We start from the raw sequence: 55,882 nt of genomic DNA, 5'->3' as shown, positions 1-55,882 counted from the left end.
GGGAGCGGTTCAAGGCGTGGCCAAAGACGCTTGTCGGCATTGATCTTTTCGTCGGCCACGTTAAGAAGGCACGCAATCGCGCAAGAGCGTCGAGCCCGTCACTTATCCGCCTCAATTGACGGGGAGAGAGCCGCGCCCAACGCGGCCAGGTTCGTCGCTTTGGAGCGGTTCGGGCACTTCCCGTTCAGAAAGGGTTTTCCGCAATGAATTTCCGTTACTTGGCCGCGTCCGTCCGGCCGCGCGGGCGACTTCTCGCCTTGTTGACGGCGACGGCATTGGCCGTTCCGTTTGCCGCTGAGGCCCAGACCCCGGCGCCGGCCCCCGGTGCCCCCGCCGCGCCCAAGGCGGCCCCGAAAGCTGCTCCAAAGGCTGCCCCCAAGGCTCCGGCGCCGGCTGCCCAGGCTCCCGCCCAGCCGGCTCCCGCGCAGGGCGCTCCGGCGCAGCAGGGCGCCGCGGCCCAGCCGGCCGATCAGCAGATCCAGCTGATCTACGCCCCCTGGACCAAGTTCTGCCTCAAGGGCCAGGACGCCAACGCCAAGCAGGTCTGCTTCACCGGCAAGGACGGCCGTATCGAGTCGGGCCAGCCGGTCATCGCGGCCGTGATCATCGAGCCGGAAGGCGAGCCCAAGAAGATCCTGCGCGTGACGCTGCCGCTCGGCATGCAGCTCGTGCACGGCACCCGCATCATCGTGGACAACAATGCGCCGTTGCAGAGCCCCTACGTGATCTGCTTCCAGAATGGCTGCATGTCCGACTACGAGGCCACGCCCGAGCTCATCGGCAACATGAAGAAGGGCCAGAACCTCGTTGTCCAGGCGATTAATGCGAACGGTGCGCCCTTGACGCTGCCGCTGCCGCTCGCCGGCGAATTCCAGAAGGCCTATGACGGTCCGCCGACCGATCCGAAGGTGTTCGAGGAAACCCAGAAGAAGCTTCAGGAAGAGCTTCAGAAGAAGGCCGACGAGCAGCGCAAGAAGCTCGAGCAGAACGGTGGCGCGCCCGGCGCGGCTCCGGCCGGTCAGAAGTAAGCGGGCTAAAATCCCGGACATGAAAAAGGCGCTCGGTTCGAGCGCCTTTTTTGCTGGCCGCTTGATGGCGGCAAAACTCACTTCAAGCGCGGTCGGCTCAGTTCAGCGACGGATTGCGCGGGCGATAGCCGCCGGTCTTGTCCTTGATGAAGATCTCGGCGACCTGGGAATGGCGGATCGGCTCGCCGGAATCGTCAGGCACCAGATTCTGCTCGGAGACATAGGCGACGTATTCCGACTCCGCGTTCTCCGCGAGCAGGTGGTAGAACGGCTGGTCCTTGTGAGGCCGCACCTCTTCGGGAATCGACAGCCACCACTCCTCGGTGTTGTTGAATTCCGGATCGATGTCGAAGATCACCCCCCGGAACGAGAAGATCCGGTGGCGAACGACCTGTCCGATCTGGAATTTGGCGGTCCTCGCTTTAATCATTCCCCGTCGATAGACCAGGATTGTGGCCGATGCTAGTGCCCTGATCTGTAATTGACCTTCGGCTAAGGGGCAGATAGCCCCCAAATCTTCAGAAAACACTTCATCAATGGTCGATATCCTCAATCTGGCGCTACCTTATTTCGGCTTGATCTTTGTCGGATTCGCCTGCGGCAAGGCCAAATCGCTACCGGAATCGGGCCTCGCCTGGATGAACTTCTTCCTGCTCTACGTGTCGCTGCCGGCGCTGCTGTTTGCGATCATGTCGAAGACGCCGTTTGCGGAATTGAACAACCCGCCGTTCCTGGTCGCGACCACGCTGTCCACGGTTGCGGCATTCACCCTGGCGCTGGTGGTCGGCAAGGTTTTGGGACGGCTGACGCTGCGCGAGGCGACGCTTGCGGGCCTCTCCGGCGGCTATGGCAATATCGGCTATATGGGGCCGGGGCTGGCGCTCGCCGTGCTTGGACCGAAGGCCTCGGCGCCGACCGCGCTGATCTTCTGCTGCGACAGCATCTTCCTGTTCACAATCGTGCCGCTGCTGATCGAGCTCTCCGACCGCGACCATCCCTCGCTGGTCCATGCCTTCGCCGTGGTGCTGAAGCAGATCGTGCTCAACCCGCTGATCATGTCGGCCTGCTTTGGCGCCGCCGTAGCGGCGCTTCATATCGAGCTGCCGGTCGCACTCGATCGCACCATCACGTTCCTTCAGAACGCAGCCGCACCGACCGCGCTGTTCGTGCTCGGCGTGACCGTGGCGCTCCGCCCGTTCAACCGGGTGCCGTGGGAGGTGCCGGGCGTGATCGCGGTGAAGCTGTTGATCCACCCGCTCGCCGCGTTCGGTCTGATGCTGGCGTTCGGACCGTTCGCGCAGCCCTGGGCCGCGACCGCCGTGCTGATGGCCTCGCTGCCGCCGGCGCTCAACGTGTTCGTGATCGCCCGGCAGAACGACGCCTGGATCGAATCCGCCTCTGTCGCGGTGCTGCTCGGGACCTTCGCGTCGGTGGTCACGCTGACCAGCGTGATGTGGGCGATCCAGACCGGCCGGCTGGCGTTTCCGTAAGCGAGCCTATCGCCGCCACGTCGGGGTCAGGCCCTCGCGCATGGCGAAGCGCCGCAGCGGGCCGATGGCGCCGAGCAGGTGCATGCCGACCGCGCGGACCGGCTGGAGCGGCAGGAAATCGTTGAGCAGGGAGCGGTTGGCGATGTCGATCGCAAACGTGCGGCTCAAAATGTCCGGACGCCGCGCCCGGTCGTAGCGCTTGAGCACGTCGGGCGCGCCCGGATCCTGGCCTGCAGCGATGGCTTCGCCCGCAAGCCTGGCGATGTCAGCGGCATCGCGCAGACCAAGGTTGAGGCCCTGGGCGCCGATCGGCGGGACCACATGGGCGGCTTCGCCGACCAGCGCTATGCGGTCGCGCCCGAAGGATTTTGGACGTTCGATCGCCAGCGGGAATAGGTTGCGGCCCGGCTCGACCGTCATGCGCCCCAAAATGGAATGCGACTGCTTCTCGATCGCGGCGGACAGCTCCGCGTCGCTCAAGCCGCGAAGCCGCTCGGCCTCGGCGGGGGCCGAGACCCAGACGATGCTGGAGCGGTCGCCTGGCAGGGGCACGAACACGCAAGGGCCATGCGGCGTGTGGAACTCGGTCGAGACGTTGCGATGCGGGCGCGCGTGGCCGACGTTGAAGGTCAGCGCGGTCTGCGTCAGGTCGCGTCGCGTCATCGCGATGCCGGCGGCTTCCCGGCACAGCGAGTGCCGGCCGTCGGCGCCGACCACGAGCCGGGCCGTGAGGAATTCAGCGGACGCCGTGCGGATCGCGACGTCGTCGGCTTCGATGACGACGCTTTCGGCCTCGTCATCGCAACGGACGAGGTTGGGCAACTCGGCCGCGCGTTCTTCCATCGCCAGCATCAGCGAGCGGTTGTCGATATTGTAGCCGAAGGCGTCGAGCGCGATTTCGTGGCAGGAGAACCGGACCTCCGGCGCCCGGAACAGCCGGCCGGTGTCGTCGACGAGGCGCATGATTTCGAGCGCGGCCGCCTTGCCCTTGCAGCGCGGCCAGACGTCGAGGCTCTCCAGGAGATCGACGGAGGCGCCGAGCAGGGCGGTGGTGCGGTTGTCGGCGTAGGGCATGCGCCGCGCCACCAGCGCGGTCCGCGCGCCGGCCTGCGCCAGTGCGATGGCGGCCGCCAGTCCCGCCGGTCCGCCGCCGACCACGGCCGCGTCATGGAGTGTCGATGCATCTGTCATGGAACGACAATTGACATGCTGCGCGGCAAATTCAAGCCCGGCTATATTTCCTTGATTTTGTGGCGAATTGTGCGACCGCGCGCCGCAATGGCGGATGTGCAAACCGGTCCCATTCTGATAGCAGAAGCCATGGATACCCAAGAGGATTCCCTGAAGCCGAGACCGGCGATACGCGCCGCGGCCTTCTCGGTGCACATCTTCACCGCATTCGGCGCGGCCATCGCGCTGCTGGCGATGCTGGAGGCCGTGCGCGAGCATTGGGCGGCGATGTTTCAGTGGCTGGGCGTTGCCCTGATCATCGATGCGATCGACGGGCCGATCGCCCGCCTGCTGAAGGTCAAGGATGTGCAGCCGAACTGGTCGGGAGACGTGCTCGATCTCGTGGTCGACTTCGTCACCTATGTCTTCGTGCCGGCCTATGCGATCGTGGCGAGCGGGCTGTTGCTGCCGGTGGCCGCGCCGCTGCTCGGCATCGCCATCATCGTCACCAGCGCATTATATTTTGCCGATCTGCGCATGAAGGCGGACGACAATCATTTTCGCGGCTTTCCGGCGCTGTGGAATGCGGCGGCGTTCTATCTGTTCCTGCTGCACTGGCCGCCGCTGGCATCGACGCTGCTGGTCGCGGCGCTTGTCGTGCTGACCTTCGTGCCGTTCCACGTGCTGCATCCGGTCCGGGTGGTTCGGCTGCGCTGGCTGACGATGTCGCTGATCGCGATCTGGGCCGTGCTCGGCCTCTATGTGCTGGAGATGGATTTTCGCGTCGGCACCGGCGTGACCATCGTGCTCTGCGCCATCGCGCTCTGGATCAGCTTCAGCGACGCATTGATCCGCCTGGCAAGATCCTTCGCATGATGCACCTCCTCACTAGTCCTGAAGCCTGGGCCGCGCTGCTCACCTTGACCGCGCTCGAGATCGTGCTCGGCATCGACAACGTCATCTTCCTGTCGGTGATCGTCTCGCGCATCCCCGAGAAGCAGGCCCACCGCGCCCGCCAGATCGGGCTCGCGCTGGCGCTGATCTTCCGCATCATCCTGCTTAGCCTGCTGGTCTGGCTGATCGGCCTGACCGCGCCGGTGTTTTCGTTTTCAGGTTACGGCTTCTCCTGGCGCGATCTCATCCTGATCGGCGGCGGCCTGTTCCTGATCGCCAAGGCGACGCACGAGATCCACGCCGAGGTCGAAGCCGATGACGGCGAGGGCGATCGGGAGTCCGGAGGCAGCGCGTTCTTCTGGGTGATCGTCCAGATCATCGTCATCGACATCGTGTTCTCCCTGGACTCGATCATCACCGCGATCGGCATGGCGCAGGACATCGAGATCATGATCGCGGCGGTCGTGATCGCCTGCCTGATCATGTACATTTCATCGGGGCCGGTGTCGCGGTTCGTCGCGGAGCATCCGACCACCAAGATGCTGGCGCTGGCGTTCCTGGTGCTGATCGGCGTCGCGCTGGTCGCGGACGGATTCCAATTCCACATTCCGCGCGGCTACATCTACTTCGCAATTGCGTTCTCGGCGGCGGTGGAATTCTTCAACGTGCTGGCGAAGCGCAACCGCAGGAAAGTCCGCAAGTCGTCCGTTTAGCCGTTCCAATCTGGGTCGAGTTGACAAGGCGGGCGCGATGTCTTTCGCTCAGCGGCGAGAAGACCGAGAGGAGGTCAGGTGATGACCAAAGCCGTCCGTGTGCACAAGGTCGGAGGCCCCGAAGCCCTGGTCTATGAGAGCGTCGATGTCCCGGCGCCGGCTTCCGGCGAGGTGCGCATCCGCCAGCATGCGGTCGGGTTGAACTTCATCGACGTCTATTATCGCACCGGCCTCTACAAGGCGCCGGGGCTGCCCTTCATCGCCGGCAACGAGGCCTCGGGCGAGGTCATCGCCGTCGGGCCCGGCGTGACACATTTCCATCCCGGCGACCGCGTGGCCTACTACCACAATCTCGGTGCCTATACCGGCGAGCGCAACATCCCCTGGGAGAAGCTGGTCAAGCTGCCCGACCACATCACGCACGAGCAGGGCGCCGTGCTGATGCTGAAGGGGCTGACGGTCTGGTATCTCCTGCACAAGACCTTCAAGGTCGAGCCGCACCATCGCGTGCTGATCCATGCCGCGGCCGGCGGCATCGGCCTGTTGGCCTGCCAATGGGCGAGGGCGCTTGGCGCGCACGTCATCGGCACCGTCGGCTCGCGCGAGAAGGCGGAGCTTGCGGAGGCAAATGGCTGCGACCACGTCATCCTCTACAACGAGGAGGATTTCGTCGCGCGCGTGAAGCAGATCAGCCGCAACGAGGGCTGCGACGTCGTCTATGACGGCGTCGGCAAGGCTACCTTCCCGGGCTCGCTGTCCTGCCTGAAGCCGCGCGGCATGTTCGTCTCGTTCGGCAATGCCTCGGGGCCCGTGCCGCCGTTTTCGATCGCCGAGCTCAACAATCACGGCTCCCTGTTTGCGACGCGGCCGAAGCTCAACGACTACGTCGGCACGCGCAAGGAGCTGCTGGAAGGCGCCGACACGCTGTTCGCCGCCGTCATCAACGGCAAGCTGCACGTGCCGATCAACCACGCCTACGCGCTCAAGGACGCCGCCAAGGCGCATATCGATCTCGAAAGCCGCAAGACCACCGGCGCGTCGATCCTGAAGCCGTAGTCTCTCGTCATCCTCGGCTCCCGAGTCCCGGACGCGCCGCAGCGTGAAACGCTGCTGCGCAGAGCCGAAGGGGCGCTGCGCTGCGTCCGGGGCACGAGACTGGCCTCACGCCACCCGTCTTGCCGCGCCGGCCCTGGTCAAAATCCCGTCGAGACAATCGATCATCTCGACGATCTCGGCCCGCGTGACGTTCAGCGCCGGCATGAAGCGCAGCGTGTCGAGCTGCGGCGCGTTCAGGAGCACGCCGGCCTCGAACGCCTGCGCGACGATGCCTGGCGCGATCGGCAGCTTGAGGTCGAGCGCGAGCAGGAGGCCACGTCCCCGGACGCCGCCGAGGCCGTGCCGGGCCGAGACCTTCTGCAACTCGCTTTCGAGCAGCAGGCCGGTCTCGGTGACCGTCTTCAGGAAGTCGGGCTTGCTGATCTCTTCCAGCACCGCGAGCCCTGCCGCGCACATGATCGGGTTGCCGTTGAAGGTCCCGCCTTGATCGCCGTGCTCGAAGCAGGAGGCACGTTCGGTTGCCAGCAGGGCTGCGAGCGGCACGCCACCGCCGATGCCCTTGCCAAGCGTCATGATGTCGGGCGCGATGCCTGTGTGCTCGTAGTGGAAGAGTTTTCCGGTCCGGCCCATGCCGGTCTGGATCTCGTCAAAAATGAGCAGCAGGCCGTGCGCTTCGGTGAGCGCGCGCAGTTCCTTCAGGAACTGATCGGTTGCGGGCCACACGCCGGACTCGCCCTGGATCGGCTCCAGCATCACCGCGACGGTGTTGTCGTTGATCAGCTCCTCGACCGAGGCGATGTCGTTCAGCTTCGCCTTCTTGAAGCCGGCGACCTTCGGCTCGAACAGCGGTTCGAACGCCTTCTTCCCCGAGGCCGACATCGTCGCCAGCGTCCGGCCGTGGAAGCCGCCTGCGAAGCTGATGATATCGAACGCGCCGTTCCTGTGCAGGCTGCCGTATTTACGCGCGAGCTTGATCGCGCCCTCGTTGGCTTCCGCGCCCGAGTTGGCAAAGAACACCTGGTCGAACGCGCTGTTTGCGACAAGCCGCTCGGCAAGCTTCAGGCTCGGCTCGTTGTAGAACGCCGGGCTCGGCGTCAGCAGCCGCTTGGCCTGCGCGGAAAGCGCATCGGCGATCGCGGGCGGGGAGTGACCGAGGCAGTTCACGGCCCAGCCCTGCACGAAATCGAGATAGCGCTTGCGGCTGTCGTCCCAGAGGTAGGAGCCGGCGCCGCGGACGAACACGGCCTTGGGCCGTGCGGTGATGTCCATCAGCGCGTCATACGGTTGCGTGGTCATGTCGAACTCCTGTGGGGACGGGGGTGGAAAAGGGGCGCAAAAAGCAGAAAGGCCGCACCTTGCGGGTGCGGCCTTTCTCGAAAACTCGGCTGAATTCAGTGGTTCAGCGGCGTCGTCGGACATGGCGCACCCTCTCGTCGTCGCGGAAGCGACGGCGGAGCATTTCGGTGCGCTGATGGGTCCGAGCGTTGATCATGGGGCGGGTCCCTACAGCCGAAGGGCAGGGCTTGTCAAGCGGGCGTTTTGAAGAACACCCGTCCGGCGTGCATCGGCGAGATGGGAGCACGTCACTGAACGCAGTAGCGCGCAAAACTGTCCGCGATGCCGGCGTTGATTGCCTTGGCGGCCGCGATGTCTTGCTCAGCGCCTTCGCTGTCGCCCTTCTTTCGCTTCGCCAGTCCGCGGCCGTAGAGGGAGCCGTCGAGCTCAGGCTTTGCGCTCAGCGCCGCGTCGTAATCCGCAATCGCCGCGTCGAGATTGCCGAGCTTCAGATACGTGAGGGCGCGGCTGTCCAGCGTATAGGGGTCGTTGGGAGCCATCCGCAGCGACTGCTCGCAATCGGCCAGCGCCTCCTGCAGGCGGCCAAGGATCGCACGCGTCATGCAACGCGAATTGAACACGCCCGGATAGCTCGCATTGGCCTTGATCGAGCGATCGTAATCCTCCAGCGCCTGCGCATAGTCGTGGGTGTCGAAATACATGTTCGCGCGCGCAAAGAAATCGCGATCGTTGTTCGGACTGAGCTGAAGCGATTTTGCGAAGTCGGCCAGCGCACGCGCACGGTCGCCGCGGTCGCGGAAGACTCGCGCGGTTGCCGTAGGCCGGGCCGTAATTCGGGTCGAGCTTGATCGAGAGATCGAAATCCGCCAGTGCGCGAGCGTCGTCGCCATGGTTGCGATAGGCAGTGCCGCGATTGAAATAGGCCAGCGCAAATTTAGGGTCGAGCTTGATGGCCTGATCGTAGTCGGCCATCGCATGCTCGTAGTCGTTCTTGTGGATGTGGGAATTGCCGCGGTTGTTGTAGTAGAGCGCGTCGCGGGAATTCAGCCGAATCGCGCGCGTGTAGTCGGCAATGGCGTGGTCGGTGTCGCCGAGATCGTCATGGGCGATGCCGCGATTGTACCAGAGGTCGGCGTCTTTCGGATCGAGATCGATGGCACGGTTGAAGTCCGCCAGGGCACGCTCCGTGTCGCCTTTTCGCCGAAACATCTCGCCGCGATTGGCCAGCGCCCGCACATTCGAGGGATCGGCCTTGAGCACGGCCGAGCAGCCGGCGATGCGCTGGTCCTCGCGGTCCCCGTCGTCGTCGCTATAGCACCATTGGCGTGCCTGCGCGGCTGACGGCGATCGCGCGGTGGCGGGGGCGGACAGGGCGAACACGGCCATTGCGATGCCGATCGCAGACAGCTTGAAGAGAATCCTTGACGTTTCAGTGTGTTTCATTGTTTTCCACATCGAAACCATTGCGCCTCTAGCGCGTTTGTGATCGAAGGACGCGACTTGGTTCGAACCGAATGCATCACGGATCAGACCAAGAAGGCGGGACCAACCAGATAGTTTGAAGACCTTGTCCGATACGCCTTATCCAATCGACCTCGACAGCATTCGCGGCGCGTTTCCGCCGGGCATCGAGGCGCCATCCCTGCTGGTCGACTTTGCCGATTGGCTGAACGGGCGCCCGTGGGGCAGCGTCGGCCGTTTCTCCCTGCAAGGCCAGTTCTCCGATCAGGCGCCGATCTTCGACGGCAGTCCCTTGCGCGACAGGTTTTCACTGTTCATGCGGCTGCCGGATGGCTCGGCCGTCGGCGGCTGGTATGGCGCGGGTCTTGATCGCGACAATCCGCCGATCGTGGGGCTGGGCTCCGAGGGCGATTACGAGCTGCTCGCGCCGAGCCTCGACGGCTTGCTGGCGAAGCTGACGTCGCAGCAATTCGACAAGGCCTGGAGCGATCTCAAGCCGCATGACGAGGTCGAGTGTCAGACGGACGAGCTCGCGAAATGGCTTGCCGGGCAGCCGATCGGCGACAAGGCGGCATGTGACGACGGTGCCGCGGAGCTTCCCGATTTCCGCGGCTTCGTGGAAAAATGGAGCCGGGATCGCGAAGACTATTGGGCCAATCATCGCTTGATGGCCGAGCTCGGCTGGCGGCTCGCCGCGCATCTGCCCAAGGGCAAGAAGCCCTGGGACAAGACCCGCTTCGAGGTCGCGATCGTCGGCAAGCAGTATGAGGCCCGCGTCCTGACCCTCGGCCCGCAGCCGTTCGAGGAGGCCGCCTCGATCGAATCGCTGCTGCGCGATCTGCGCGAGGAGATGCGCAAGGCACAGCCCGAGCTCGGGCTGTGGCACGCGATGAAATTCGGTCTCTATGTCGACGGCCGCGTCATGCCGAACTTCGAATACGATGTGCGTCCGATCATCGGCGGCGAGCCGGCGCAGCTCTCCGAAGCAAAGGCCGATCTCGCGCGCGCCCCGCGCCCGGAGCGGTGGGTGCCGAAATGGCTGGCGTGAAGGAACACCGTCAGAATCCCGTCACGGAGCCGTGCAATCAGGTTGCTGATTGAATTAGCTTCTCGTCGGGGTAGTTCGCTGATGCGCGGCCTTTGTCACCGGTTGATTGTCGCGATCCTGCTGATGTCAGCGGCCTCGGCCGCAGACGCGCAAGCCGAGCTCGTGGAAAGCGCCGTTGCCGACCTTCCGATCGTGCTGGCTACCGATCCCGCGCTCACGCGGCCTCACGTGATCACACCGGACGAAAAGAAAAACAGCGATGAGGCCGATGCTGGCGGCGTTATTCTCACCTACGTTTTTGAAACGAAGCTTCGCCTTCGGTCGGAGAGGTACTTCCTGGTTGTCTGCAGCTCCGGCGGTAGTGCCGACTACAATTGCGTATTTAACCTGATTGGAGGCGCGGGCGATCTCTATCAAGACCAGATCGAAGGCCTCCGATTCGAGATACCCGGCGACGGTTGCGTCTACGCCTCCGGTCACGTCAATACGATGTTCGACCATCGACGCAAGTACTGCCTTGACGACGACCGGTTGAAGGAGGTTAACCAGCCGTTTCATTACGTCGGCCTCAAGTCAAAGACGCTGCATGACTTGACGTTCTATTTCGATAAGGCTGCGACGAATGCGGTCGGCACCATTCCGAAGGGTGAGTTCGTTGAGGTGCTCGTCGCAAGCGACCGACGTGAGGAGGACTCGTCCGAGCGCTACCATTTCCTCGTTCGGAACAAGAATGGACTGACTGGTTGGGTCAGTCTGGCCGGAGGTCAGCAAGCGGAAGACATCGAGGGGATCCTTTTTGCCGGCGACTAGTCGCGTCGAACCGGTATTCTTCTGCTGTCGCGCCGTCTTGACCTCGCGGGAACGGCACCTTCGATCCCCCTTGCGATCCCCCTTGACTTAGAGTGCGCTCGAAGGGGTATCTGTACGTGCGTCAGTACGAGAACGGGCACACATGAAGATCGGCGACCTCGCAAAACGAACCGGCTTGTCGACGCACACGTTGCGTTATTATGAGCGCGTCGGGCTGCTGCCATACGCAGACCGGGATCGTTCCGGCCAGCGTGACTTTGACGCATCGATCCTCACATGGATCGCATTCCTCGGTCGGCTCAAGACCACGGGAATGCCGATCCGGGACATGTTGCGTTATGCGGCGCTTCGTGATGAAGGCGATGCCACCGGGCCAGCCCGGCGGCAGATGCTGGAAATCCACCGGGAACAGGTTCGCACGCAGATTGCCGAACTCCAGGAATGCCTGCTCGTCCTTGATACCAAGATCTCCGGTTATGCCGGCGATGAACAGAGGACGAAGGAAAATGACGCACGCCCAAACACAAGCCGAAAGCCGCTTCGATCGCGGCCAGCGGGCCCTGTCACGCATTGACGGCAGAGCCGGCGAAAAGGTCGTCGCCTCACTCGCCGACATCGCTCCGGATTTCGCACGATACGTGATCGAGTTTCCCTTCGGCGACATTTACAGCCGCCCGGACCTCGGCCTGCGCGATCGAGAGATCGCGACGATCGCCGCGCTGACGGCGCTCGGAAATGCCGCGCCTCAGCTCAAAGTGCATATCGAGGCGGGTCTGAACGTCGGGCTGTCTCGCGACGAGATCGTGGAGATCATCATGCAGATGGCCGTCTATGCGGGCTTCCCGGCGGCGGTGAACGGGCTGTTCGCAGCCAAGGAGGTGTTTTCCGCGCATGACGGACGGCAGGCATCGGGAGAAGCGACATGACGAACTTCGAATACGTTGTGCGCCCGACCATCGACGGCGAGCCCGCCAAGCTGACCGAAGCCCAGGCCGATCTCGCCCGCGCCCGACGCCCGGAGCGCTGGGTGCCGAAATGGCTGGTTTGACGGAGCTGTAGCCCAGCGACGGTCTGCTCCCTGCAAGCTTGAGGCAACAGAGGCTTCCACAGCGTCATGGCCGGGCTTGTCCCGGCCATCCACGCATTGCCCAGTGGCACGAAGAACGTGGATGCCCGGGACAAGCCCGGGCACGACGACCTTCTTCATATCCGGTTGCAGCGACCCGCAAGAGAGGTGACGCGATCGTTGGCGCCGTCAGAACCCTGCGACGCTGCCGTGCAGGTCGTATTGGTCGGCGCGCTCGATCTTCGCGGTGACGATCTCGCCGACGCGCAACGGGCGGCGGCTCGACAGGTAAACCGCGCCGTCAATCTCCGGCGCGTCGGCCTTGGAGCGGCCTTTTGAAACCGTCGGGCCGACCTCGTCGATGATGATCTGCTGGCGCGTGCCGACCTTGCGTTTCAGCCGGCGCGCGGAGATCTTCTGCTGGCGGGTCATCAGCGCGTTGTAGCGCTCCTGCTTGATCTCTTCGGGCACGGGGTTCTCGATCGCATTCGACGTCGCACCGGCAACCGGCTCGTATTTGAAGCAGCCGAGGCGATCGATCTCGGCCTCATCCAGCCAGTCGAGCAGATAGGCGAAATCGGCATCGGTCTCGCCGGGGAAGCCGACGATGAAGGTCGAGCGCAGAGCAAGATCGGGACATTCCTCGCGCCAGCGCTTGATCCGCGCCAGCGTCTTGTCCTGCGCTGCGGGGCGCTTCATCGCCTTCAGCACCTCGGGGCTTGCATGCTGGAACGGGATGTCGAGATAGGGCAGCACCTTGCCCTCGTTCATCAGCGCGATGACCTCGTCGACATGCGGGTAGGGGTAGACATATTGCAGGCGGACCCATGCGCCGAGCTCGCCGAGCTCGCGCGCGAGGTCGAGGAATTTGGCGCGGACCTGGCGATCCTTCCACGGGCTCTCGGCGTATTTGAGATCGACGCCGTAGGCCGAGGTGTCCTGCGAGATCACCAGCAGCTCCTTGACGCCGGCACCGACGAGGCGCTCGGCCTCGCGCAGCACGTCATTGGCCGGACGCGAGACGAGGTCGCCGCGCAGCTTCGGGATGATGCAGAACGTGCAGCGGTTGTTGCAGCCCTCGGAGATCTTCAGATAGGCGTAGTGGCGCGGCGTCAGCTTGATGCCCTGCGGCGGCACCAGATCGAGATGCGGATTGTGGGCGGGCGGCAGCGCGCGATGCACGGCGTCCAGCACGCTCTCATATTGCTGCGGGCCGGTGATGGAGAGCACGCCGGGATAGGCTTGCTCGATCTGCTCGGGTTCCGCGCCCATGCAACCGGTCACGATCACTTTGCCGTTCTCGGCCATGGCCTCGCCGATCGCCGAAAGCGATTCCTGCTTGGCGCTGTCGAGGAAGCCGCACGTATTGACGATGACGATGTCGGCCCCGTCATGCTTGCGGGCGAGCTCGTAGCCCTCGGCGCGCAGGCGCGTGATGATGCGCTCGGAATCCACCAATGCCTTGGGACACCCGAGCGACACGAAGCTGACCTTGGGCGCAGCCGTCTGATCCATATCTGATCTGCCTGATTGACAGGCCTGAGCTAGTCCCAATTGCCCATAATTACAACCCTTTGCATCGCCCTCCGGCATGCTATGGATGAATCGCCGGGTGGTGAGTGAGCTATGAGCGCCGAACAGTCGCCTAAAATCGTGATTGTCGACGAAAGCCCGATCCGGGCTGCGATCCTCGAGGAGGGGTTGCGGGAGGCCGGATTCACGCAGGTCGTCCATATCCGCGAGATGCAGAGCCTGCTCGCCCGTATTTATGCGGTGGATCCCGACATCATCCTGATCGATCTGGAAAACCCCAGCCGCGACGTGCTTGAGGCGATGTTCCAGGTCAGCCGCGCCGTGAAGCGGCCGATCGCGATGTTCGTGGACCAGAGCGATTCAGCCTCGATCCAGGCGTCCGTGGAGGCGGGAGTATCCGCCTACATCGTCGACGGGTTGAAGAAGGAGCGCATCAAGCCGATCCTCGACCTCTGCGTGTCCCGCTTCAACGCCTTCGCAAAACTCCAGGAGGAGCTGGAGCGCACCAAGTCGCAGCTCGAGGACCGCAAGATCATCGAGAAGGCCAAGGGAATTTTGATGAAGGTCAAGGGCCTCACCGAGGACGAGGCCTACGTGCTGCTGCGCTCCACGGCGATGCGCGAGAAGAAGAAAATCGGCGAGATCGCGCAGTCGATCATCACCGCGTCGGAGATGCTGAAATGACCGGTCCCCTCCGCATCGGGTTCATCCCGCTGGTCGACGCCGCCGCCCTGATCGTCGCCGTCGACAAGGGCTTTGCCGCCGCCGAAGGGCTCGAGGTCGAGCTGGTGCGCGAGGTCTCCTGGTCCAACGTGCGCGACAAGCTCAATATCGGCCTGTTCGACGCCGCGCATCTGCTGGCGCCGGTGGCGATCGCGTCCTCGCTCGGGCTCGGCCACGTCAAGGTGCCGATCGCGGCGCCCTTCAATCTCGGTATCAACGGCAACGCGATCACAGTCTCGCCGGCGCTCCATGCCGCGCTGATGGAGGAGATCGACGGTGACCGCTTCGATCCGCTTGTCACGGCGAAAGCGCTGGCGAAGGTCGTCGCGAAGCGGCGCAAGCTAGGTGCCGATCCGCTGACCTTCGGCATGACCTTCCCGTTCTCGACCCACAATTACCAGCTGCGGTTCTGGATGGCGGCGGCCGGCGTCGATCCGGATGAGGATGTGCGTCTCGTGGTGCTGCCGCCGCCCTACATGGTCGATAGCCTCGCCAATGGCCATGTCGATGCGTTCTGCGTCGGCGCGCCCTGGAACTCGGTCGCGGTCGATCTCGGCATCGGCCACATCCTGCATTTCGTCTCCGACATTCTCTTGCGCGCGGCTGAGAAGGTGCTGGCGGTTCGCCAGGTCTGGGCCGACAAGCATCCGGATGTGGTGGCAGCGCTGGTGCGCGCGGCCGTGAAGGGCGCCGAGTTCATCGAGAATCCCGCGAACCTGTCTGAGGCGGCGCGGATCCTGGCGCAGCCGGAACGGATCGGCGTCGATGCCGAAGTCATCCAGCGAACCCTCACCGGGCGCCTGAAGATTTCTCCCGACGGCACCCTCCGCGAGAGCGGTCGCTATCTCCTGGTTGGACGCGAAGGGGCAGGGCGCCCCGATCCGGTTCAGGCGGCCTGGCTCTATGCGCAGATGGTGCGCTGGGGGCAAACGGCGTTGACGCCTGACGGCGTCAGGACGGCGATGGCCGTGTTCAGGCCCGACCTCTACGACGCAGCCCTCGGTCAGCAATCGCCCGCTGAAGCCCCCGCGGCGTTCGGGGCATTTGCGGGCCCGGCCTTCGATCCCGGCAACATCCGGGGGCATCTGGAGGCCTTCGAGGTCGGACGCTGGAAGGCCTGATTCGGTCCTGCATCGTTTTTGGGCGGAAGAGATCATCGGCTAAATTTTGGGCCGCCTGCTCGAATTTCATGAGGGTTCCGGACCGCGATTTTCCGGGCTCGTCTGTATCCATCTGAAATCAAAGAAATTTTCATTTCATTGAAGCTGGCACGCAACTTGTATGTTGCAGTGCGGCCAGCTTGTCACAGACGCCTGCTGAGCCAAGTCCCGCAGCAACGAAGCTGACCGGACCGTTGGGTGCGCAGCCGGCTTCTTGAGCCAGCCGAGTTCCTCGCGGGTCGCGCAATTTTCCGTCGATGCCACCCGGTGGCCGCAGGAGCTTCGTTACCGACCATGAAAATCGATACGCTCTCAGTCGACTTCTCCGACGAGCAGAAACGCTATCTCGAAGGCTTCACGACCGGTTTGCAGATCAGCCGGGTCGGTCGCGGTCTCGGCGGCAGTGCCGGCAAGGCCAATGCCGAGCCCACGGGCCCCGACGCCGTCCACATCAAGGCGCAGGACAAGGTCATCGCAGCCGGCAAGAAGCTCGCCGACCAGGAGAAGTTCAAGCGCGACGAGCATCCGTTCGATGCCTATCCGCGACTGCGGCAGCAGGCGCTCGACAACACGCCGCCGAGCCCTGCGGACAATTTCCGCTGGCGCTATTACGGCATCTTCTACGTCGCGCCGACGCAGGACTCCTACATGTGCCGGCTGCGCATCCCGAACGGCATCATGAAGCACTGGCAGCTGTCCGGCCTTGCCGATCTCGCCGACGATCTCTGCGGCCCGTACAGCCACGTCACGACGCGCGCCAATCTCCAGCTCCGCGAGATCCCGCCGAAGAATGCGATCAGGCTGATCGAGGGCATCCAGGACCTCGGCCTGTGCTCGCGCGGCTCCGGCGCCGACAACATCCGCAACGTGACAGGGACGCCGACGGCCGGCATCGACCCGCAGGAACTGATCGACACGCGCCCCTATGCGCGTGAGTGGCACTACCACATCCTCAACGACCGCTCGCTCTACGGCCTGCCGCGCAAGTTCAACGTCGCCTTCGACGGCGCCGGCAGGATCGCGGTGCTGGAGGAAACCAACGACATCGCCTTCACCGCGTTCGAGGTGAAGGACGGTTTTGGCGTCGAGCCCGGAATCTGGTTCCGCCTTGGTCTCGGCGGCATCACCGGACACAAGGATTTCGCAAAGTACTCCGGCATCATCGTCAAGCCGGAGGAGGCCACCGCCGTCGCCGACGCCATCGTGCGCGTGTTCATCGATCAAGGTGACCGCACCAACCGCAACAAGGCGCGTTTGAAATACGTGCTCGATGCCATGGGCCACGACGGTTTCCTTAAACTCGTCGAGGAGCGGCTGAAGACCCCGTTCACGCGCGTGCCGGAAGAGGCGTTTGCGCCGCGGCCAGCCGCGGACCGCATGGCGCATATCGGCGTGCACAAGCAGAAGCAGGACGGCTTGAACTGGATCGGCGTCTCGCTGACGCTCGGCAAGATCAGCTGCGATCAGATGCGGGGTCTGGCCAAAGTGGCGCAGGACCTCGGCGACGGCGAGATCCGCCTGACCGTCTGGCAGAACCTGCTGATATCGGGCGTGCGCGACGAGAATGTCGAGCTCGCCATTGCGGCGATCAAGCAGATCGGGCTCGCGGTCGAGGCCTCGCACATCCGCGCCGGCCTGATCGCCTGCACCGGCAGTGCCGGTTGCCGTTTCGCGGCTTCCAATACCAAGCGCAATGCCGCCGAGATCGGCGACTGGTGCGAGCCGCGCGTCGCCATGGACAAGCCGGTCAACATCCACGTCACCGGCTGCCATCATTCCTGCGCGCAGCATTACATCAGCGACATCGGCCTGATCGGAGCGCGCGTGCCGATCAACGACGAAGACACGGTGGACGGCTATCACCTCTTCACCGGCGGCGGGTTCGGTCCCGATGCGGATGTCGGGCAGGAGGTCTATCACGACCTCAAGGCCGAAGACGCGCCGAAGACGGTCGAGGGACTGCTCAAGGCCTATATCGCCCACCGCTCGTCGCCCGACGAGACCTTCCTGTCCTTTGCGCGCCGCCATGATGGCGAAACGCTGCGCAAGCTTGCCGATGCACAGGTGTCCGCATGAACCAGATCACGCCTCCGCCGAAACTCGACATCATTCCCGCCAGCGCGCCGTTCTCCGACGCGCAGCGCTCCTGGCTCAACGGCTTCTTTGCCGGGCTGCTGTCGCCTGATGTGGCCACGCCGCTGTCGGCGGAGCAGGGCGCCGCCGTCATGCAAGCCGGTGATGGCGACGACGGTGAAGCGCCATGGCACGACCAGACCATGCCGATCGCGGACCGGATGAAGCTCGCCGAAGGCCGTCCCGTGCGCCGCAAGATGATGGCCGCGATGGCGCAGCAGGATTGCGGCCAGTGCGGCTACAATTGCCACGACTATTCGGAGGCGATCGCCACCCGTAGCGAAGCACGGCTCAATCTCTGCGTCCCCGGCGGCAAGGAAAGCGCGCGGATGCTGAAGTCGCTGTACGAGGAGCTGGACAAGGCGCCGGCGGCCAAGTCGGCCGACAAGGTGGATGCGGTGGCGGCGCCGGCCGTGACGGTGACGATCGCCGAGCCCGGCCGCTCGCGCGACAATCCGATCGCGGCGACATTCCTGTCGCGGCGCCTGCTCAACAAGGGGAAGTCGGAGAAAGAGACCTATCACGTCGAGTTCGATCTCGCCGAGAGCAAGCTCGACTATGTCGTTGGCGATAGTTTCGGCGTGTTCGCACGCAATGAGGTCGGCCTCGTCGATCAGATCATCGCGCTGCTGGGCGCCTCCCACACCACCAAGGTCAACGGCAAGACGCTGCGCGAGGTGCTGATCGACGACGTCTCGCTGTCGCCGGCGCCCGACACGCTGTTCGAGCTGATCTCCTTCATCACCGGCGGCGCGCAGCGCGAGAAGGCGCGGGCGCTGGCGCAGGGCGAGGATCCCGATGGCGACGCCGCCACGCTCGACGTCATGGCGGCGCTCCAGAAGTTTTCGGGCACGCGGCCGCATCCGGAGGCCTTCGTCGAGGCGCTGGAGCCGCTCCAGCCGCGGCTCTATTCGATCTCGTCCTCGCACAATGCGACGCCGGGAAAACTGTCGCTGACGGTGGACTCCGTGCGTTACGTCATCGGCAAGCGCAAGCGGATCGGCGTGGCCTCGACCTTCCTCGGCGAACGCATCGCCGAGGGCGAGAAGCTCAAGGTCTATGTGCAGAAGGCACATGGTTTCGGCTTGCCGCAGGATCCGAAGACGCCTGTCATCATGATCGGCCCCGGCACCGGAATCGCGCCGTTCCGCGCCTTCCTGCTCGATCGCAAGGCGACCGGCGCGCCCGGCAAGAACTGGCTGTTCTTCGGCCACCAGCGCAGCGATTGCGATTTCTTCTACCAGGAAGAGCTCAACGCGATGAAGACCTCGGGGCTGCTGACGCGCATGTCGCTGGCCTGGTCGCGCGACGGCGAGAAGAAGTTCTACGTGCAGGACCGTATGCGTGAGGTCGGCCGCGAGGTGTGGACCTGGCTTGCCGAAGGCGCGCATCTCTACATCTGCGGCGATGCCAAACGCATGGCCAAGGACGTCGAGCGCGCGCTGGTCGACATCGTCGCGCAGTTCGGGGCACGTTCTACGGATGAGGCCGTCAGTTTTGTCGCCGAGCTCAAGAAGACGGGCCGCTTCCAGGCTGACGTCTACTAAGGCGCGAGCCGATCAGCGCAAATCGTCCCGGCGGCGCAACCGCCGGACGTCGCGCCGCCGGGCCGTTTCTACTGTGCATGGGGTTGTTTTCGACAATTTTGTTTGGAGGGGGTCTGAATGCCTCCGCCCGGCTGTCATCTCACCGTCATTCGGGCCGGTTCCAGCTGGCTCGGATCTTAACGAATAAGATTCTCGGAACCCTCGGGTGCAGAGAATTTGCGCCTGCGACGGGGCGCCTTCAGAGAACCTCCATCGCTATTTTCGCCGCCATCTTGCCTCCTGCCAGGGTTGATCCTTCATACTCCCACAAATGGGGCGTCGGAGATCGACCATGCGCGAACTATCGGCGGAAGCCAGGCTGCACTTCTACGCGCGCTCGCTCTCGCGTCGGACCGGGGCGAGCATGCACCACGTTGGGCTCTACAGCGCCTTCGCGGTCATCGCCGCGATCGTGTTCGGCACGCTCTCGGTGCACCCGTTCTGATTACGCCCCGCGCTTGAACGGCGCGACCTCGATCCCCGCATCCTTCAACGCCTGACGCAGCGTGCGCGCGATCTCGACGGCGCCGTGCGTGTCACCGTGGATGCACACCGTGTCCGTGCGCATCTTGATCACCTTGCCCGTCACCGACACCACCGCGCCGTCCTGCACCATGCGCACCACGCGATCGGCAATCGCCTTGGCATCGTGCAGCACCGCGCCGGGCTTCTTGCGCGAGACGAGGTTGCCGTCGTCCTCATAGGCGCGGTCGGCGAACACCTCGTGCACCATCGGCAGATTGGCGTCTTCGCCGGCCTTCACCAGCTTCGAATTGGCGAGCACGACGAAGATCAGGCTCGGATCGACCGCCCTGATGCCGGCGGCGATCGCCTTGGCCGTCATGTCGTCCTCGCAGGCGACGTTGGAGAGCGCGCCGTGCGCCTTCACATGCGTGACCTTGTGGCCGGCCGCGGTCGCGATCGCCTGCAACGCGCCGATCTGGTAGGCGACAAGGTTCTCGATCTCGGAGGCCTTCAGGCCCGCGATCGGATGCCGGCCGAAACCGTGCAGGTCGCGATATCCGGGATGGGCGCCGACCGAGACGCCGCGCGCCTTCGCCAGTTCCACCGTCCGGCGCATGATGTCGGGGTCGCCGGCATGGAAGCCGCAGGCGACGTTGACCGAGCTGGCAAGGTCGATCATCGCGGCGTCGTTGCCCATCTCCCACGCGCCAAAACCTTCGCCGAGGTCGCAATTGAGATCGATCGTCTTCATGGGGTGCTCTCCGCCTCTGGTCGTCTTGTCGCTTACGGCTCCGCCGTGACCTGCCAGGTCCCGGCATCCATAGCGCTCACCGCATAGCCCGCGACATTAGCATCGCTGAGCGCCTCGATGTTCAGCTCCACGGTATCGGAAGAGCGCAGGCGATCGGGCAGGTTGCGGATGAGTTGCGCGAACTTGCGCGCCTCCTCCTGCGCCTCGGCCATGGTGACCTCAAGGAAGCGGAACGCGGTTCCCGCCGAGGTCTGCGCGAGGCGGCCGACATCGGCCGTGATCACGGTTGCGATCTTCGGATAACCGCCGGACGTGCCGCGATCCATCATCAGCGCGATCGGCGAGCCGTTGCCAGGGACCTGGATGCTGCCGTTGACGGTGCCGTCGGAGACGATGTTGTGGCCATGCAGATGCTTGATCGCCGGGCCCTCGAGCCGGTAGCCCATGCGGTCGGAGGTCGCCGAGATCTTCCACTCGCTATCGAGGAACAGCGCCTTGTTGGCGTCGTCGAACTCGTCGTCCTGCGGTCCGAGCAGGACGCGGATCGGGCCTGTTGCAGGCTTCGGTAGCTCGATGCGCAGCTCGGGCGCGCCGCTTGCGGCATCGACTGTGAACTCATCGCCGGCCTGCAGCGGGCGCGGGTAGGGGCTGCCGAGGCCCGCGCGGGCGTTCACCGCAAGGCTGCCGAACACCAGTTCGCCTTTGATCCCGCCTTCGATCGCCAGATAAGTGAACGCGCCGCCGCGGGCAAAGCCCAGCGTCAGCGTCTCGCCGTCCTTGAGCGTCACTGACGTGTCCATGGCCACCGGCTTACCGGCGACGTCCGCATTGCGCGGCGCGCCTGATATCGCGACGCGCACGGCGCCGTCTTTGGCAGTGAACGTGGCGCCGAAGGGGCCGATCTCGACGACGGCCGCAAACGGCTCGTTGCCGACCAGCGTGTTCGCTGCCGCCAGCGAAAGCCGGTCCATCGCACCGCTGACCGTCAGGCCGTAGCGCTGCGCGCCGTGGCGGCCGCCGTCCTGGACGGAGCTTGCGGGACCGATGCTGGCGATCACGAGCCGGCTCATGCGACCACCTGCTCGGCGATGATCTCGCCAGCCTCGGCGGCGCGATCCTGTTCCTCGAAGGTCTTGTGGTCGATGGCAAAAAACGTCACGCGATCACCGGGTTCGGTGAGAAAGGTCGGATTCCGGTGGAGTTGATAGGTTCTGACCGGCGTGCGGCCGAGCAGGTGCCAGCCGCTTGGCGCGGCCAGGCATTGGATTCCGGCCTGGATGCCACCGATCGAGATCGTGCCGGCGGGCGTGAACAGCCGCGGACTCTGCCGCCGCGACATGTGCAGGGATTTGTCGAGGCCGCTGAGATAGGACCAGCCCGGGGTGAAACCGATCATGGCGACGCGGTAGTCGCCGGCGACGTGGCGGGCGACGATGTCGTCGGGCGTGGTGTTCAGCGCCTTGGCGACATCCTCGAGGTCGATGCCGTGTTCGCCGCCATAGGCGACGGGAATGCGCCAGCGCCGCGCCTTCGCGGCCGGCGGCAGCGGCTGGCTGGCGAGCGCGAGCAGCTTTTCGCCGAGCGCGTCGAAGCCGATCTTGCCGGGATCGTAATGCACCAGCAGCGAGCGATAGGTCGGAACGGTCTCGGTGATGCCGTCGATGGGGCTTGCTGCGAGCGCCTTGTCGAGCGCGAGCACGCGCTCGTTGGCGGCGTCATCGATGGTGCGGCTGAATTCGACCGTGACGGCGCTGTCGCCACTGGGCAGAAGGCGGGGCGGGGGAAGCGTCGCGGCCATGAGCTGTCGAAGGGCTGTCGAAATCGGGCTTCTCAGGAAATGCGGGCTCATCCTTGAGTTCCGCTTTTCCTTGCTTCGCGTAAATGCGCCCGCAAGTCCAATAAATTAATGCAAGGGGAAACGATAAAGCGTTGTTATCGCGTCGCATAACAGCCCAGCGGCCCTGCGTTCTTGCTGGCTCTTTGGCCCTTGACGCAAGGGCTGCGGCTCGCAAGATGCGCGCGTTCTTTCCCGCCCATCCGGAGCTCGTTCTCGTCCATGTCGCTGTCCCCCGAAGCCCGCAAGACCCTCGCCGGCATCACCACTGCCACCATCACCACGGTCCTGCTGAAGAAGGGCCTGCGCAACGTGTGGATGCGCGGCGCGCGTCCGCTGCGCCCGGGCCTGCCGCGGCTGGTCGGGCCGGCCTTCACGCTGCGCTTCGTGCCGGCGCGCGAGGATCTGGCGACGCCGGAATCCTGGTCGTCGCCGATCTCGACCCGCACCGCGATCGAGGCGATGCCGGACGGCTGCATTGCCGTGGTCGATGCCATGGGCATCACCGATGCCGGCATCTTCGGCGACATCCTCTGCGCCCGCATGATGAAGCGCGGCGTGACCGCACTCGTCACCGACGGCGTGGTACGTGACGTCGAGGGCGTGCTCGGCACCAATCTTCCGGTGTGGTGCGACGGCTATGCCGCGCCGCCGTCGGTTGCAGGCCTCACCTTCGTCGGCTGGGGCGAGCCGATCGGCTGCGGCGGCGTTGCGGTATTCCCGAACGACATCGTGGTCGCCGACCAGGACGGCTGCGTGCTGATCCCGCAGGCGATGCTCGATCACGTGCTCAATGAGGGCGTCGAGCAGGAGCGGATGGAAGCCTGGATCGTCAACGAGGTGAACAACGGCGCGGTGCTGCCGGGCCTCTATCCCATGAACGCCGAAACCAAGGCGCGCTACGCCGCCAGCAAGAAGTAACAGGAAACGAGGTATCCCATGGAAATCACCGTCGCAGGCACGCGGCCGACCCGCCGCGCGCCCAAGGAAAATTTTACGGGCACCGTGTTGCAGGACCCCGTGATCATGGCGCCGGCGCCGGCGCGGCTGAACTGCTCGCGCGTCACCTTTGAGCCGGGCGCGCGCACCAACTGGCACCACCATCCGCTTGGGCAGACGCTCTACGTGATTTCGGGCGTCGGCCGCGTCCAGACCAAGGGTGGCCCTGTCAAGGAGATCCGTCCCGGTGACACCGTCTGGATTCCGCCGGGTGAACTGCACTGGCACGGCGCCTCGCCAAACAACAGCATGTGCCACATCGCCATGCAGGAGGCGCTCGACGGCGTCTATTCGACCTGGCTGGAGCCGGTGACCGACACGGAGTACGGCGCGCCGCTCGGCTAATCTCTCGTGCCCCGGATGCAATGCAGCGCGTAAGCGCGGCGTTGCCGATCCGGGGCCCGCAAGCTTCCTCAAAGCAAGTGCCCTTGGGTCCCGGCTCAGTGCAGCAACGCTGCGCGTTGCAGCGCGTCCGGGACGCGGCAAATCACATCCGCTCCGCCGTCCACGTGCCCGTGCACAGGGGGCCGCGCCATGTGCCGGAGCCTGAAGTGCCGCTGAGCCGGCCGAAGCCGACGGCGCGTTTGATCCCGGTGCTCAAGGTGACATTGATGCTGCCGGCATCGGCCACGCGGCCGGATGCTGAAACCACAGCGCTGCTCGATGCGATCTGACCGTTGCTGATGCCGATCGAGACCGTTGCGCCGTTACCGCAAGTCTCGCTCGTTGATGAGATGCGGACATTCCATGCGCCGTCGAAGGTGGAGGTCGCCGCGCCCGCCTGCGTCAGCGGGACGGCGATGGCGACAATGCTGGCGAAGAGACCTTTGCAAAATCCGTTCATGACACGCCCCGTTGGTTGACCATGGGGGGATCGTGGCATGAGCGCGGAACCCGCGATGTGAGGGCTGTCACGTGCGCAAGGGGCTCAGTGAGGTGGCGCACTCCGCAAAGAGATCGCGGGCAAAAGCAAAGGGGCCCGGATCGCGGGCCCCTTGTCTCGGTTCGAACGTCGAAGCCGGACTCAGTTCACGCGCGTCCAGGTCTGGCCGCCGCAGAACATGCCGCCGAAGGCGCAGCCCTGCACGCGCAGGCGGTCGGTGCCCTTCATCGCGATCGTGGAATCGTAGGTCGAGCCGGAGTTGGGATCGAGGATGCGGCCGGACCATTTCTGATCCTTGTTCTGGTCCTTGGCGGGTTTCATGTTGATGAGGACCTGCTCGCCGTTCTGGTTCGATTTGCTGTCGACCGAATAGCCGCAGAGATTGGTGCCGCATTGCTCGATGCGGACCTTGCCTTCCTTCTCCTCGGTGAGCCAGATGCCGAGCGGTGAATTGAGATCGCGCGCGGGCGCGGCTGCGGGAGCCGGCGGCGCGACGGCAGCCGCCTGAACGGGTGCGGGGGCCGGCGCCGGAGCGGGGGCTGGAGGCGGCGCCGGGGGGGCAGCAGCCACGGTCGGGGCCGGCGGCGGCGCCACGGCGGGCGCTGCCTGCTGCTCGACCGGAGCGGGCGCCGGAGGCGGTGCTGGTGGCGGCAACACGGCCGCCTCAGCCGGCGCGTTGCTGGCGGTTGCAGACGGCGGTGGAGCGGGCGGGGGCGGAACTGGCGGCGGCGCTGCAGCGGCCGGCGCCTGTTCGGTTGCAGGCGGCGCGGCGACAGGGGCGGGAGCTGGCGCCGGAGCGGCCTGAGGTTGCGGATCAACCTTGGCCTGTTGCGGCGCCTGCTGGCCCGGGGTCGTCTCGTTCTTCTTGGCTTTCTTCGCCTTGCCCTGGCCGGTGTTATCGTAGACGCCGGGGATCTGCACCGTGCCGCGGTCCGGATCGATGCGGATGGTGCGCCCGCCATATTCGAAAGTGTACTGCGCCTGCGCAGCGGTGCTCGCCAAAAGGAATGCGGCCGTGGCCAACAGCTTCCTCATTTCGGTCTCCTGAACAGCTGGTCCCCGTACCAACGCTTACGCGCCGGTTCGATCGCAAAAAGTGATCTAGATCACTGTTGTCCGTATGAGTCGTGCTCCAGCGGGTTCGGGTTCAATAACGCCGGACTCCGTCCAGAGTTGGACGGCGGCGCGGCGCACCTCTGGACGGGGTATGGGATGGGCAGGTACAACCGTTGTGGTTGAAGCTTCCGAAAGCACACGCAAATGCTACGGCCGCGTCTTGGCGAACTTGTTCTGATCGTAGTCGCTTGCCTTGCTGCGACGCCGGCGAACACGGCCGGGCTCCGGTTTATCGAAGTGCCGGCGGATGCCGGCGGCCCCGCGCTCGCGGGCATGGTGTGGACACCTTGTGCGGCGCCGCCCTCCGAGGTCGCTCTCGACGGCGGTGTCGTCCTGCCGGGCGTGAAGGACTGTCCGGTAGCGGGCAATCGACTGCCGCTGATTGTCGTGTCGCACGGACGGCGCGGCTCGTTTTTGGGCCACATCGACACGGCGGCCGCGTTGGCCGATGCCGGCTTCGTGGTCGCCGCGATCAATCACCCGGGCGACACTGCCAGCGACAGCAGCCGGACCGATGAGTTCTCCGTCCTGGTCGAGCGTCCCGCCGACATGAAGCGGCTTACGGATTTCATGCTCGGCGCCTGGAAGGAAGCGGCGGTCCTGGACCCCAAGCGGGTTGGTTTGTTCGGGTTCTCGCGCGGCGCCTATACCGGTCTCGTCGTGATCGGCGGCAACCCCGATTTCGGCGCGCTCGCTCCGCTTTGCGACGGAGATGGAGCCACGACGCCAAAATGCCAGGCCATTCGCGATGGCCTTGTGCCAACTGGGGCGGCCGTACACGACTCCCGCATCAGAGCCGCCGTGCTGGCGGATCCGCCGCTTTATGAAGGCCTTTTCAACCAGGAGCGCCTCGCCAATGTGACGATCTCGATTCTCTTGTGGCGTTCGGCGCTCGGCGGCGACGGTGTCGTGCCCGCTTCAGTCGATACGCTGGAACAAATGCTTCCCGTGCGCCCTGACTTCCGGATCGTGCCGAACTCGTCGCACTTTTCCTTTCTTGCGCCATGTCCGCCCAAGCTGGCCGAAGCCGTGCCGATCCTGTGCACTGATCCGCCCGGGTTCGACAGGAAAGCGTTTCACAGCGCCTTCAACGACGCGGCCGTGAGCTTCTTCCGCACGCAACTGAAGTGACGGACAAGATCGGTCGCTAGTCGAACCAGGCGGCGTAGATCTTCCTGTAGCTGCCGTCCTCCATCGAGATGTGCAGCCACTGGTCGACGAAAGCCTTCAGCGCCATGTCGCGCTGGAGCCAGTAGGCCTTCTCCGAGAAGTCGAACGGCTTCTCGGGATGTACCGCGCAGAGCACGCCGGAATGCTGCTTCTGCTGGTAGCGGGTCTCGGAGGCGTCCGTCATCATCAAATCGGCGTTGCCCTTGGCGATCTCGTCGAAGATCACGGTGTTGTCGGCGAAGACGGTGATGTCGGCGTCCTTGACGTTGGCCCGCGCGAACCGCTCATTGGTGCCGCCGGGATTGACGATGACGCGGGTGCCCTTCTTGTCGATGTCGGAGATGGTCTGGTACTTGCCGACGTCGGCGCAGCGTGCGATCGGCGTCTTGCCTTCACGCATGATCGGCATCGAGAAGAAGCCCTTCCTCTGCCGGTCGAGCGTGACCGAGACGCCGCCCATGGCGATGTCGAACTGGTCGGCCTCGAAGTCCTTCATGAGCTTCGGCCAGGCCGTCGGCACGAATTCGACCTTGACGCCGAGCGCCCTGCCGAGCGCCCCCGCCATGTCGACGTCGAAGCCGCTGAACTGCTGTGTCGCCTTGTCCAGGTAGGTGAAAGGCTTGTAGTCGCCGGTCATGCCGACGCGCAAAGTGCCGCGCTTGACGATCTCGTCGAGGCGCGACGGCGCCGGCTGCTGCGCATATGCCGAAAAGTTCGCCAGCAGGACCGCGGCCAAAGCCGCCACGATTCGAACGATCATCTCTTTTCCACCCATGCCCGAGCTGTCATTGTGCAGCTCTTGAAACCTGGATTTAGACCAGATGCCCGTCGCTGGCGAGGCGGAATTGAAGGGAATTTAGGGTGACGATCTCGATGTATGACGCCTCGGTCGGCGTCTTCGTGCCGTATCTGCGCAACCTGTCGGCACTGCTGGACAAGGGCGTCGCCTATGCCGAAAGCCGGAAGTTCAATCCGGCCGTCCTGCTCGGCATGCGCATGGCGCCGAATATGTACGATCTGGCGCAGCAGATAGGGGAGGCGTGCCGCCATGCCACGGTCGCGCCGGCCTTGCTGGCCGACCAGGAGCCGGTGACGCTGCCGGCGCTGGAGCACGACATCGCCGGGCTTCAGGCGCGCATTGCGACGTCAATCGAGTTCATCGAAAGCCTGTCGCGCGCCGAGATCGATAGTGCGGCGGAACGGAATGTCTTCTTCAGGCTGAAAAACGGGACCGAGCTGCCCTTCACCGGGCGGACGCTGCTGCTTACGTTCAGCGTCCCGCAATTCTTCTTTCACGTCACGACGTCCTACGACTTGCTCCGGCATGCCGGCGTCGAGCTCGTGAAGCGGGATTTTCTCGGCCCCCGCGAGCGCTAGGCTTCGCCCTTGCGCTCGTAATCGGCGAGCGAGCTGCGGCCGGCGATCTCGCTGCGCAGCTCCTCGAAGCGCCGATGTGCCTCATCCTCGTGCGCGTCGACGAAATGCACCGCGGCTTCGCTCGTCATCGGGCCGCTGACCACGGGCGCGGACTGCTCGCCGATGGTCTCGTGGACGTAGAACTGGCCATCATCGCCGCGATGGACCGTCCATTTCAGACGGATCGCCACCATCGGCCCCGGACCGACCTTGCTGTAGCCATCGGCATCGGTGTGCTCCGGCACCAGCGGCTGCTCCTCGACCACGGGATGCTCGTGCTCGTCGACCACCACATGCTCGTCGGCGATCGGATGCTCGTCGGCGACGACCTGCTCACCGTCGACCACCATTTCGGTCTCGGTCTCGCGGACGGGCTCGGGGTGCTCCAAAATGCTGGCGATGGTTGCCAGCGCGTGGTCGGTCGGGTCGATCTCTGACAAGGGTTCATCCTCCAGCTCGACGCGGCCGGCAAGTCTGTCCCACTGCCGCCGCGGCCGGACTTATTACGCGGGTTTGATTAAGGCTGAGTTGGGGCTCGATCTGCACCAAAATGGGACGCATTCTGGCGTTCCGGAGGCGGGCGGATAACCGCCCGCCCGGAGGTCGGCTCAGCCGAGCACGTCCTGGTTGATGATGTTCTGCCGGATGGGATCGCCGTCCAGCACGCTCAGGATATTGCGAGCGGTCTGCTCGCTCATGCGGCTCACCGCCTCGACGGTGACGCCGGCGACATGCGGGGCCATGATGACGTTGGGCAGCGCGAACAGCGCGTTGCTGACCGGCGGCGGCTCCACTTCGAACACGTCGATCCCGGCACCGGCAATCCTGCCGGAGACCAGGGCGTCGTATAGCGCGGCCTCCTTCACGATGCCGCCGCGTGCGGTGTTGATGAGATAGGATTTCGGCTTCATCCGGCCGATCCGCGCCGCATCGAACAGGCCGACGGTTTCCGGGGTCTTCGGGCAGTGAATAGTGACGAAGTCGGCGTTGGGCAGCGCTGCGTCGAGATCGGCGACGGGCTCGCAGCCCGCGGCCTTGATCTCGGCGGCAGGCTTGTAGGGATCGTAGACCTGCACCTTCATTTCCATCGCCAGGCAGCGCTTGGCGGTGCGACTGCCGATGCGGCCGAAGCCGATGATCAGCACGGTCTTGCCGTAGAGGTCGAACGGCAGCATGCCGAGCCGGTTGGCCCATTGGCCATCCTTGACGCAGGCGTGCATCTCATTGGCGCGCTTGGCCAGCGTCAGCATCATGAACAGCGCCTGCTCGGCGACCGAGGGCGAGTTGGCGCTGCCCGCCACCATCAGCGGCACCTTGCGGCGGGAGAGGGCGGGCACGTCGACGGCGTCGTAACCGACGCCGATGCGGGTCACCACCTTCATGTCCTTCGAGGCCTCGAGCTCGGTCTCACCGAAGGCGGTGGCACCCAGCGCCACGCCGTGAACCGGCGCGTGGTTCTTCAGCAAGGCTTCGAAATCCTTGGCCGAGATCAGGTTCGGAAACTCGACGAGTTCGATATCGTCTCGCTGGGTGAGGAGGGCGCGGGCCCCTTGCGACAAAGTTTGTGTAACGAAAATCTTCTTCTTGTTGGTCGCCATCGCTCCCTGCCTGCTTGCATTTCTTGGACCTGCGTCACAGCACGACGCCGGTGTCTTCGTTTAGCAGGTGCATATTGTTGAGGTCCATCGCCAAACGCATGGGTGCCCCGTCCTTGGCGCCGGCGTTGGGATCGACGCGGCCGCAGACCGGCGTGCCGTCGAGCCCGAAATAGACCAGGGTCTCCATCCCCATCGGCTCGGTGACGTCGAGCACGGTGTCGAAGGTCTCGACGCCCGGCCCCAGATGCGCGTGCGACTCGGTGAGGTGCTCGGGCCGGAGGCCGAGCAGCAGCTTGTCGGTGCGCGGCAGCGCGTTGTAGCGCGCGGCGCGAGCCTGTGGCAGCGCAAAGGCGATGCGGTCGGTCAGACGGATCTGGAGCGCGCCACCGACATCCTCCAGCCGGCACGGGATGAAATTCATCGCGGGCGAGCCGATGAAGCCGGCGACGAAGCGCGTCGCCGGCTTGTGGTAGAGCTCGTTGGGCGTGCCGATCTGCTCGATGCGGCCCTTGTTCATCACAACGACGCGGTCAGCCAACGTCATCGCCTCGACCTGGTCGTGGGTGACGTAGACCGTGGTGGTGCGCACCTTCTGGTGCACCTTCTTGATCTCGATCCGCATCTGCACGCGCAGCTTGGCGTCGAGATTGGACAGCGGCTCGTCGAACAGGAACACTTTCGGATTGCGTACGATGGCGCGGCCCATCGCGACACGCTGGCGCTGGCCGCCGGAGAGCTGCTTCGGCTTGCGGTCGATCAGGTCGGTGATGTCGAGGAGGCGGGCGGCTTCCGTCACCCGCGCCTTGATCTCGGCCTTGGGAAAGTGCTTCAGGCGCAGCCCGAACGACATGTTCTCCGCGACCGTCATGTGCGGGTAGAGCGCGTAGTTCTGGAACACCATGGCGATATCGCGATCCTTCGGCGGTACGTCATTGACGACGTCGCCGCCGATCATGATGTCGCCGTCGCTGATGTCCTCGAGGCCCGCGATCATGCGCAGCGTCGTCGACTTGCCGCAGCCCGAAGGCCCAACCAGCACGATGAACTCATGGTCGGCGATGTCCAAGTCGATGCCGCGCACGGCTTCGACATCATCGTAACGCTTGACCACCTTCCGCAATGCAACGTCAGCCATGAGACATCAACCCTTTGTCGCGCCGGCGGTCAGGCCGGCGATGTAGTAGTCCATCAGGAAGGCGTAGATGACCAGCGGCGGAGCTGCGCCGAGCAGCGCGCCGGTCATGATCTGGCCCCAGTTGAAGACGTCGCCCTTGATCAGGGTGGTGGTGATGCCGACCGGGAGCACGAGCTGGTCGATGGACGTCGTGAACACCAGGGGATAGAGGAACTGCGCCCAGGACACCGTGAAGGCGAAGATGGTCGCGGCAATCAGGCCCGGCAGCGCGACCGGAATAAAGATCCGCGTCAGGGTCTGAAGCCACGAGGCGCCGTCGATGATCGCGGCCTCGTCGAGCTCCTTCGGGATCGAGGCGAAATAGCCGATCATGATCCAGGTACAGAACGGCACCGTCAGCGTCGGATAGACGAATAGCAGAACGTACCATCGGTTCAGGAGCGTGATGCCGGTGATGTCCTGAACCAGCGCCAGCATCTTGAACAGCGGGATGAAGAGGAGGCTGTCCGGAACCAGGTAGGTCAGGAACACGCCGGTGGCGAGCGTCGTCGAGCCCCAGAACTTCATCCGCGCGAGCGCGAAGGCGGCAGGGATGCTGATCAGCATCGTGACGAGCACAACCACCAGCGACACGATGGTCGAATTCCAGAAGAACCGGAGGAATTGGTTCGACGTCAGTAGTTCGACATAGTTCGCCAGCGTCGGGTGGAACACCCACCACGGATTGGTCGCAGCCGAGATCTCCGCGCTGCTCTTGAGCGAGGTTATCACCATGTAGAGCGGCGGCGTCAGAAAGAAGATCGCAAACAGCACCAGGAAGAAATAGGACCAGCGCAGCGCCCAGGTACGGTCGCGGCTCATGCTGCCATATTTAACCTTGCGCCGGGGGCCGGCCTTGTCGATCGCTATTGTGCTCATCAGGATTCGTTCCCGCGTTTATTGACGTCGCGCAGGATGAAGATCGCTGCGACGGCGAGGATCGGGACCATAAACAGCGAGACGCTGGCGCCGAGCGGAATGTCGTTGCTCTCGATGCCGACCCGGAACGCATAGGTGGCAAAGATCTGGGTCTGGTCGAGAGGCCCGCCTGAGGTCAGGATGCGGACGATGTCGAAATTAGCGAAGGTGACGATCAGCGAGAACAGCGTCGTGATCGCGATGATGTTGCGCATCATCGGCAGTGTCACGTACCACATCTTCTGCCACCAATTGGCGCCGTCGATTGCGGCGGCCTCGTAGAGCTGGTCCGGCACCGATTTCAGCGCCGCCAGGTACATGATCAGGAAGAACGGCGCGCCGTACCAGACGTTGACGAGGATGACGGAAAAGCGCGCCCAGGCGGCATTGCCGAGCCAGTTGATGGGACCGATGCCGAAGAAGGAGAGCGTGTAGTTGAAGGCGCTGTAGGAGGGGTCGAACAGCCACAGCCAGGCGAGCGTGCTCATCGCCGGCGGGATCACCCAGGGCACCAGCAGCATGCCGCGCCATTTGCGCTGGCCCTTGGCCGGTATGTTGTGCACGAAATGCGCGACGATGAAGCCGATCAGCGCCTTGAAGAACACGGCGGTGATCGCGAAGATGCAGGACTGCTCCACCACCATCCAGAACGTCTCGCGCTTGAACAGGAAGGTGAAGTTGCCGAAGCCGACGAATTTTTGCATCGACTTGTTCAGCGTCGCGAGGTGGATCGAGAACAGGGCAGGGTAAAGCACGAACAGCGCGATCAGCAGGATCAGCGGCAGCGTCAGGAAGAACGCCACGGTCGATTTCCGCTTCAACGCATTGTGCAGGCCCGTCCGTTTGCGCGCGCTCGCCGTGCGGGCGACGCGACCGTCCTCAACGACGACATCGGCCATGTCAGTGTCCTTGGGTCAAGCTTCCTTGCGGAATGTCCAACGGCGGAGCCGGCACCCGCGTGTCGGCTCGATCTGCTCATTCCATCGAACGGTGGGGTGCCCTGGCGGCTCACGCGGGGATGCGTGAACCGCCGTGGCACACCCCGGCTTAGGTTCGCATGAAGCCTTCACACTCGCCTTCGCCCCAGGCGAGTGCGGTCTCCAACTTTTCGCCCTGCGCAAAGCGCAGCGCCATCTTGGTCAGCGTGGCCTGCGCGTAGATCTGCTGGGCGATCTTCGGCGGCGCCGGAGAGGCCGCAATCGACAGTGTCTGATGATTGTAGGGATTTGGATAGTGATAGAGCGTGCCCTTCGGCGGGCCTACCTCGGCCCAGGTCTTCAGCGTCGTCATCTTCGCATAGGCCGGCAAATCGTATCCGCCGCTCGCCGCGACGAACTTTTCGATCGATGATGGCTGTGACAGAAAAGCCAGAAGGCTCTTGGCCGATGCCTTGTTCTTGGAGAAATTCCAGAGACCCCAGAAATAGGGCAGGAACGGCGCATACCGGCCTTTAGGACCGGAGGGGAAGCCGTGCGTCCAGCATTGCTCGGCGACCTGCGGCGCGTCGCGCCTGGCGACCGCCCAGGCGCTCGGCGGATTCATGATGAGGGCGCCGCGGCCGGAGATCAGCCATTTGTTGTTCGAGGCGTCGTCCCAGGACGGAGCGTCCGGCGGCAGGAAGGCGATCAGCTTCTTGTAGTATTCGAGCGCCTGGCGAACCTCATCGGTCTTCACCGTGACATCGCCCTTGGCGTTGACGAGTTCGGCGCCGAACGACTGGAAGATGGCGCCCGCGGTATCGACGCTGTCGGTGGTCTCGCCGAGACCGATTCCGAATGGGAAACCTGCCTTCTGGCACGCTTCCGCCGCCTTCAGGAATGTATCCATATTCCAGCTATCGGCCTTGGGCGGCGCGCCGACGGGGTACAGTTCCTGGACGTCGATCCCCGCATGCTTCTTCATGAGGTCGATGCGCGAGCAGGGCCCCTTGATCTGGCTCCCCGGGGTTGCCGGGACCGCAAGCCATTTGCCGTTGGCCTTGCCGAGATATTTGACCGTGTCGTTGACCTCGCCGTTCTGCTTGATCGCCTCCTCGACCACGTCGTTCACCGGTTCAAACTGCTCGGCATACGCATGCGGCCACCAGGTATACATCTGAAGAATGTCGTGACCGGATTTGGCCTGCGCTTCGGCCGCGACCGTCAACTCGATCTTCTTGTTGTTGCTGGTGATGTAATCGATGGAGACTTCGACCTTCTCCTTTTCAGCCCATTCCTTGACCATGGCGGTGGAGGCGTCGTTGGCACCGGGCACCCAGTGGTCCCAGAAGCCGATCGAGAGTTTGCCGGCGGCGTAAGCGCCGCGGACATAGGGCGCTGTGATCAGCGCGGCGGAGGACATTGCAGTGGCGGCTACAAATTGACGTCGCGTCAGTGTCTTGCGTGACATCTCGTTTCCTCACCTGGATGTTTTATTGTTTTCGCGTTTCCTCTGGCATTCCGAGTTTTGTTTTTGATTTTTGTTCGCGTTTCTTGGTGCTACCGCCTCGCCGTGAAATCGCGCGAAGCGCAGCAAATTGGTAGCGCGATCAGATCATGATTGATCCCGTCTGTCGAGGAAGCCGAACGGCTCGCCGTCTAGAACTAACGTTGCGTCCGGGAACGCGGCAGCGCCGTCTCGCGACGCGCGCCGGAGGTGAACCTCGGAGGCGCATTTTGCGACGCACACTTCGGGTCAAGGACCGCAGGACATCTCGTGCGCAATTACGCCGCAGTTTCGAATAAGCCTTCATAACCGCTTCGCGCCAAACAGTTTTCGGGCGTGGACAGCAATTGGCTGCGGCTGGACCGCGAAGCGGCGAAAACGATAGAGTTGCAACCGGCGGGTGGCCCCCACCCGGACAGGACAATCGGATCGACGATGGAGACCAGAATGATCAACCCGGCGCCGCCTGCGCGGCTTCACCTGCGGCGATGGTTCGCGCTGGGCTCCGTGCTCGCGGTGCTGCTGGGCGCCGCCGCCGTTGCGCAGGCGCAAGGCCTGGTCAAGGGCGTTCAGGATGGAGCCGCGGCCGGCAACAAGGCGGCCGGACCCGTTGGCGGCGTGCTGGGCGGTGCGATCGGCGGCGTGGTCGGTGTCTTCACCGGCGTGCTCGGCGTCAACAACCAGCCGGCTCCGGCTGCCAAGGACGCGAGCAAGGATGCCAGCAAGGACGCGAGCAAGGATTCCAAGCAGCCGGGCGCCGGCAAGGACAAGGGCGCCAAGGAGACCGCCAAGGCGGGCAAGGGCGCCAAGGCGAGCAAGGAAGCCAGGAATGCGCCGCAGGACAACAAGGACAATAAGGACGTCACCGTCCTCACCCAGCCCGGCGCGCCGCAACAGTCCGCCGAGCAGATCGTCGCCAACAGCGATTCCTATATCGAGCGGATCAAGACCGAGTTGAACCTGACGCCCGATCAGGAGAAGCACTGGTTCGGCTTCTCGAGCGCAATGCACTATCTGGGGCATAATGGCGCGGAGCGGCTCAACCTGCGGATCGCCCGCGCCAAGCGGGATCCGCCTGACGACATCATCGAGCAGATGCGCAACGAATCGCAATTCCTGATCGACCGCGCCGCCGACCAGCGCAACGTCGCCGATGCCGCCGAGCCGCTCTATTCGAGCCTCGACGACAAGCAGAAGCAGGTCTTCATCCAGGAGATGGTGCGCCTCAGCCACGAGCGCGGGCTGGATTAATCAAGTTGAATCCGATCGCGGGCGTCTGAATTAATGGCGCCCGCCACGAATTCGTGAATCCTCTCCGCATTTCGGGTATGGTTAGCTTCGTAAGCTGACTGCGGGGTTGATATGGCGGACGGACTCTCCGTTTTCCTGGTCGAAGACGAGGCGTTGATCCGGATGATGATCGCCGACATGGTGGAGGAACTCGGCCACCATGTCGTCGCAGAGGCGGACAATGTCCGGGACGCGAGCGCCTTTGCGATGACTGCGCAATACGATTTCGCCATCCTCGACATCAACCTGAAGGGCCTCTACGTCGATCCGGTCGCCGACCTGATCGAGCGCCGCGGCAAGCCGTTTCTGTTCGCCACCGGCTACGGGCCGGAACTGCTGCCGTCCTTGCTCCGGCGACGGCCGATCCTGCGCAAGCCGATTTCTCTCGACCAGCTCAAGGTGATGATCGATTCGCTGTTTCCGGGCGCGGTCGCGAAAACTCCTCACTGAGAAGGCTCCTCACCGAGAAGGCGCCGTACCGAGATCGCCAACGAAAATGGCCGCCCGTGAGGGGCGGCCATTTGGCGAAAGAATGTCTCGTCGTCTCAGATCAGGCCGGCGCTGAGGTCGATGCCGCGCGCCATCACGCCGAACGAGGCGACCAGGCCCATGCAGCAGAACAGCAAGATGATCTTGAACGAAGAATCGGCAAAACGGGTTTCGACGGCGGCCGGGATCGCGGCAAGCGAAATCATGCTCATGTTCATTCCCCCCTTTGTTGACCCCTGAATTGCATCAGGTAGGGGAAGCTCTTAGAGCAAAAAGTTTGACGCGAGCTTGCGAGGGATCGTTAACGGAATCGCCATCGCTCGCGTGTTTGCGCGAGTAGCAAGCGGTCCCGCAAGTCTCAGTTGCGGCCGTTCTTCAGCACGGTGGCGATGGTATGGGCCGTCATGGCGGCGCGATCAGAGGCGCGCTGCGCGGCCAGCCGGTCGCGCGCCTTTTCCTCGATCAGGAGCTCGATCAGGGCCAGCCGCTTGTCATCGTCGTCCGCCTCGGTCAGCAGGCGGTGATAGCGGTGATAGTCGAAACCGAAGTCCTGCTTACGCATGTCACGCCCCCGCAACTACGGGAATTGTTTCCCATCGGACACAGTCGGGCAAGCACGATCCTGCGTGGAACCGCGCCTTGGCTGCAATCAGCTGTGTATAGTTAACGGACTGGACGGCGTCGGAGCCGATCGCGGCTCATCAATCCGGATTGTGGTCGGCGAACATCTTCAGGCCGACGAAGCTCGCGTCGGGTTTCGTCACCAGCCTGGTCGGGATATTGCGCAAATAGTCCTGGAAGCGTCCCTTGGCTTCGAAGCGCGCCCGGAACGCGGAAGCAGCAAGGAACTCCGGAAAGCGCGGCACGATCCCGCCGGCGATGTAGACGCCGCCGCGGGCGCCGAAGGTCACCGCGAGATTGCCCGTGACTGAGCCGAGGATGGCGCAAAACATCTCCAGCGTCGCGCGGCTCAGTTCGCAACTGCCCTCCAGGGCGGCCTTGGTGATGGCGGCGGCGTCGCGGTGCGGCACCTGGGCGCCGTCGACCTCCGCCAGCGCCTCGTAGAGGTTTTGCAGGCCGGAGCCCGAAAGCGCGCCGCGCTCGATGGAGACATGACCGAGACGTCGGCGCATGGCCGCGATCACGCGCTCCTCGCGCTCGGTCTCCGTCGGCAAAGTGGCGTGGCCTGCCTCGGTGACGACCGCCAGCCGGGCGCCGTGGCGTTCGACCAGACAAGAGACGCCAAAGCCGGTTCCAGGCCCAACCACCAGCAGCGGCTCTCCCGGGAGGCCGCCCTGGCCGCCGAGCGGGATCAAATCGGCAGGCTTCAGGGCGGGCAGGGACCAGGCTACGACCTCGAAATCATTGAGCACATGCACGCTCTCGAAGCCGAGGGCCGGCTGGAGCTCGTTGCCGTCGATGACCCACGGACTGTTGGTCATGACGCAGCGGTTATTGGTCACGGGACCCGCGACGGCCAGCACGGCTCGTTTGGGCTGCTTGCCGCCGGACCGGCGCGCAAGGACGTCGGCGATGGCTTCCCGGACGGTCGGGAAGTCAGCGACCTTCACATAGTCGATGGGCCCGGCCTGGTCGCCGCTGTCCGATGCGCTTTCGCTCAGCGCAAAGCGCGCATTGGTGCCGCCGATATCGGCGAGAAGAATCTGTCCTGTCTTGCCGATACTCATGACCTTGTGGCTGCCGCGCCCTGCAGGCTCGCGGGAACCGTTCCCTCCGCTCCATCCGATCCGCAGTTTGCGAACGTCTCTAGAATCCGTCCTCGGGTGAGTCTAGTCAACTCGGACAACGCCAAACCGTTGCATCCCAGGTGCGACGGGCGCGATATCGCCGCATGTGTCGATGGTTGCGAAGCCGCGCGGGAAGATCGACATTGGACGGATCGTTCGGCGCCCGTCGCGCCGGACGGCTGGAACGGGACCTTGCGATGCAGATTTCCGACCGCGACGTGCTGCTGGTGATCGACGTGCAGAACGACTTTTGCACCGGCGGAGCGCTCGCCGTTCCCGGCGGCGAGAAGGTTGTCCCGGCGATCAACCGAATTGCCGCAAAATTCACCAATGTGGTGCTGACCCAGGACTGGCATCCGGGCGATCACGTCTCGTTCGCACCGAACCATGCGGGCAAGCAGCCGTTCCAGACCATCGAGCTCGACTACGGCACCCAGGTGCTGTGGCCGACGCACTGCGTGCAAGGCACGGCGGGCGCTGAATTCCATGGGGAGCTTGAAATTACCGGGGCAAACCTCGTCGTGCGCAAGGGTTTTCGTCGCGGCATCGATTCCTATTCGGCGCTGTTCGAGAACGACCACCGGACGCCGACGGGCCTGCTCGGCTATTTGCGCGAGCGCGAGCTGAAGACCGTCTTCGTCGCCGGTCTCGCGCTGGATTTCTGTGTTCGATTCTCGGCGGAAGATGCCCGCAAGGCGGGGTTCGAGGTCGCCGTCATCGAGGACGCATGCCGCGGCATCGATCTCGACGGCTCTGTGGCCGCGACCCATCGGAGTTTTCGCGAGCGCGGTATTTCGATCGTCAGCCTGGAGGCCTTGCTGTGAGGACCCTGAGATAGTCATGGTGGAGAAGAGCGGCAAACCGCTGGGTGGGTCGGACCGTCCTCCGGATGATCCGCTGTTATGGCCGTTTGCGGCAGCGCGGCTCGCGATGGACGCCTGCTTCTGGTGGCTGGAACGCGGTCCGCCGGAACAGGACGAGAGCAATCTGCCGTGGACGACGCCCAACACAGTCGCCCTGGAGCTTGCGACCATGCGCCTGCGCGATTGCACGCGGACGCAATCCGGCCAGCCGGCACTGGTCTGCGCGCCCTATGCGCTGCATCGGGCCCTGATCGCCGACTTCGCGCCCGGCCACAGCGTGGTGCAGTCCCTGCAAAATGGCGGCATCGATCGGGTGTACCTCACCGACTGGCGCTCGGCCTCGCCGGAGATGCGCTATCTCTCGATCGACGCCTATCTCGGCGATCTCAACGTCGCCGTCGACGAAATCGGCGCGCCGGTCGATCTCGTCGGCCTGTGCCAGGGTGGCTGGCTGTCGCTGCTCTATGCGGCGCGCTTTCCCGCCAAGGTGCGGCGGCTGGTGCTGGTGGGGGCGCCCGTCGATCTCTCGATCGATTCCGCGCTGTCCCGGCTAGCTCGCAATGCGCCTGAGGCGCTCTACGACCAGCTCGTGGCGCGCGGCGGCGGCAATGTCAGCGGCGACGAGATGCTGCGCTTCTGGACGAAGGCGCCGAGCCGCGACGACATTGCGGCGGCATTGCAGAGGGATCTCTCGGACGAGGAGGGCGCGGCACTGCTCGCGCGTTTCGATCGCTGGAATACCGAGACGCTCAACCTGCCCGGCACCTATTATCTGGAGATCGTCAACCGAATCTTCCGGGAGAATCGGATTGCCGGCGGCAACTTCACGGCGCTCGGCCGCGAGGTTGATCTGAGGGACGTCAAGGCGCCGGTCTTCCTGCTGGCCGGACTCGATGACGACGTCGTGCCGGCCAGACAGGCGCTTGCGACCGCCGGTCTGCTCGGAACACCGCCGGCCTTCATTGCCGCGGCCTCCGAGCCCAGCAATCATCTCGGCCTGTTCATGGGGGCGCGCACCCACGCCCATGCCTGGCCCCGGATCGCCGAGTGGCTGCGCAACGACCTCTCCGGAGTGCTGGCCCGCAGCGCCTGACCTTGTCAGTACCTTGGCCCGGCCGGGCCGGCGAACACGCAAATCCGTTATGCATGACGGCGGATGGCCTGCACGGGGCCCGGTCGATGGGTTACATATCATCCGGAACTGGCGGCTGCGGCCGCGACAAGATTAAGGGTACCGCGCTCGATGAGCTTCCACTCGATCTACGCCCACGGATTTGCGCGCGTGGCGGCCTGTGTCACCGCCTCCCACGTGGCCGATCCCACGGCCAATGCGAAGGCGATCCTGGCAGCGGCAGGCGCTTGCCATGAACAGTCGGTGGCGGTCGCCGTCTTTCCGGAGCTGTGCCTGTCCGGCTACGCGATTGAGGATCTCGTCAAGCAGGACCCGCTGCTCGATGCGGTCGAGCGCGGCCTTGTCACGATCGTCGAGGCGTCCTCGGCGCTGATGACCGTCCTGATCGTCGGCGCGCCGCTGCGCTTTGGTCATCGCATCTACAATTGCGCCGTCGTCATTCATCGCGGCAACGTCCTTGGCGTCGTGCCCAAGTCTTATCTGCCGACCTATCGCGAATTCTACGAGGGACGGCATTTCGCTTCCGGCGCCGGCATCGCCGGAGAGACGATCGCGTTTGGCGGGCTGCATGCACTGTTCGGCGTCGACCTCCTGTTCGCGGCCGAGGATGTTCCAGGCCTGATCATCGGCGTCGAGATCTGCGAGGACATGTGGATTCCGGTGACGCCGGCATCCGAACTCGCGCTTGCCGGCGCCAGCGTGCTGATCAACCTATCCGGCAGCCCGATCACGATCGGCCGGGCGCGCTCGCGCGCACTGCTGTGCCAATCGACGTCGGCGCGTTGTCTTGCGGCCTACGTCTATTCAGCCGCCGGAGCAGGGGAATCGACCACGGACCTGGCCTGGGACGGCCAGACCTCGATCTATGAGAATGGCGTGCTGCTGGCCGAGGGCGAGCGGTTCCGCCAGGACGGCCAGATCACGCTGGCCGACGTCGATCTCGATCTGCTCAGACAGGAACGCGCGCTGATGGGCACGTTCGACGATAATCGCCGGCAACGCGAAGCCTTTTTCCGGAGGATCACCTTCGCCCTGAAGCCGCCGGCCACCGACATCGGCTTCCTGCGCCAGATCGAGCGCTTCCCGTTCGTGCCGAGCGACGAAGCCCTGCTCGAGCAGGATTGCTACGAGGCGTACAACATCCAGGTCGCCGGCCTCGTGCAGCGCATGCGCGCGACCGGAACCAAGCGCGTGGTGATCGGCGTCTCGGGCGGGCTCGACTCCACCCACGCCCTGATCGTCGCCGCCAAGGCGGTCGACCTGCTCGGACTGCCGCGCAGCAACATCCTGGCTTACACGATGCCGGGCTTTGCCACCGGCAGCGAGAGCAAGACCAACGCACTGGCGTTGATGAAGGCGTTGCAGACGGAGTGGCAGGAGCTCGACATCCGTCCCACGGCGACGCAAATGCTGAAGGACATCGGTCATCCCTTCGGCAAGGGCGAGAAGGTCTACGACATCACGTTCGAGAACGTGCAGGCGGGCCTGCGCACGGACTATCTGTTCCGGCTCGCCAACCATCATGGCGGCATCGTCATTGGAACCGGCGATCTCTCGGAGCTCGCGCTCGGCTGGTGCACCTACGGCGTCGGCGACCAGATGGCGCATTATAATGTCAACGCCGGGGTGCCGAAGACGCTGATCCAGCACCTGATCCGCTGGGTGATCGCCTCAAAACAGTTCAGCGACGACGTCAACCGGACGCTTACGTCGATCCTGTCGGCCGAAATCTCGCCCGAGCTGGTTCCGGTCAAGCCCGGCGAGAAGCCGCAGAGCACGGAAGCTTCCGTCGGGCCCTACGAGCTGCAGGATTTCAACCTGTTCTACACGCTGCGGTTCGGCATGCGGCCCTCCAAGATCGCCTTCATGGCGCAGCACGCCTGGAATGATGTCGCCAAGGGCGAATGGCCGCCGGCGTTCCCGACCGATAAGCGCAGGGCCTATGATCTGCCGGAGATCCGGCGCTGGCTGGAGGTGTTCCTGCGCCGGTTCTTCGCCTTCAGCCAGTTCAAGCGCTCGGCGATGCCGAACGGGCCGAAGGTTTCGGCCGGCGGCTCGTTGTCGCCACGTGGCGACTGGCGCGCGCCGTCGGATTCCAGCGCTGCGGCATGGCTTGAGGATCTCGAGCGGAACGTTCCGAAGTGATTGAGACGGCTGATCGGGCAGGGTAGCTCCAGAACGCGGGCAGGGTAGCTCCAGGCGGCGCGAAATTGCGTTCAATCTAGAAAGTGCCGAGGTCCGGAGTGCCTAGGAGTCCGGACCTCGTCACCTTGCCCCAGCCTTTGATCCCCCCGCCCCATGCGGTCCCCCAACCCCATGTAGCGCGATCAGAAGGTGATGCCCCTGGAAGGCCGCCGATCGATGCGCGCGATGTACGCGAAGTATGGTTAGGATTCCATTCCGGATCACTACGGACACGAACGCGCTTGATGCTGCACGCTGGTGCATTCGTCCGCATCTGCTGCGATCACTGCTGCCTGAATTCGATGCAGGCGATCGGCGGGGATGTCCACATCAGCGCATCGCCCCGGCACCTGCATTTCACGGGCCTGTCACTTAACTGGTCTAGCGCTGCTCCCGTCATCGCTGACGGTCAAGGAGCAAGCCATGTCGAAGCCGGTGCTGGGCGCAGCATTGTCCATCAAATCGATCCCTGCTCACCGAGATTGGCTTCTGGAACGGCAGCGCGATCTCGAAATCCAGGATTTTTTCCGCGCGGATTTGCTCGACGGCGATTGGCGGAGTGCGGCCAGCGAGATCAAGCAGATGCTCTCGGGCCATACCGGCCGGCTCGGCATTCACGGCCCGTTCTGGGGCTTCAAGATCGACAGCCATGATCCCTTGATCCGCAAGGCGGTGACGAAGCGCCTGCTCCAGGGCCTCGATGCCGCGGAATTCCTCGGTGCGACGCAGATGGTGATCCATTCACCGTTCACGACCTGGGACCACAACAATCTCGACCTCTATCCCGATAACCGCGGCAATCTCGTCGAACGCGTCAAGACGACGCTTGCCGAGGTGATCGCGCGCGCCGAGACGATCGGCTGCGAGGTCGTCATCGAGAACATCGAGGACAAGGATCCGCGCGACCGCGTGCGCCTCGCTAAGGCGCTCGAAAGCAACAAGGTCCGCGTCTCCCTCGATACCGGCCACGCCAACTACGCCCACATCTCCACCGGCGCACCGCCGGTCGATTACTACGTCGAGACCGCCGGCGACATGCTGACGCATGTGCACCTCCAGGACACCGACGGCTTTGCCGACCGGCACTGGGCGCCGGGCGAAGGCAACATCCCGTGGGTGGCCGTGTTCCGCGCTCTGGGCCGGCTGACCTCCAACCCGCGGCTGATCCTCGAACTCCGCAATCACGACGACGTTCGCGCCGGCGCAGCCCATCTGGCCGCGCTCGGTCTCGCTGAATAACCGGCATCACAAAGGTCAGGGCTTATCGTCATGAGCAAACTCACCCGTCGCACCATCCTGAAGTCCGGCGGCGCTGCCGCGGGCACGCTTCTCCTGCCGCGCTTCGCGATCGGGCAGGCGGACAACCGTCCGTCGGTGACGATCGCCGTGCAGAAGGTGACGAATTCGAACGTGCTCGACGTGCTGCGCGAGCAATCGAACGTCGGCGAGCGCGTGTTCTTCTCCTCGATCTGGGAGGGCCTGATCTCCAAGAACTGGCGTGGCAGCCTGGAGGCCGTGCCGGGCCTCGCCACCGAGTGGCGTCGCATCGACGACCAGACCGTCGAGGTGAAGCTGCGCCAGGGCGTGAAGTTCCACAATAGCGACGAGCTGACGGCCGAAGACGTCGTCTTCACCTTCAGCCGCGAGCGCATGTTCGGCGAGACCGAGGCCAAGAGCCGTTCCACCATCCAGGCCTTCGAGAAGATCCCGACGCCGCGCCCGGGCAAGGAACTGCCGCCTGATGTGCCGGCGGTTGCCCGCCGCATCTGGCCGGACCTCGTGCGCGTCGATGCCGTCGACAAGTACACGGTGCGCTTCTACAACGCGACGCCCGACGTCACGATCGAGGGCCGGCTGTCGCGCTACGGCTCCGACATCATGAACCGCCGCGCCTGGGAGCAGTCCGCGAGCTATCTCGACTGGGCGCGCAAGCCGATCACGACGGGCCCGTACAAGGTCGTCGAACTCAAGCCCGACGTGTCGCTGACCCTCGAGGCGCATGACGAATATTGGGGTGGCCGGCCGCCGCTCAAGCGCATCCGTTTCCTCGAAGTGCCCGAGGTCGCGAGCCGCATCAACGGCCTGCTGTCGGGCGAATACCAGTTCGCCTGCGACATCCCGCCGGACCAGATTGCCGGAATCGAGAAGAACGCAGCGTTCGAAGTGCAGGGCGGCACCATCCTCAATCACCGCCTGACCGTATTCGACAAGAACCACGCCGTGCTCGCCAATCCCCTGGTGCGGCGCGCCTTCACCCACGCGATCGACCGCCAGGCGATCGTCGACAGCCTGTGGGCGGGCCGGACCCGCGTGCCGAAGGGCCTGCAGTGGGAATTCTACGGTGACATGTTCAACGCCGACTGGAGCGTGCCGGCCTACGATCCGAAGCTCGCGCAGGATCTGTTGAAGCAGGCCAACTACAAGGGCGATCCGATTCCCTATCGCCTGCTCAACAACTACTACACCAACCAGGTTGCGACCGCCCAGGTGCTGGTCGAGATGTGGAAGTCGGTCGGCCTCAACGTCCAGATCGAGACCAAGGAGAACTGGTCGCAGATCATGGAACGCGCGCCGACCCGCGCGGTACGCGACTGGTCGAACTCGGCTGCCTTCAACGATCCCGTCTCGTCGCTGGTCGCCCAGCACGGCCCGAACGGCCAGCAGCAGCAGATCGGCGAGTGGACCAACGCCGAACTGAACAAGCTTTCGGAGTTCCTGGAGACCTCGACCGACCGGGCCGCCCGCAAGAAGGCGTTCCGCCGCATGCTGGAGATCGCCGAGCGCGAGGATCCCGCCTATACGGTGCTGCACCAGAACGCGACCTTCACCGCGAAGCCGAAGTCGATCAAGTGGAAGGCGTCGCCGGCATTCGCGATGGATTTCCGCGCCGGCAATTTCGAGGCGTAAGTGGTGACGCCGCTGGTCAGCATCCAGGGCCTCAGCGTCGCCTTCAACGGCGTCCCGGTCCTGCGCGGCGTCGATCTCACCTTGCAGAAGGGCGAGGCTCTCGGCCTCGTCGGCGAGTCCGGCTCCGGCAAGTCAGTGACGTGGCTTGCTGCGCTCGGCCTCTTGCCGCGGCATGCAAAAGTCTCGGGCTCCGTGCGGCTCGACGGACGCGAAATCCTCGGCGCACCCACGGGTGAGCTTGACCGGGTGCGGGGCGGGCGGGTCGCCATGATTTTTCAGGACCCCGCAAGCGCACTCAATCCGGTGCTCACCATTCGCAAGCAGCTCTGCGAGGCTTTGGCGCTGCATCGCGCTCTCTCGGGCGAGGCGGTGAGAGCCGAAGCGCGGCGGCTGCTCGATCTCGTCGGCATTCCCGATGCGGCGCGGCGGCTCGAAGCCTATCCGCACGAATTCTCGGGCGGCCAGGTCCAGCGCATCATGATCGCGATGGCGCTGGCCGGAAATCCCGATCTCCTCGTCGCGGACGAGCCGACCACGGCGCTCGACGCCACCATCCAGGCGCAGATTTTGGAGCTGCTCTCGACCATCCGCCGCGAGATGAGCATGGCGATGGTGCTGATCAGCCATGATCTCGGCGTCGTCGCGGAAAACTGCGACCGCGTCGCCGTGATGTATGCCGGCCGCATCGTCGAGCAGGCGCCCGCCAATCAGCTCTTTGCCGATCCGGTGCATCCCTACGCGCAGGGCCTGATCGGCGCACTGCCGCCGCTCGACGGACCGCGTCGACGTCTCACGGCCATTCCGGGGACCGTTCCCGATCCCGCGCACATGCCAAGCGGCTGCGCCTTCGCGCCGCGCTGCGCGCTGGCGGCCGAGCCGTGCGGACTTGCCGTGCCGAGCCTGGCGCCGATCGCGAATGATCGCGTGGTCGCCTGCATCCGGGCTGAAGCTTCGCGCCGTGCGCTGCTCGGGATCGCCGCCGAATGAGCGGGCCGCTCGTCGAGATGTCCTCGATCTCGCGCAGCTACGCGATGCGCTCCGGGATGTTCGGCCGCAGCACAGCGGTTCACGCGGTCGACGGCTTGTCACTTGCGATCCGCAAGGGCGAAACACTGGGCCTCGTCGGCGAGTCCGGCTCGGGCAAATCGACCACGGGTCGTATCGTGCTTGGCCTCGAGCCGCCCGATCGCGGCGAGGTGCGGTTCGACGGCAAGATGATGGCCGCGCCAGGCACGAAGGCGTGGCGCGCGCAGCGGGCGCGCATGCAAATGATCTTCCAGGATCCGCTGGGGGCGCTGGACCGGCGGTTGCCGGTCGCAGCCCAGATCCGCGAACCCCTGGACATTCACGGTCTCGGCACGCCGGCCGAACGCGAGGAGCGTGTCCGCGAATTGCTGCGCGCCGTCGAGCTGACGCCGGCGCATGGCGCGCGCTATCCGGGCGCGCTCTCCGGCGGCCAGCGTCAGCGTATTGTGCTGGCGCGGGCACTGGCGACAAAGCCCGATTTCCTCGTCTGCGACGAGCCGGTCAGTGCGCTCGACGTCTCGATCCAGGCGCAGGTGGTGAACCTGCTTTGCGATCTCCAGGCGCAGCTCGGGTTGACGTTGCTGTTCATCAGCCACGATCTACGCGTTGTCAGGCAGATCAGCAATGTCGTCGCCGTGATGTATCTCGGCCGCATCGTCGAGATCGGCAGCGCCGATGATCTCTTCGCGCGTCCCGAACACCCCTATACGCAGGCGCTGGTCTCGGCGTCACCCGCGCCCGGCCGCCGCAGCGCGGGCCGCATCGTGCTGGCAGGCGATCCGCCGAACCCGGCGGCGCGGCCCCAAGGCTGTGCCTTCCATCCGCGCTGCCCGCGCGCTATCGCGCGCTGCGCGAGCGAGGTCCCGGCGCTGTCGGCCGTCAGCGGTGACAGGCAAGTCGCCTGCCATCTCGTGACGGGGCCGCAGGCCGAGACGCGGGACGCGGCCTGATGGGACGCTACCTTGCCATTCGGATTGGACGCGCGGCGCTGACGATCGTGCTCGTCGTCACCTTCGCCTTCGTTGTGCTGCGCCTCTCCGGCGATCCCGCGCTGATGGTCCTGGGACCTGAGGCGCCGCCGGAAGTGCTCGCTGCTTTCCGTAAGGCCTGGGGGCTCGATGATCCCATCTGGTTCCAGTACCTCGACTACTTCGGCGCCATCGCCAAGGGCGAGCTCGGCCGCTCCATGCGCGACGGGCGACCGGCGATCGAGCTCGTGCTGGAGCGGATTCCGGCAACGCTGGCGCTGACGCTGCCGGCCTTCTTCTTCAAGGTCGCCCTCGGCATTCCCGCCGGCATCTACGCGGCGCTGCACCGCGGCTCGGGAATCGATCGCGCCGTGATGATGACGGCGGTCGCCGGCTTCACCGTGCCGAGTTTCGTCCTTGCGCTGCTGCTCGTGCTCGTCTTCGCCGTTCAGCTCGGCTGGTTGCCGTCGGGCGGGCAGGACAGCTGGCGTCACGCCATCCTGCCAATCGTGACACTCAGCCTCGGCGGCGCCGCGGTGCTGGCGCGCTTCACCCGCAGCGCCATGCTGGAGGTGCTGGGCCAGCCCTATATCCGCACCGCCTCGGCCAAGGGCGTGCCGTGGCGCAAGGTGGTGACGTCGCATGCGCTGCCGAACGCGGCGATCCCGACCGTCACCATTCTCGGTTTCATGGTGGGCACGCTGATCGCCGGTGCGGTCGTGGTCGAGAGCGTGTTTGCCTGGCCGGGAGTAGGGCGCCTGCTGGTCGTCGCCGTCGCCAACCGCGACCTCGCCGTCGTGCAGTGCATCCTGTTGCTGGTCGCGATGACCATGGTCACGTCCAATCTGATCGTCGATTTCCTCTACGGCTTCCTCGATCCGCGCCTCCGCGCCAAGGGAGCGCACGCATGACCGATGCGACGCTGAACTATACGGCTGTCCGCCGCCGCATCAGCCTGCCGGCCATTCCAGTCTCGGTCGGGCTAGCGATCTCCTGGATCGTGGCGATGCTAGTGATCGCGGCGTTCGCCGAGAAAATCGCGCCTTACAGCTTCACCCAGCTCGACCTGCGCAACCGGCTGGCTGCTCCCGGCAATGTCGCGCACTGGCTCGGCACCGACGAGCTTGGCCGCGACGTGCTGTCGCGGCTCCTCGTCTCGATCCGCATCTCGCTGTTGATCGCCTTCGGCGCGACCGCGATCTCGGCGATCGTCGGCACCACGCTCGGCTTCCTTGCCGCGCATTTCCGCGGGGCCGTCGAGCAGTTCGTGCTGATGCTGACCGACTTCCAGGCCAGCATGCCGTTCCTGATCATGGCGCTCGCGGTGCTCGCCTTCTTCGGCAATTCGCTGCCGCTGCTGATCGGCCTGATGGGGCTGTTCGGCTGGGAGCGCTATGCCCGCATCGCCCGCGGCCTCGCCATCTCCGCCAATGCGCAAGGCTATGCCGCGGCCGTCCGCCAGCTCGGTGCGACGCCGTCGCGGATTTACTTGCGCCACATCCTGCCCAACATCGCCTCGACCCTGATCGTTTCGACCACGCTGGTTTTCCCCGAGGTGATCCTGATGGAATCCGGCCTGTCCTTCCTCGGCCTCGGCGTGCAGCCGCCGATGACCAGCCTCGGCAACATGGTCGGCTATGGCCGGGAGTACCTGACCCGGGCGCCCTGGATCATGCTGGCGCCGGCGACCACCATCGTGATCACCACGCTGGCCGTCTCCGTGATCGGCGACTGGCTGCGCGACCGGCTCGATCCGACCTTGCAATAGGGCGACTGGCCTGACGCCGTCGGACACCCGCTTCTAGCCTTGGACCTCCGGCGTCCTGCCGCGCCCGAGCGCGAATTGACCGACCGGGCCCTCGATATGGAATTCCAACTCCGTCATTTTCGCGAACAGATCGATGTTGGTGCTGCCAATGGCGCAGCCGCCGAGGCCCATATCGGTTGCCGTCAGGTAGAGCGTCTGAATCAGGCTGCCGACATCCTTTAGGATCAGCGAATATGCGATTGAGCTGTATTTCCAGGAGATCCGCCCAAAACGCGCCGCGATCGTGATGAGGATTTGTGGCTGACCCGGCGCGTCCATGGCGAACTGGGCAGCCGCCAAATGCGCCTGGAGTTGTTGGGGGGAGGCGCTGATCGCGACTAGCGCGTGGCTCCCTGCATCGTAGTGGTAGAGCCCGCGCGCAAGCCCGTCGCAGTTCGCGACGGTAAGGTACAATTCCAGCTCGTACGCGCTGCCCGCCGACGGATAAGGCCTTGTGCTGTAGGTGACGTCGGAACCGCCTTCGAAATACGGCTCGCTCTTCCACTCGGACAAGACGCGCGCGCTGGTGTCGAGAAACTGCGCGAGTTCGCCGAGCGTGACCGGATTCTTGTCGTCGAAATCCCGCGTTGAATGGCGTTCGCGCAACAGCTTCGGGAAGCGGGAGTTCGGCTCCGGGGAGGAGAATTTGCGCAGGTCAATCTTGCTGCCGGCCCAGGGCGGACGCACCGCTGGCGACGGCGGAACGATGCCGGCATAGGTGAAGGCGGCGCCGACCGGATTGGCTTGCCGACCCTCCGTGCTCCGCGTGTGAAACACCAGATCGTGGAAATCCCAGAGTACGAGGTTGCCGTCGCCTTCGTTCACCCGCAGGCCTTGTCCGTCTTTCGCATCGAGCTTGAGCAGGATCTGGCTGTCCAGCAACAGTTCGAGCAGATGGAGGGTGGAGGAAGCCACCTTCTGGTTGAGCTTGCCGATCTTCCGGGGCTGCGACAGCGCCGCAAGGGTGGCGGCGATGGCGGGATCGCCAATCCGGAACAACGCGCCGGCGCATGGCGATTCCAGCACCAGCTCGTTGCCGCGCCGACGGAGAAAGGCAAAGCGCGATAGCACAATGGTGTCACGACTGCCCAGCTTCGCGCGCCGCGGCCAGTATTCGGGGACTTGGGGCTCGATGACCACGAAGTCCTGCGTGTTACGCGACGAGGAGAGGCGGTATTCCAGAAGCCCCTGCCGGGCCAGGCGACGTACCAGGGCGTCGACGTCTCTCGCGAGGGCGCTCTTGCCCGCAAAGGACGCGAGCGGAAGGCCGGTGCTCAGATGTCGCGCGCAGTCCATCGCGGCCGCGCTGAATTGTCCGAGGTTGACGGAATAGTCGCCCAGAATGGCGGTGATGTTTCCGTCCGGCTGCATCTGGAGGGAGAAATGATGGCTCAACCGGGCGGCAATGTCTGGCGCGATCTTCCTGGTCGGCTTTTTCCGGGGAGCGCGCACGAAAGAGCAACCCTTCAGGTGTGTGGAAGGAATGAAGTCAGATCGCTTTCCGGTCGCGGCCGGTCCAACAATCCGAGCTTCACCGGCACATCGTAAAGGCGACCCGGTGCGAAACGGCGATAGAAATGACGCAGGCCGGGAACGAGGACTCTGACGACCGGAACCTCGACGTCGGGACGTGTCTGGTCGAGGACGAGGAAATCGTAGCCTGCACGGGCGGCGATCTCGACGCAGGCGACGACCTGGTCACGCGTATTGTCGTGAAGCTTGAGGCTCGGCGCTGGGAGGACGATCGGGTGGTCGCTCGGTGTCAGGAACGGGTAGTCTTCCAGGCGCAGCGGCGTGACACCGTCGAGGGTCGGCTTCTCGCCGCTTGCGCCGCCCATCATGCCGACGGACATAAATTGGGTCAGTTCGGTGAGGGATCGCAGCAGCGCTATATGGCGGTCGAAATGCGCGCCGGAACCGAACTCGATATTCTCGTGTCCATTCTGCATCCAGTGCATGATCGCCACGTAAGTCGGAATGCCGAGGTCCGTGGTGATGTCGAGCACCCACAGCTTGCGCCCGGCTTCCGCAAATTGAGCCTGGAGATCCCGAACATAGAAATCGTCGAATTGCCCGAGATCGACCTCGGCGCGTTGCACCCGGTTGTACCACCAGATCGCGTAGGCATCGCGCTCGATCAGTTCGAGGAAGCCCTGAACGATGGCTTCGTCGCGGGTGTTGCCGGCCGCGCAGCCGTTGGAATCCGTATGAAAGCCGCCATAGAAGAAGTACAGGAGGCCGGTCGGCAGATATTTGAAGCGTTTGTCGCGCAACGACGAGACCGGCGACCACTCGGTCCTCGTCGAGGGATCGAACGGCTCGGGCACCGGATGGGGATCGTCCGGCTGCTGCAGAAACCTGGTCTTGAACTGCGTTTCGCTGAAGAGCTGGACGTCGTTGGGAAGAAGCGCGTCGCCAGGCGCGAAATCGACGAAGCGGCGCGTCGTCCTGATCTCATCGCCCTGGAAAATACCAGAATAGCGTTCGATCGATTCCATCAGCGCGCTTGCCTCACCCTGTTCAGCCGTCGAGCCCTTGCCAAAACTGCCGCCACTCAATCCGGACCTGAGCTGGTCGATGCTGTGGGCCGGCGCGGAGAAATTGTGCTGGGCGAAGTAGTTGGTGTTCATCGGCAGGTCGACGTCGATCCGCTCGAGCCGGGTCACGACCCCTGTCAGTGGGCTCACATGCTTGCGGAAGCGCGACACCGTCGACCGCGACGTCACGGTGCGATATCCACCGCTGGTCATGACGAGCCTCTTGCCCTCGGCAATCTCGACCAGGGCCGGAGATCGGCGCGGGTTGTTCAGCTTCCTGCTGCCGCAGGTCGGACATTGTGGACGTCGCGTCACGTAGTGCTTGGCGATGGCGGCGCCGGTCAGGTCGAAGCTTGCGATGTGATCGCACAAATCGGTGCGAAAATCCGAGGCAATTGCCTTGGCGATCTCGACCGCCGCAAAATGGATTCCAGTCTTGCCGACGCTTTCTCTGACGAGAGGCGACATGGCAACCGCACGCGCCGGTCCCCGGTCAAGAAACCCCTTGATCTCCCGGTTGCGGATCATGCGATCGAACAGGCAGGTCCAGCAGGCGCTCTCGCCCGGTTTGAACATGGGCCCGACCAGCGGAAACGCGCCGGACGGCTGTACCAGCAGCCATGGCGTTTTGCCCGCTACGCGTTCGTGGTTCAATTCGGCGAGCCGCCGGTCGAGATAATCGTTCACCAGCGTGATCGTGAGCTTCGGCGAGCGCTTGGCGATTTGAACACCGAGCTTGCTCAACGCCGCGGTCAGCTCCTTGGCGCCTTTGACGTCAATCGACTCGACCTGCACGGGGCAATTGCGAAGATTTTGTTCCGCGATCTCCAGGGGCATGCCGAGGCTTGCCAGGAAACCGCCGACGGCGTCGTCGAACGCTTTCGGGGTCCGCGCAACGACATATCGGCGATCGAGCAGCCGCTTGATTGCTTCCTCGATCTTGTCGGCCGGGAAGCGCTTCGAAAGCTGGCGAATGATCTCCGACCCGGCCTTGCCGTGTTGCCCGATCGCAGTGGCGAGGGCGCAGTAGAGCTCGCCGTGCAGGAAGAATTTGCGGTTCTCGGAATAGAGACAAACCGCATCGGGAGGCAGTACGTAAGCGGTGAAGTTCGGTGCAAATCGGAGAATGTCTTTGCGGGTCTGCCGCGCAACGCGGGTCTTGCGAGTTGCAGTCATTGAGTCAGCACGCTGATCCTGTTGCCGTCATGCTAGATCCCCGGCGCAAGATGGAACGTCGCGACCGCGCGCCGGCATTTTCCCAGAGAATTGAAACGAATTCAGCTGTCACCCGCAAGCCGCCGATGCAGGCGTCGTAGCGAAATCAAGCAATTGGCCGGACCCTTTCTTGAGGCCGGCCAATGACCTATCAACCCGTGAATTTGACATTCGGAACGTGCCGGGGTCTAGCACACGCGGCAGCGGCCCCATGATGCGCAGCAACCCGCGCATGATACGGCACATCCCACCACACCAACGCCACAGCCGACAGCACAGCCAACTGCACAACCCGCACATCGGCAACCGACGCCACATCGGCAACCACGGCAAGCCCGACAGCCTCCGCAGCCGCGGCAACCGCCGCATCCGCGCCATGCCAGCTGCACGCGGCTACCGGCGTTTTCCTTGTCGAAGAGATGGAAGGTGGCCAGGCTGACGTCAGCCATTTCCTCTTCATCGAGCGCGATTGCCTGGCCCGTTCCAAGGTGCGGCAATTGTTGTACGTCGGGTGTCGGTACGGCGGACGCCGATGCGCCTCCCGCCAGCGAGAACGTCAACCCTGCGGCTCCGAACGCCGGCACGGCGACTTTGCTTACTCGCTTCTTCCCTTTAGAAGTCTTCTTCGCCTGCCGCATGGTCGAACCTCCGAGCATTGCAAGAAGTATCCCAGCCGCGGTAAGTCTACGCCCAGGAAATAACGCGGGCAACAATTACGCGCACAAAAGCGCGGGGCTGCACGTTCGGGATGTATTCATCTTCATGAACGGCAACCGGCACGGCCGGTTGACACAACGCGTCAACGATCCACGCTCTCGCTACGCGTGCAGCTTGGTGCAGTGCCGCAAGCGCATCCAGGTTTGAACGGAGAGATCGGCGTGGCGGATCAACTCGGACGTTTCGCTTGGTACGAACTGCTGACCACGGACGTCGCGGCGGCGGGCGCATTCTATCGCAAGGTCGTCGGCTGGGGCGTGAAGGATGAATCGACTCCGGAACTGCCTTACACGGTGCTTCGTAGCGGCGACATCCCGCTGGGCGGCCTTATGGATATCCCGGAAGAGGGGCGGAGATCAGGGGCAACGCCGAGATGGATGGGTTACGTCGCTGTCGACGACCTGGACCGGGCTGCCGCGCAGATCAGGCGTCTCGAAGGCACGATCTTTGTGCCGCCGACCGACACCAATATTGGTCGAATAGCAGTCGCTGCCGATCCGCAGAAAGCGACGTTCGGGCTGATCGAGAAACCGACATATGGCCGATGGAAACCGGGCCGGCTGGACGAGCCCGGGCGCGTAGGCTGGCATGAGCTATTGGCCGCCGACCGGACAGTGATCTTCGATTTCTACAGAGAACTATTTGGTTGGCAGAAAGCCGACGCTCAAACCGATCCAGCGGACTGGTATCAATTGTTTTCGGCCGGGGGGCAAACGGTCGGCGGCATGCTGACGAAACTTTCGAGCGTAGCGCAGCCATGTTGGCTGCATTACTTCAATGTCGACGACATCGGCGCTGCGACGAAGCATGTGAATGCTGGTGGAGGCCGGATCCTCCAGGGTCCGATCGAATTGCCTGATGGCTGCTGGATCGCACGATGTGTGGATCCCCAGGGCGCCCTGTTTGCACTGCAGGGTGCCGGGGGTCATGCAGGCATCGAGCCATTCTCGGCCTCGGAAGTCGGGTGGTCCGCCAAGTGGGGCGGCATTGCCTCCCAGGGGAGAATTGTGCTGCCAAAGCCGAAGCGCTAGCTGCTGCAGCGTCCGTCCGGCGCTGGCGCGACCCTGCAATAACCCGCGCCGGGAGCAGGGGAGGCCTGCGCGGGGCCGATCCGGGCCGTTTCGGGGCAAGTTCCCGTTGCGCGCGCCCAGCCCGTGCGCTATCCGGCCGGAAAGGCCTGAGGCGGCTTCCATTTTTCCGCCCGGCTGACCCAACCGAGGACGGAAACCGCCATGCCAGCCTATCGCTCCCGCACCACCACCCACGGCCGCAACATGGCGGGCGCCCGCGGCCTCTGGCGCGCGACGGGCATGAAGGATGCCGATTTCGGCAAGCCGATCATCGCGGTCGTCAACTCCTTCACCCAGTTCGTGCCCGGCCACGTCCACCTCAAGGACCTCGGCCAGCTCGTCGCCCGCGAGATCGAGCAGGCCGGCGGCGTCGCCAAGGAATTCAACACCATCGCGGTCGATGACGGCATCGCCATGGGCCATGATGGCATGCTCTACAGCCTGCCGTCGCGCGAGCTGATCGCCGACAGCGTCGAATACATGGCCAACGCGCATTGCGCCGACGGCCTCGTCTGCATCTCCAACTGCGACAAGATCACGCCCGGCATGCTGATGGCCGCGCTGCGGCTCAACATCCCCGCCGTGTTCGTCTCGGGCGGCCCGATGGAGGCCGGCAAGGTCACGTTGCAGGGCAAGACCAAGGCCGTCGACCTCATCGACGCCATGGTGGCGGCCGCCGACTCCAAGGTCAGCGACGAGGACGTCAAGGTGATCGAGCGCTCTGCGTGTCCGACCTGCGGCTCCTGCTCGGGCATGTTCACGGCCAATTCGATGAATTGCCTGACCGAAGCGCTTGGCCTCGCATTGCCCGGCAACGGCACGGTGGTGGCGACCCATGCAGACCGCAAGCGCCTGTTCGTCGAGGCCGGCCACACCATCGTCGATATCGTGCGCCGCTATTACGAGCAGGACGATGCCTCCGTGCTGCCGCGCAACGTCGCCAACTTCAAGGCGTTCGAGAACGCGATGACGCTGGACATCGCGATGGGCGGCTCGACCAACACCGTGCTGCATCTGCTGGCGGCGGCCCATGAAGGGCAGGTGGAATTCACCATGCAGGACATCGACCGGCTGTCGCGCCGCGTGCCCGTGCTCTGCAAGGTCGCGCCGTCGGTCGCCGACGTCCATGTCGAGGACGTGCATCGCGCCGGCGGCATCATGGGCATTCTGGGCGAGCTCGATCGCGCCGGCCTAATCGACACCTCGGTCTCGACCGTGCACGCGCCGACCATGAACGACGCGCTGGAGCGCTGGGACATCAAGCGCTCCAAGAGCGAGTCGGTCCGTACCTTCTTCCGCGCTTCGCCCGGCGGCATCCCGACGCAGGTCGCCTTCAGCCAGGAGCGCCGTTACGACGAGCTCGATAGCGATCGCGAGAAGGGTGTGGTCCGCAACCTCGAGCATGCCTTCAGCAAGGATGGCGGTCTCGCCGTGCTCTACGGCAACCTCGCGCAGGACGGCTGCATCGTGAAGACCGCGGGCGTGGACGCCTCGATCCTGAAGTTCTCCGGCCCGGCACGCGTGTTCGAAAGCCAGGACGCCGCTGTGGAAGGCATTCTGGGCGGCAAGGTCGTTGCCGGCGAGATCGTGGTCATCATCTACGAAGGCCCGCGCGGCGGCCCCGGCATGCAGGAGATGCTGTATCCGACGAGCTATCTGAAATCGATGGGCCTCGGCAAAGCCTGCGCGCTCGTCACCGACGGACGCTTCTCCGGCGGCTCGTCCGGCCTGTCGATCGGCCATCTGTCGCCGGAAGCGGCGGAAGGCGGCAACATCGGTCTGGTGCGCACCGGCGACCGCATCGCCATCGACATCCCGAAGCGCAGTATCACGCTGGAAGTCTCCGACGAGGAGCTCGCCAAGCGCCGCGCGGCGGAAGAGGCCAAGGGCGATGCCGCCTGGCAGGCTGTGGGCCGCAAGCGCAACGTCTCGACCGCGCTGCAGGCTTACGCTGCGCTCACCACCAGCGCTGCGCGCGGTGCCGTGCGCGAGGTGAAGCGGCGCACGAAGTAAG

At 64.5% G+C, this 55,882-nt stretch carries 53 protein-coding genes and 2 pseudogenes; 32 read left to right on the top strand and 23 right to left on the bottom strand.

Annotated features, from left to right (window positions below; genetic code table 11):
• The first annotated feature begins 203 nt into the window (after window positions 1-203).
• Window positions 204-1,028 (top strand): invasion associated locus B family protein, encoded by an 825-nt coding sequence (locus AB7535_RS16010; protein ID WP_135213671.1) that lies wholly within the window; start codon window positions 204-206, stop codon window positions 1,026-1,028.
• Between the two features lie 97 nt (window positions 1,029-1,125).
• On the opposite strand, the gene hspQ is transcribed toward AB7535_RS16010, so the two are convergent.
• Window positions 1,126-1,458 (bottom strand): heat shock protein HspQ, encoded by a 333-nt coding sequence (hspQ, locus tag AB7535_RS16005; RefSeq protein ID WP_014495177.1) that lies wholly within the window; start codon window positions 1,456-1,458, stop codon window positions 1,126-1,128.
• Window positions 1,459-1,564: 106 nt separating this feature from the next.
• Here hspQ and AB7535_RS16000 point away from each other — a divergent pair, with 106 nt between their 5' ends.
• On the top strand, window positions 1,565-2,518 hold the full coding sequence (locus tag AB7535_RS16000; protein ID WP_135213670.1) for an AEC family transporter: 954 nt from the start codon (window positions 1,565-1,567) through the stop codon (window positions 2,516-2,518).
• Window positions 2,519-2,524: 6 nt separating this feature from the next.
• Here the strand turns inward: AB7535_RS16000 and AB7535_RS15995 are convergent, their stop codons facing one another.
• Window positions 2,525-3,709, bottom strand: coding sequence for a UbiH/UbiF family hydroxylase (locus AB7535_RS15995; protein WP_135213669.1), 1,185 nt, complete (start codon window positions 3,707-3,709; stop codon window positions 2,525-2,527).
• Window positions 3,710-3,796: 87 nt separating this feature from the next.
• On the opposite strand from AB7535_RS15995, the gene pcsA reads away from it, so the two are divergent.
• The 3 genes from pcsA (at window position 3,797) to AB7535_RS15980 (ending at window position 6,351) form a co-directional block, all read left to right on the top strand.
• Window positions 3,797-4,564, top strand: a complete 768-nt coding sequence (pcsA, locus tag AB7535_RS15990) for a phosphatidylcholine synthase (RefSeq protein WP_167767898.1) — start codon at window positions 3,797-3,799, stop codon at window positions 4,562-4,564.
• Entirely contained in the window at window positions 4,561-5,295 is a 735-nt protein-coding gene (locus AB7535_RS15985) for a TerC family protein (protein ID WP_063983222.1), read from the top strand. Before pcsA ends, AB7535_RS15985 begins: the two co-directional genes overlap by 4 nt.
• Before the next feature lie 81 nt (window positions 5,296-5,376).
• Window positions 5,377-6,351, top strand: coding sequence for a quinone oxidoreductase family protein (locus AB7535_RS15980; protein ID WP_014495182.1), 975 nt, complete (start codon window positions 5,377-5,379; stop codon window positions 6,349-6,351).
• A gap of 105 nt (window positions 6,352-6,456) precedes the next feature.
• Here AB7535_RS15980 and AB7535_RS15975 read toward each other — a convergent pair whose 3' ends face one another.
• The 3 genes and pseudogenes from AB7535_RS15975 to AB7535_RS15965 all read right to left on the bottom strand — a co-directional run.
• A complete protein-coding gene (locus AB7535_RS15975; protein WP_439036670.1) occupies window positions 6,457-7,647 on the bottom strand; it encodes an acetylornithine transaminase in 1,191 nt (396 codons plus the stop codon).
• A 287-nt stretch (window positions 7,648-7,934) separates the two neighbouring features.
• Window positions 7,935-8,537, bottom strand: coding sequence for a tetratricopeptide repeat protein (locus AB7535_RS15970; RefSeq protein ID WP_439036669.1), 603 nt, complete (start codon window positions 8,535-8,537; stop codon window positions 7,935-7,937).
• Window positions 8,521-8,856 (bottom strand): annotated as a pseudogene (locus tag AB7535_RS15965) (tetratricopeptide repeat protein); the annotation flags it as partial. The gene AB7535_RS15970 and the pseudogene AB7535_RS15965, both read right to left, overlap by 17 nt.
• Before the next feature lie 349 nt (window positions 8,857-9,205).
• Between AB7535_RS15965 and AB7535_RS15960 the strand changes: the two are divergent.
• From AB7535_RS15960 to AB7535_RS15940, 5 genes and pseudogenes are all read left to right on the top strand, one after another.
• Window positions 9,206-10,156 (top strand): hypothetical protein, encoded by a 951-nt coding sequence (locus AB7535_RS15960; protein WP_225048847.1) that lies wholly within the window; start codon window positions 9,206-9,208, stop codon window positions 10,154-10,156.
• A 42-nt stretch (window positions 10,157-10,198) separates the two neighbouring features.
• Window positions 10,199-10,966, top strand: a complete 768-nt coding sequence (locus AB7535_RS15955) for an SH3 domain-containing protein (RefSeq protein ID WP_439036668.1) — start codon at window positions 10,199-10,201, stop codon at window positions 10,964-10,966.
• 142 nt (window positions 10,967-11,108) lie between these two features.
• Entirely contained in the window at window positions 11,109-11,540 is a 432-nt protein-coding gene (locus AB7535_RS15950) for a MerR family transcriptional regulator (RefSeq protein WP_071913796.1), read from the top strand.
• The gene (locus AB7535_RS15945; RefSeq protein ID WP_014495189.1) at window positions 11,473-11,892 is read left to right on the top strand and encodes a carboxymuconolactone decarboxylase family protein; all 420 of its coding nucleotides are present in this window, start codon (window positions 11,473-11,475) and stop codon (window positions 11,890-11,892) included. The genes AB7535_RS15950 and AB7535_RS15945 overlap by 68 nt, the downstream gene beginning before the upstream one ends.
• Window positions 11,889-12,014: pseudogene (locus AB7535_RS15940) on the top strand (hypothetical protein); the annotation flags it as partial. The gene AB7535_RS15945 and the pseudogene AB7535_RS15940, both read left to right, overlap by 4 nt.
• A gap of 207 nt (window positions 12,015-12,221) precedes the next feature.
• On the opposite strand, the gene rimO reads toward AB7535_RS15940, so the two are convergent.
• Entirely contained in the window at window positions 12,222-13,547 is a 1,326-nt protein-coding gene (rimO, locus tag AB7535_RS15935; protein WP_135213666.1) for a 30S ribosomal protein S12 methylthiotransferase RimO, read from the bottom strand.
• 111 nt (window positions 13,548-13,658) lie between these two features.
• On the opposite strand from rimO, the gene AB7535_RS15930 reads away from it, so the two are divergent.
• From AB7535_RS15930 to AB7535_RS15910, 5 genes are all read left to right on the top strand, one after another.
• Window positions 13,659-14,249 carry an ANTAR domain-containing response regulator gene (locus AB7535_RS15930; protein WP_027559205.1) on the top strand — a complete coding sequence of 197 codons (591 nt, stop codon included), beginning with the start codon at window positions 13,659-13,661 and terminating at the stop codon, window positions 14,247-14,249.
• Window positions 14,246-15,409: a CmpA/NrtA family ABC transporter substrate-binding protein gene (locus AB7535_RS15925; protein ID WP_135213665.1), complete on the top strand. Its 1,164-nt coding sequence runs from the start codon at window positions 14,246-14,248 to the stop codon at window positions 15,407-15,409. Before AB7535_RS15930 ends, AB7535_RS15925 begins: the two co-directional genes overlap by 4 nt.
• A 333-nt stretch (window positions 15,410-15,742) precedes the next feature.
• The gene (locus AB7535_RS15920; RefSeq protein ID WP_135213664.1) at window positions 15,743-17,524 is read left to right on the top strand and encodes a NirA family protein; all 1,782 of its coding nucleotides are present in this window, start codon (window positions 15,743-15,745) and stop codon (window positions 17,522-17,524) included.
• Complete coding sequence (locus AB7535_RS15915) at window positions 17,521-19,128, top strand: sulfite reductase subunit alpha (RefSeq protein ID WP_439036667.1); 1,608 nt, start codon at window positions 17,521-17,523, stop codon at window positions 19,126-19,128. The genes AB7535_RS15920 and AB7535_RS15915 overlap by 4 nt, the downstream gene beginning before the upstream one ends.
• A 331-nt stretch (window positions 19,129-19,459) precedes the next feature.
• The gene (locus AB7535_RS15910) at window positions 19,460-19,612 is read left to right on the top strand and encodes a hypothetical protein (protein ID WP_014495196.1); all 153 of its coding nucleotides are present in this window, start codon (window positions 19,460-19,462) and stop codon (window positions 19,610-19,612) included.
• Here the strand turns inward: AB7535_RS15910 and AB7535_RS15905 are convergent, their stop codons facing one another.
• From AB7535_RS15905 to pxpB, 3 genes are read right to left on the bottom strand one after another with little or no spacing between them, the layout of a single operon-like run.
• On the bottom strand, window positions 19,613-20,383 hold the full coding sequence (locus AB7535_RS15905) for a LamB/YcsF family protein (RefSeq protein WP_135213662.1): 771 nt from the start codon (window positions 20,381-20,383) through the stop codon (window positions 19,613-19,615).
• 32 nt (window positions 20,384-20,415) lie between these two features.
• A complete protein-coding gene (locus tag AB7535_RS15900; protein ID WP_085399000.1) occupies window positions 20,416-21,453 on the bottom strand; it encodes a biotin-dependent carboxyltransferase family protein in 1,038 nt (345 codons plus the stop codon).
• Window positions 21,450-22,181: a 5-oxoprolinase subunit PxpB gene (gene pxpB, locus AB7535_RS15895; protein ID WP_071913808.1), complete on the bottom strand. Its 732-nt coding sequence runs from the start codon at window positions 22,179-22,181 to the stop codon at window positions 21,450-21,452. Before pxpB ends, AB7535_RS15900 begins: the two co-directional genes overlap by 4 nt.
• 258 nt (window positions 22,182-22,439) lie before the next feature.
• Between pxpB and AB7535_RS15890 the strand changes: the two genes are divergently transcribed.
• Together AB7535_RS15890 and AB7535_RS15885 are read left to right on the top strand one after the other, a co-directional pair.
• Complete coding sequence (locus AB7535_RS15890; protein ID WP_008129640.1) at window positions 22,440-23,138, top strand: ribonuclease activity regulator RraA; 699 nt, start codon at window positions 22,440-22,442, stop codon at window positions 23,136-23,138.
• Between the two features lie 18 nt (window positions 23,139-23,156).
• On the top strand, window positions 23,157-23,561 hold the full coding sequence (locus AB7535_RS15885; RefSeq protein ID WP_135213661.1) for a (R)-mandelonitrile lyase: 405 nt from the start codon (window positions 23,157-23,159) through the stop codon (window positions 23,559-23,561).
• Between the two features lie 142 nt (window positions 23,562-23,703).
• Here AB7535_RS15885 and AB7535_RS15880 read toward each other — a convergent pair whose 3' ends face one another.
• Both AB7535_RS15880 and AB7535_RS15875 read right to left on the bottom strand, forming a co-directional pair.
• On the bottom strand, window positions 23,704-24,060 hold the full coding sequence (locus AB7535_RS15880; protein WP_135213858.1) for a hypothetical protein: 357 nt from the start codon (window positions 24,058-24,060) through the stop codon (window positions 23,704-23,706).
• 180 nt (window positions 24,061-24,240) lie between these two features.
• The gene (locus AB7535_RS15875) at window positions 24,241-25,134 is read right to left on the bottom strand and encodes a DUF2147 domain-containing protein (protein ID WP_439036666.1); all 894 of its coding nucleotides are present in this window, start codon (window positions 25,132-25,134) and stop codon (window positions 24,241-24,243) included.
• Between the two features lie 225 nt (window positions 25,135-25,359).
• On the opposite strand from AB7535_RS15875, the gene AB7535_RS15870 reads away from it, so the two are divergent.
• On the top strand, window positions 25,360-26,346 hold the full coding sequence (locus tag AB7535_RS15870; RefSeq protein ID WP_439036665.1) for an alpha/beta hydrolase family protein: 987 nt from the start codon (window positions 25,360-25,362) through the stop codon (window positions 26,344-26,346).
• Between the two features lie 16 nt (window positions 26,347-26,362).
• On the opposite strand, the gene AB7535_RS15865 is transcribed toward AB7535_RS15870, so the two are convergent.
• Entirely contained in the window at window positions 26,363-27,145 is a 783-nt protein-coding gene (locus AB7535_RS15865; RefSeq protein WP_135213658.1) for a transporter substrate-binding domain-containing protein, read from the bottom strand.
• A 113-nt stretch (window positions 27,146-27,258) separates the two neighbouring features.
• Here AB7535_RS15865 and AB7535_RS15860 point away from each other — a divergent pair, with 113 nt between their 5' ends.
• Window positions 27,259-27,762: a DUF1993 domain-containing protein gene (locus AB7535_RS15860; RefSeq protein ID WP_135213857.1), complete on the top strand. Its 504-nt coding sequence runs from the start codon at window positions 27,259-27,261 to the stop codon at window positions 27,760-27,762.
• On the opposite strand, the gene AB7535_RS15855 is transcribed toward AB7535_RS15860, so the two are convergent.
• From AB7535_RS15855 to AB7535_RS15830, 6 genes are all read right to left on the bottom strand, one after another.
• The gene (locus AB7535_RS15855) at window positions 27,759-28,241 is read right to left on the bottom strand and encodes a hypothetical protein (RefSeq protein WP_166096603.1); all 483 of its coding nucleotides are present in this window, start codon (window positions 28,239-28,241) and stop codon (window positions 27,759-27,761) included. The genes AB7535_RS15860 and AB7535_RS15855 overlap by 4 nt on opposite strands.
• Before the next feature lie 168 nt (window positions 28,242-28,409).
• The gene (locus AB7535_RS15850; protein WP_439036664.1) at window positions 28,410-29,399 is read right to left on the bottom strand and encodes a hydroxyacid dehydrogenase; all 990 of its coding nucleotides are present in this window, start codon (window positions 29,397-29,399) and stop codon (window positions 28,410-28,412) included.
• A gap of 34 nt (window positions 29,400-29,433) precedes the next feature.
• Window positions 29,434-30,534 (bottom strand): ABC transporter ATP-binding protein, encoded by a 1,101-nt coding sequence (locus tag AB7535_RS15845; RefSeq protein WP_071913821.1) that lies wholly within the window; start codon window positions 30,532-30,534, stop codon window positions 29,434-29,436.
• Window positions 30,535-30,540: 6 nt separating this feature from the next.
• A complete protein-coding gene (locus tag AB7535_RS15840; protein WP_063983243.1) occupies window positions 30,541-31,452 on the bottom strand; it encodes a carbohydrate ABC transporter permease in 912 nt (303 codons plus the stop codon).
• On the bottom strand, window positions 31,452-32,390 hold the full coding sequence (locus AB7535_RS15835) for a carbohydrate ABC transporter permease (protein ID WP_085399008.1): 939 nt from the start codon (window positions 32,388-32,390) through the stop codon (window positions 31,452-31,454). Before AB7535_RS15835 ends, AB7535_RS15840 begins: the two co-directional genes overlap by 1 nt.
• Before the next feature lie 148 nt (window positions 32,391-32,538).
• A complete protein-coding gene (locus AB7535_RS15830; protein ID WP_063983245.1) occupies window positions 32,539-33,879 on the bottom strand; it encodes an ABC transporter substrate-binding protein in 1,341 nt (446 codons plus the stop codon).
• 483 nt (window positions 33,880-34,362) lie between these two features.
• Between AB7535_RS15830 and AB7535_RS15825 the strand changes: the two genes are divergently transcribed.
• Both AB7535_RS15825 and AB7535_RS15820 read left to right on the top strand, forming a co-directional pair.
• Window positions 34,363-35,166: a Spy/CpxP family protein refolding chaperone gene (locus AB7535_RS15825; protein WP_167767897.1), complete on the top strand. Its 804-nt coding sequence runs from the start codon at window positions 34,363-34,365 to the stop codon at window positions 35,164-35,166.
• Window positions 35,167-35,277: 111 nt separating this feature from the next.
• A complete protein-coding gene (locus tag AB7535_RS15820; protein WP_028158777.1) occupies window positions 35,278-35,655 on the top strand; it encodes a response regulator in 378 nt (125 codons plus the stop codon).
• A gap of 95 nt (window positions 35,656-35,750) precedes the next feature.
• Here the strand turns inward: AB7535_RS15820 and AB7535_RS15815 are convergent, their stop codons facing one another.
• From AB7535_RS15815 to glk, 3 genes are all read right to left on the bottom strand, one after another.
• On the bottom strand, window positions 35,751-35,906 hold the full coding sequence (locus tag AB7535_RS15815) for a hypothetical protein (RefSeq protein WP_259257549.1): 156 nt from the start codon (window positions 35,904-35,906) through the stop codon (window positions 35,751-35,753).
• Window positions 35,907-36,052: 146 nt separating this feature from the next.
• Window positions 36,053-36,256 (bottom strand): hypothetical protein, encoded by a 204-nt coding sequence (locus AB7535_RS15810; protein ID WP_014495215.1) that lies wholly within the window; start codon window positions 36,254-36,256, stop codon window positions 36,053-36,055.
• Between the two features lie 139 nt (window positions 36,257-36,395).
• Window positions 36,396-37,382, bottom strand: coding sequence for a glucokinase (gene glk / locus AB7535_RS15805; RefSeq protein WP_439036663.1), 987 nt, complete (start codon window positions 37,380-37,382; stop codon window positions 36,396-36,398).
• Between the two features lie 257 nt (window positions 37,383-37,639).
• Between glk and pncA the strand changes: the two genes are divergently transcribed.
• From pncA to AB7535_RS15760, 9 genes are all read left to right on the top strand, one after another.
• On the top strand, window positions 37,640-38,266 hold the full coding sequence (gene pncA / locus AB7535_RS15800; protein WP_439036662.1) for a bifunctional nicotinamidase/pyrazinamidase: 627 nt from the start codon (window positions 37,640-37,642) through the stop codon (window positions 38,264-38,266).
• Window positions 38,267-38,282: 16 nt separating this feature from the next.
• Window positions 38,283-39,398: an alpha/beta fold hydrolase gene (locus AB7535_RS15795; RefSeq protein ID WP_439036661.1), complete on the top strand. Its 1,116-nt coding sequence runs from the start codon at window positions 38,283-38,285 to the stop codon at window positions 39,396-39,398.
• A 150-nt stretch (window positions 39,399-39,548) separates the two neighbouring features.
• The gene (locus tag AB7535_RS15790) at window positions 39,549-41,582 is read left to right on the top strand and encodes an NAD(+) synthase (protein ID WP_354233566.1); all 2,034 of its coding nucleotides are present in this window, start codon (window positions 39,549-39,551) and stop codon (window positions 41,580-41,582) included.
• A 462-nt stretch (window positions 41,583-42,044) separates the two neighbouring features.
• On the top strand, window positions 42,045-42,860 hold the full coding sequence (locus tag AB7535_RS15785; RefSeq protein WP_063983251.1) for a sugar phosphate isomerase/epimerase family protein: 816 nt from the start codon (window positions 42,045-42,047) through the stop codon (window positions 42,858-42,860).
• A gap of 30 nt (window positions 42,861-42,890) precedes the next feature.
• On the top strand, window positions 42,891-44,528 hold the full coding sequence (locus tag AB7535_RS15780) for an ABC transporter substrate-binding protein (RefSeq protein WP_208071326.1): 1,638 nt from the start codon (window positions 42,891-42,893) through the stop codon (window positions 44,526-44,528).
• Window positions 44,529-44,531: 3 nt separating this feature from the next.
• The gene (locus AB7535_RS15775; protein ID WP_166105807.1) at window positions 44,532-45,515 is read left to right on the top strand and encodes an ABC transporter ATP-binding protein; all 984 of its coding nucleotides are present in this window, start codon (window positions 44,532-44,534) and stop codon (window positions 45,513-45,515) included.
• Window positions 45,512-46,504, top strand: a complete 993-nt coding sequence (locus tag AB7535_RS15770) for an ABC transporter ATP-binding protein (RefSeq protein ID WP_208071328.1) — start codon at window positions 45,512-45,514, stop codon at window positions 46,502-46,504. The genes AB7535_RS15775 and AB7535_RS15770 overlap by 4 nt, the downstream gene beginning before the upstream one ends.
• Window positions 46,504-47,433: an ABC transporter permease gene (locus AB7535_RS15765; protein ID WP_439036660.1), complete on the top strand. Its 930-nt coding sequence runs from the start codon at window positions 46,504-46,506 to the stop codon at window positions 47,431-47,433. The genes AB7535_RS15770 and AB7535_RS15765 overlap by 1 nt, the downstream gene beginning before the upstream one ends.
• Window positions 47,430-48,290, top strand: a complete 861-nt coding sequence (locus AB7535_RS15760; RefSeq protein WP_439036659.1) for an ABC transporter permease — start codon at window positions 47,430-47,432, stop codon at window positions 48,288-48,290. Before AB7535_RS15765 ends, AB7535_RS15760 begins: the two co-directional genes overlap by 4 nt.
• Window positions 48,291-48,323: 33 nt before the next feature.
• Here AB7535_RS15760 and AB7535_RS15755 read toward each other — a convergent pair whose 3' ends face one another.
• Window positions 48,324-49,700, bottom strand: coding sequence for a SagB/ThcOx family dehydrogenase (locus AB7535_RS15755; RefSeq protein WP_283018873.1), 1,377 nt, complete (start codon window positions 49,698-49,700; stop codon window positions 48,324-48,326).
• 95 nt (window positions 49,701-49,795) lie between these two features.
• Window positions 49,796-52,042, bottom strand: coding sequence for a TOMM precursor leader peptide-binding protein (locus tag AB7535_RS15750; protein ID WP_439036658.1), 2,247 nt, complete (start codon window positions 52,040-52,042; stop codon window positions 49,796-49,798).
• Window positions 52,043-52,959: 917 nt separating this feature from the next.
• On the opposite strand from AB7535_RS15750, the gene AB7535_RS15745 reads away from it, so the two are divergent.
• Window positions 52,960-53,829, top strand: coding sequence for a VOC family protein (locus AB7535_RS15745; protein WP_225048845.1), 870 nt, complete (start codon window positions 52,960-52,962; stop codon window positions 53,827-53,829).
• Between the two features lie 201 nt (window positions 53,830-54,030).
• Window positions 54,031-55,881 carry a dihydroxy-acid dehydratase gene (gene ilvD / locus AB7535_RS15740; RefSeq protein ID WP_439036657.1) on the top strand — a complete coding sequence of 617 codons (1,851 nt, stop codon included), beginning with the start codon at window positions 54,031-54,033 and terminating at the stop codon, window positions 55,879-55,881.
• Window position 55,882 lies beyond the last annotated feature (1 nt).

This window comes from Bradyrhizobium sp. 956_D2_N1_4, from assembly GCF_052076025.1.
Classification (GTDB): domain Bacteria; phylum Pseudomonadota; class Alphaproteobacteria; order Rhizobiales; family Xanthobacteraceae; genus Bradyrhizobium; species Bradyrhizobium barranii.
This window is presented reverse-complemented; position numbering and strand designations above follow the sequence as displayed.

Bases quoted from the DNA above. Each gene is read 5' to 3' on its own strand.
- AB7535_RS16010 (WP_135213671.1), top strand. From the start codon at position 204: ATGAATTTCCGTTACTTGGCCGCGTCCGTCCGGCCGCGCGGGCGACTT.
- hspQ (WP_014495177.1), bottom strand. From the start codon at position 1,458: ATGATTAAAGCGAGGACCGCCAAATTCCAGATCGGACAGGTCGTTCGC.
- AB7535_RS16000 (WP_135213670.1), top strand. From the start codon at position 1,565: ATGGTCGATATCCTCAATCTGGCGCTACCTTATTTCGGCTTGATCTTT.
- AB7535_RS15995 (WP_135213669.1), bottom strand. From the start codon at position 3,709: ATGACAGATGCATCGACACTCCATGACGCGGCCGTGGTCGGCGGCGGA.
- pcsA (WP_167767898.1), top strand. From the start codon at position 3,797: ATGGCGGATGTGCAAACCGGTCCCATTCTGATAGCAGAAGCCATGGAT.
- AB7535_RS15985 (WP_063983222.1), top strand. From the start codon at position 4,561: ATGATGCACCTCCTCACTAGTCCTGAAGCCTGGGCCGCGCTGCTCACC.
- AB7535_RS15980 (WP_014495182.1), top strand. From the start codon at position 5,377: ATGACCAAAGCCGTCCGTGTGCACAAGGTCGGAGGCCCCGAAGCCCTG.
- AB7535_RS15975 (WP_439036670.1), bottom strand. From the start codon at position 7,647: ATGACCACGCAACCGTATGACGCGCTGATGGACATCACCGCACGGCCC.
- AB7535_RS15970 (WP_439036669.1), bottom strand. From the start codon at position 8,537: ATGGCGACGACGCTCGCGCACTGGCGGATTTCGATCTCTCGATCAAGC.
- AB7535_RS15950 (WP_071913796.1), top strand. From the start codon at position 11,109: ATGAAGATCGGCGACCTCGCAAAACGAACCGGCTTGTCGACGCACACG.
- AB7535_RS15945 (WP_014495189.1), top strand. From the start codon at position 11,473: ATGACGCACGCCCAAACACAAGCCGAAAGCCGCTTCGATCGCGGCCAG.
- rimO (WP_135213666.1), bottom strand. From the start codon at position 13,547: ATGGATCAGACGGCTGCGCCCAAGGTCAGCTTCGTGTCGCTCGGGTGT.
- AB7535_RS15930 (WP_027559205.1), top strand. From the start codon at position 13,659: ATGAGCGCCGAACAGTCGCCTAAAATCGTGATTGTCGACGAAAGCCCG.
- AB7535_RS15925 (WP_135213665.1), top strand. From the start codon at position 14,246: ATGACCGGTCCCCTCCGCATCGGGTTCATCCCGCTGGTCGACGCCGCC.
- AB7535_RS15920 (WP_135213664.1), top strand. From the start codon at position 15,743: ATGAAAATCGATACGCTCTCAGTCGACTTCTCCGACGAGCAGAAACGC.
- AB7535_RS15915 (WP_439036667.1), top strand. From the start codon at position 17,521: ATGAACCAGATCACGCCTCCGCCGAAACTCGACATCATTCCCGCCAGC.
- AB7535_RS15910 (WP_014495196.1), top strand. From the start codon at position 19,460: ATGCGCGAACTATCGGCGGAAGCCAGGCTGCACTTCTACGCGCGCTCG.
- AB7535_RS15905 (WP_135213662.1), bottom strand. From the start codon at position 20,383: ATGAAGACGATCGATCTCAATTGCGACCTCGGCGAAGGTTTTGGCGCG.
- AB7535_RS15900 (WP_085399000.1), bottom strand. From the start codon at position 21,453: ATGAGCCGGCTCGTGATCGCCAGCATCGGTCCCGCAAGCTCCGTCCAG.
- pxpB (WP_071913808.1), bottom strand. From the start codon at position 22,181: ATGGCCGCGACGCTTCCCCCGCCCCGCCTTCTGCCCAGTGGCGACAGC.
- AB7535_RS15890 (WP_008129640.1), top strand. From the start codon at position 22,440: ATGTCGCTGTCCCCCGAAGCCCGCAAGACCCTCGCCGGCATCACCACT.
- AB7535_RS15885 (WP_135213661.1), top strand. From the start codon at position 23,157: ATGGAAATCACCGTCGCAGGCACGCGGCCGACCCGCCGCGCGCCCAAG.
- AB7535_RS15880 (WP_135213858.1), bottom strand. From the start codon at position 24,060: ATGAACGGATTTTGCAAAGGTCTCTTCGCCAGCATTGTCGCCATCGCC.
- AB7535_RS15875 (WP_439036666.1), bottom strand. From the start codon at position 25,134: ATGAGGAAGCTGTTGGCCACGGCCGCATTCCTTTTGGCGAGCACCGCT.
- AB7535_RS15870 (WP_439036665.1), top strand. From the start codon at position 25,360: ATGCTACGGCCGCGTCTTGGCGAACTTGTTCTGATCGTAGTCGCTTGC.
- AB7535_RS15865 (WP_135213658.1), bottom strand. From the start codon at position 27,145: ATGATCGTTCGAATCGTGGCGGCTTTGGCCGCGGTCCTGCTGGCGAAC.
- AB7535_RS15860 (WP_135213857.1), top strand. From the start codon at position 27,259: ATGTATGACGCCTCGGTCGGCGTCTTCGTGCCGTATCTGCGCAACCTG.
- AB7535_RS15850 (WP_439036664.1), bottom strand. From the start codon at position 29,399: ATGGCGACCAACAAGAAGAAGATTTTCGTTACACAAACTTTGTCGCAA.
- AB7535_RS15845 (WP_071913821.1), bottom strand. From the start codon at position 30,534: ATGGCTGACGTTGCATTGCGGAAGGTGGTCAAGCGTTACGATGATGTC.
- AB7535_RS15840 (WP_063983243.1), bottom strand. From the start codon at position 31,452: ATGAGCACAATAGCGATCGACAAGGCCGGCCCCCGGCGCAAGGTTAAA.
- AB7535_RS15835 (WP_085399008.1), bottom strand. From the start codon at position 32,390: ATGGCCGATGTCGTCGTTGAGGACGGTCGCGTCGCCCGCACGGCGAGC.
- AB7535_RS15830 (WP_063983245.1), bottom strand. From the start codon at position 33,879: ATGTCACGCAAGACACTGACGCGACGTCAATTTGTAGCCGCCACTGCA.
- AB7535_RS15825 (WP_167767897.1), top strand. From the start codon at position 34,363: ATGATCAACCCGGCGCCGCCTGCGCGGCTTCACCTGCGGCGATGGTTC.
- AB7535_RS15820 (WP_028158777.1), top strand. From the start codon at position 35,278: ATGGCGGACGGACTCTCCGTTTTCCTGGTCGAAGACGAGGCGTTGATC.
- AB7535_RS15815 (WP_259257549.1), bottom strand. From the start codon at position 35,906: ATGAGCATGATTTCGCTTGCCGCGATCCCGGCCGCCGTCGAAACCCGT.
- AB7535_RS15810 (WP_014495215.1), bottom strand. From the start codon at position 36,256: ATGCGTAAGCAGGACTTCGGTTTCGACTATCACCGCTATCACCGCCTG.
- glk (WP_439036663.1), bottom strand. From the start codon at position 37,382: ATGAGTATCGGCAAGACAGGACAGATTCTTCTCGCCGATATCGGCGGC.
- pncA (WP_439036662.1), top strand. From the start codon at position 37,640: ATGCAGATTTCCGACCGCGACGTGCTGCTGGTGATCGACGTGCAGAAC.
- AB7535_RS15795 (WP_439036661.1), top strand. From the start codon at position 38,283: ATGGTGGAGAAGAGCGGCAAACCGCTGGGTGGGTCGGACCGTCCTCCG.
- AB7535_RS15790 (WP_354233566.1), top strand. From the start codon at position 39,549: ATGAGCTTCCACTCGATCTACGCCCACGGATTTGCGCGCGTGGCGGCC.
- AB7535_RS15785 (WP_063983251.1), top strand. From the start codon at position 42,045: ATGTCGAAGCCGGTGCTGGGCGCAGCATTGTCCATCAAATCGATCCCT.
- AB7535_RS15780 (WP_208071326.1), top strand. From the start codon at position 42,891: ATGAGCAAACTCACCCGTCGCACCATCCTGAAGTCCGGCGGCGCTGCC.
- AB7535_RS15770 (WP_208071328.1), top strand. From the start codon at position 45,512: ATGAGCGGGCCGCTCGTCGAGATGTCCTCGATCTCGCGCAGCTACGCG.
- AB7535_RS15765 (WP_439036660.1), top strand. From the start codon at position 46,504: ATGGGACGCTACCTTGCCATTCGGATTGGACGCGCGGCGCTGACGATC.
- AB7535_RS15760 (WP_439036659.1), top strand. From the start codon at position 47,430: ATGACCGATGCGACGCTGAACTATACGGCTGTCCGCCGCCGCATCAGC.
- AB7535_RS15755 (WP_283018873.1), bottom strand. From the start codon at position 49,700: ATGCAGCCGGACGGAAACATCACCGCCATTCTGGGCGACTATTCCGTC.
- AB7535_RS15750 (WP_439036658.1), bottom strand. From the start codon at position 52,042: ATGACTGCAACTCGCAAGACCCGCGTTGCGCGGCAGACCCGCAAAGAC.
- ilvD (WP_439036657.1), top strand. From the start codon at position 54,031: ATGCCAGCCTATCGCTCCCGCACCACCACCCACGGCCGCAACATGGCG.